Source organism: Paenibacillus residui (assembly GCF_042677205.1).
In the GTDB taxonomy this organism is placed as follows: Bacteria; Bacillota; Bacilli; order Paenibacillales; family NBRC-103111; genus Paenibacillus_L; species Paenibacillus_L residui.
Window position 1 is genome coordinate 1 of record NZ_JBHTIU010000082.1, and the last position, 52,877, is coordinate 52,877.

Annotated in this window: 48 protein-coding genes and 2 pseudogenes; 30 read left to right on the forward strand and 20 right to left on the reverse strand. The window is 46.9% G+C overall.

The features are described 5' to 3' along the window. From ACFQ03_RS20440 to ACFQ03_RS20510, 15 genes are all read left to right on the forward strand, one after another. A partial coding sequence (locus ACFQ03_RS20440; protein ID WP_379290587.1) for an ABC transporter permease occupies positions 1-436 on the forward strand: 436 nt, incomplete at its 5' end. Positions 437-911: 475 nt separating this feature from the next. Further along, positions 912-2,354 carry an SWIM zinc finger family protein gene (locus tag ACFQ03_RS20445; protein WP_379290589.1) on the forward strand — a complete coding sequence of 481 codons (1,443 nt, stop codon included), beginning with the start codon at positions 912-914 and terminating at the stop codon, positions 2,352-2,354. A gap of 29 nt (positions 2,355-2,383) precedes the next feature. Further along, a complete protein-coding gene (locus ACFQ03_RS20450) occupies positions 2,384-4,207 on the forward strand; it encodes a HEAT repeat domain-containing protein (RefSeq protein WP_379290591.1) in 1,824 nt (607 codons plus the stop codon). Then, on the forward strand, positions 4,207-5,310 hold the full coding sequence (locus ACFQ03_RS20455; RefSeq protein WP_379290593.1) for an ATP-binding protein: 1,104 nt from the start codon (positions 4,207-4,209) through the stop codon (positions 5,308-5,310). Before ACFQ03_RS20450 ends, ACFQ03_RS20455 begins: the two co-directional genes overlap by 1 nt. Further along, positions 5,307-7,730: a DUF5682 family protein gene (locus tag ACFQ03_RS20460; RefSeq protein ID WP_379290595.1), complete on the forward strand. Its 2,424-nt coding sequence runs from the start codon at positions 5,307-5,309 to the stop codon at positions 7,728-7,730. Before ACFQ03_RS20455 ends, ACFQ03_RS20460 begins: the two co-directional genes overlap by 4 nt. Positions 7,731-7,732: 2 nt before the next feature. Next, positions 7,733-8,932, forward strand: a complete 1,200-nt coding sequence (locus tag ACFQ03_RS20465; protein WP_379290597.1) for a VWA domain-containing protein — start codon at positions 7,733-7,735, stop codon at positions 8,930-8,932. A gap of 410 nt (positions 8,933-9,342) precedes the next feature. Continuing rightward, complete coding sequence (locus ACFQ03_RS20470) at positions 9,343-10,356, forward strand: phosphotransferase family protein (protein WP_144938987.1); 1,014 nt, start codon at positions 9,343-9,345, stop codon at positions 10,354-10,356. 188 nt (positions 10,357-10,544) lie between these two features. Beyond that, positions 10,545-10,796, forward strand: a complete 252-nt coding sequence (locus ACFQ03_RS20475) for an SDR family NAD(P)-dependent oxidoreductase (protein ID WP_379290600.1) — start codon at positions 10,545-10,547, stop codon at positions 10,794-10,796. A 207-nt stretch (positions 10,797-11,003) separates the two neighbouring features. Beyond that, positions 11,004-11,483, forward strand: coding sequence for a nucleoside deaminase (locus tag ACFQ03_RS20480; RefSeq protein ID WP_144939031.1), 480 nt, complete (start codon positions 11,004-11,006; stop codon positions 11,481-11,483). A 116-nt stretch (positions 11,484-11,599) separates the two neighbouring features. Then, the gene (locus tag ACFQ03_RS20485) at positions 11,600-13,090 is read left to right on the forward strand and encodes an aminotransferase-like domain-containing protein (protein WP_379290602.1); all 1,491 of its coding nucleotides are present in this window, start codon (positions 11,600-11,602) and stop codon (positions 13,088-13,090) included. Positions 13,091-13,182: 92 nt separating this feature from the next. Beyond that, the gene (locus ACFQ03_RS20490) at positions 13,183-14,367 is read left to right on the forward strand and encodes an aminotransferase class I/II-fold pyridoxal phosphate-dependent enzyme (protein WP_379290604.1); all 1,185 of its coding nucleotides are present in this window, start codon (positions 13,183-13,185) and stop codon (positions 14,365-14,367) included. Positions 14,368-14,631: 264 nt separating this feature from the next. Continuing rightward, entirely contained in the window at positions 14,632-15,411 is a 780-nt protein-coding gene (locus ACFQ03_RS20495) for an ABC transporter ATP-binding protein (protein ID WP_144939033.1), read from the forward strand. Then, a complete protein-coding gene (locus tag ACFQ03_RS20500) occupies positions 15,401-17,569 on the forward strand; it encodes an ABC transporter permease (protein WP_144938993.1) in 2,169 nt (722 codons plus the stop codon). The genes ACFQ03_RS20495 and ACFQ03_RS20500 overlap by 11 nt, the downstream gene beginning before the upstream one ends. Before the next feature lie 36 nt (positions 17,570-17,605). Continuing rightward, the gene (locus ACFQ03_RS20505) at positions 17,606-18,271 is read left to right on the forward strand and encodes a response regulator transcription factor (RefSeq protein WP_379290607.1); all 666 of its coding nucleotides are present in this window, start codon (positions 17,606-17,608) and stop codon (positions 18,269-18,271) included. Positions 18,272-18,279: 8 nt separating this feature from the next. Continuing rightward, positions 18,280-19,314, forward strand: a complete 1,035-nt coding sequence (locus tag ACFQ03_RS20510; protein WP_144938997.1) for a sensor histidine kinase — start codon at positions 18,280-18,282, stop codon at positions 19,312-19,314. Positions 19,315-19,496: 182 nt separating this feature from the next. Here the strand turns inward: ACFQ03_RS20510 and ACFQ03_RS20515 are convergent, their stop codons facing one another. Then, a complete protein-coding gene (locus ACFQ03_RS20515) occupies positions 19,497-19,817 on the reverse strand; it encodes a hypothetical protein (RefSeq protein ID WP_379290610.1) in 321 nt (106 codons plus the stop codon). 71 nt (positions 19,818-19,888) lie between these two features. Between ACFQ03_RS20515 and ACFQ03_RS20520 the strand changes: the two genes are divergently transcribed. Next, positions 19,889-20,821, forward strand: a complete 933-nt coding sequence (locus ACFQ03_RS20520; protein WP_379290669.1) for a helix-turn-helix transcriptional regulator — start codon at positions 19,889-19,891, stop codon at positions 20,819-20,821. 47 nt (positions 20,822-20,868) lie between these two features. Further along, entirely contained in the window at positions 20,869-21,753 is an 885-nt protein-coding gene (locus tag ACFQ03_RS20525) for a hypothetical protein (protein ID WP_379290612.1), read from the forward strand. An 83-nt stretch (positions 21,754-21,836) separates the two neighbouring features. Here ACFQ03_RS20525 and arsC read toward each other — a convergent pair whose 3' ends face one another. Genes arsC through ACFQ03_RS20540 form a run of 3 tightly spaced genes read right to left on the reverse strand, consistent with a single transcriptional unit; the run spans position 21,837 to position 23,677 of the window. Continuing rightward, positions 21,837-22,265: an arsenate reductase (thioredoxin) gene (arsC, locus tag ACFQ03_RS20530; RefSeq protein ID WP_379290614.1), complete on the reverse strand. Its 429-nt coding sequence runs from the start codon at positions 22,263-22,265 to the stop codon at positions 21,837-21,839. Positions 22,266-22,282: 17 nt separating this feature from the next. Beyond that, positions 22,283-23,338 (reverse strand): ACR3 family arsenite efflux transporter, encoded by a 1,056-nt coding sequence (arsB, locus tag ACFQ03_RS20535; RefSeq protein WP_379290616.1) that lies wholly within the window; start codon positions 23,336-23,338, stop codon positions 22,283-22,285. Positions 23,339-23,353: 15 nt separating this feature from the next. After that, the gene (locus tag ACFQ03_RS20540) at positions 23,354-23,677 is read right to left on the reverse strand and encodes an ArsR/SmtB family transcription factor (RefSeq protein WP_144939035.1); all 324 of its coding nucleotides are present in this window, start codon (positions 23,675-23,677) and stop codon (positions 23,354-23,356) included. Between the two features lie 178 nt (positions 23,678-23,855). Between ACFQ03_RS20540 and ACFQ03_RS20545 the strand changes: the two genes are divergently transcribed. From ACFQ03_RS20545 to ACFQ03_RS20560, 4 genes are all read left to right on the forward strand, one after another. Then, entirely contained in the window at positions 23,856-24,305 is a 450-nt protein-coding gene (locus tag ACFQ03_RS20545) for a MarR family winged helix-turn-helix transcriptional regulator (RefSeq protein ID WP_379290618.1), read from the forward strand. Between the two features lie 52 nt (positions 24,306-24,357). Next, a complete protein-coding gene (locus tag ACFQ03_RS20550) occupies positions 24,358-25,428 on the forward strand; it encodes a flavin-containing monooxygenase (protein ID WP_379290620.1) in 1,071 nt (356 codons plus the stop codon). 182 nt (positions 25,429-25,610) lie between these two features. Beyond that, positions 25,611-25,769: a hypothetical protein gene (locus ACFQ03_RS20555; protein ID WP_379290674.1), complete on the forward strand. Its 159-nt coding sequence runs from the start codon at positions 25,611-25,613 to the stop codon at positions 25,767-25,769. Continuing rightward, a complete protein-coding gene (locus ACFQ03_RS20560) occupies positions 25,717-26,499 on the forward strand; it encodes an RCC1 domain-containing protein (RefSeq protein WP_379290622.1) in 783 nt (260 codons plus the stop codon). Before ACFQ03_RS20555 ends, ACFQ03_RS20560 begins: the two co-directional genes overlap by 53 nt. 84 nt (positions 26,500-26,583) lie before the next feature. Here the strand turns inward: ACFQ03_RS20560 and ACFQ03_RS20565 are convergent, their stop codons facing one another. After that, the gene (locus ACFQ03_RS20565) at positions 26,584-27,108 is read right to left on the reverse strand and encodes a hypothetical protein (RefSeq protein WP_379290624.1); all 525 of its coding nucleotides are present in this window, start codon (positions 27,106-27,108) and stop codon (positions 26,584-26,586) included. Between the two features lie 336 nt (positions 27,109-27,444). Here ACFQ03_RS20565 and ACFQ03_RS20570 point away from each other — a divergent pair, with 336 nt between their 5' ends. Next, positions 27,445-27,906, forward strand: coding sequence for a GNAT family N-acetyltransferase (locus ACFQ03_RS20570; protein WP_379290626.1), 462 nt, complete (start codon positions 27,445-27,447; stop codon positions 27,904-27,906). Between the two features lie 107 nt (positions 27,907-28,013). On the opposite strand, the gene ACFQ03_RS20575 is transcribed toward ACFQ03_RS20570, so the two are convergent. Then, positions 28,014-28,970, reverse strand: a complete 957-nt coding sequence (locus tag ACFQ03_RS20575; RefSeq protein WP_379290628.1) for a helix-turn-helix transcriptional regulator — start codon at positions 28,968-28,970, stop codon at positions 28,014-28,016. A gap of 110 nt (positions 28,971-29,080) precedes the next feature. Between ACFQ03_RS20575 and ACFQ03_RS20580 the strand changes: the two genes are divergently transcribed. The 6 genes and pseudogenes from ACFQ03_RS20580 to ACFQ03_RS20605 form a co-directional block, all read left to right on the forward strand. Continuing rightward, positions 29,081-29,560, forward strand: coding sequence for a GyrI-like domain-containing protein (locus ACFQ03_RS20580; RefSeq protein ID WP_379290630.1), 480 nt, complete (start codon positions 29,081-29,083; stop codon positions 29,558-29,560). 306 nt (positions 29,561-29,866) lie between these two features. Further along, on the forward strand, positions 29,867-30,334 hold the full coding sequence (locus ACFQ03_RS20585; RefSeq protein WP_379290632.1) for a phage tail protein: 468 nt from the start codon (positions 29,867-29,869) through the stop codon (positions 30,332-30,334). A 276-nt stretch (positions 30,335-30,610) separates the two neighbouring features. Next, positions 30,611-33,265, forward strand: a complete 2,655-nt coding sequence (gene ppsA / locus ACFQ03_RS20590; protein WP_379290634.1) for a phosphoenolpyruvate synthase — start codon at positions 30,611-30,613, stop codon at positions 33,263-33,265. A gap of 511 nt (positions 33,266-33,776) precedes the next feature. After that, positions 33,777-34,844 carry a ribosome small subunit-dependent GTPase A gene (rsgA, locus tag ACFQ03_RS20595; protein WP_379290636.1) on the forward strand — a complete coding sequence of 356 codons (1,068 nt, stop codon included), beginning with the start codon at positions 33,777-33,779 and terminating at the stop codon, positions 34,842-34,844. Next, the gene (locus ACFQ03_RS20600) at positions 34,841-35,857 is read left to right on the forward strand and encodes an aminoglycoside phosphotransferase family protein (protein WP_379290638.1); all 1,017 of its coding nucleotides are present in this window, start codon (positions 34,841-34,843) and stop codon (positions 35,855-35,857) included. The genes rsgA and ACFQ03_RS20600 overlap by 4 nt, the downstream gene beginning before the upstream one ends. 565 nt (positions 35,858-36,422) lie before the next feature. Then, positions 36,423-36,686 (forward strand): annotated as a pseudogene (locus ACFQ03_RS20605) (multicopper oxidase domain-containing protein); the annotation flags it as partial. Between the two features lie 262 nt (positions 36,687-36,948). On the opposite strand, the gene xerS reads toward ACFQ03_RS20605, so the two are convergent. From xerS to namA, 4 genes are all read right to left on the reverse strand, one after another. Further along, on the reverse strand, positions 36,949-38,019 hold the full coding sequence (gene xerS, locus ACFQ03_RS20610) for a tyrosine recombinase XerS (RefSeq protein WP_379290640.1): 1,071 nt from the start codon (positions 38,017-38,019) through the stop codon (positions 36,949-36,951). A gap of 691 nt (positions 38,020-38,710) precedes the next feature. Beyond that, positions 38,711-39,379 carry a DUF4085 family protein gene (locus tag ACFQ03_RS20615; protein ID WP_379290642.1) on the reverse strand — a complete coding sequence of 223 codons (669 nt, stop codon included), beginning with the start codon at positions 39,377-39,379 and terminating at the stop codon, positions 38,711-38,713. 153 nt (positions 39,380-39,532) lie between these two features. Continuing rightward, entirely contained in the window at positions 39,533-40,423 is an 891-nt protein-coding gene (locus tag ACFQ03_RS20620) for a Vgb family protein (protein ID WP_379290644.1), read from the reverse strand. Between the two features lie 336 nt (positions 40,424-40,759). Next, positions 40,760-41,776: an NADPH dehydrogenase NamA gene (gene namA / locus ACFQ03_RS20625; RefSeq protein WP_379290646.1), complete on the reverse strand. Its 1,017-nt coding sequence runs from the start codon at positions 41,774-41,776 to the stop codon at positions 40,760-40,762. Positions 41,777-42,004: 228 nt separating this feature from the next. On the opposite strand from namA, the gene ACFQ03_RS20630 reads away from it, so the two are divergent. Beyond that, positions 42,005-42,349 carry a DUF1801 domain-containing protein gene (locus ACFQ03_RS20630; protein WP_379290648.1) on the forward strand — a complete coding sequence of 115 codons (345 nt, stop codon included), beginning with the start codon at positions 42,005-42,007 and terminating at the stop codon, positions 42,347-42,349. A gap of 383 nt (positions 42,350-42,732) precedes the next feature. Here ACFQ03_RS20630 and ACFQ03_RS20635 read toward each other — a convergent pair whose 3' ends face one another. The 7 genes from ACFQ03_RS20635 to ACFQ03_RS20665 all read right to left on the reverse strand — a co-directional run bounded on the left by ACFQ03_RS20635 (position 42,733) and on the right by ACFQ03_RS20665 (position 47,447). Further along, positions 42,733-43,491 (reverse strand): ABC transporter permease, encoded by a 759-nt coding sequence (locus ACFQ03_RS20635; RefSeq protein ID WP_379290650.1) that lies wholly within the window; start codon positions 43,489-43,491, stop codon positions 42,733-42,735. After that, positions 43,488-44,252 (reverse strand): ABC transporter ATP-binding protein, encoded by a 765-nt coding sequence (locus ACFQ03_RS20640; RefSeq protein WP_379290652.1) that lies wholly within the window; start codon positions 44,250-44,252, stop codon positions 43,488-43,490. Before ACFQ03_RS20640 ends, ACFQ03_RS20635 begins: the two co-directional genes overlap by 4 nt. A gap of 15 nt (positions 44,253-44,267) precedes the next feature. Beyond that, positions 44,268-44,609, reverse strand: coding sequence for a DUF1048 domain-containing protein (locus ACFQ03_RS20645; RefSeq protein ID WP_379290654.1), 342 nt, complete (start codon positions 44,607-44,609; stop codon positions 44,268-44,270). A gap of 14 nt (positions 44,610-44,623) precedes the next feature. Beyond that, positions 44,624-44,971: a DUF1048 domain-containing protein gene (locus ACFQ03_RS20650; RefSeq protein ID WP_379290656.1), complete on the reverse strand. Its 348-nt coding sequence runs from the start codon at positions 44,969-44,971 to the stop codon at positions 44,624-44,626. Beyond that, positions 44,971-45,276 carry a PadR family transcriptional regulator gene (locus tag ACFQ03_RS20655; RefSeq protein WP_379290672.1) on the reverse strand — a complete coding sequence of 102 codons (306 nt, stop codon included), beginning with the start codon at positions 45,274-45,276 and terminating at the stop codon, positions 44,971-44,973. The genes ACFQ03_RS20650 and ACFQ03_RS20655 overlap by 1 nt, the downstream gene beginning before the upstream one ends. A 410-nt stretch (positions 45,277-45,686) precedes the next feature. Next, positions 45,687-47,009, reverse strand: coding sequence for an alpha/beta fold hydrolase (locus tag ACFQ03_RS20660; protein WP_379290658.1), 1,323 nt, complete (start codon positions 47,007-47,009; stop codon positions 45,687-45,689). Between the two features lie 102 nt (positions 47,010-47,111). Further along, entirely contained in the window at positions 47,112-47,447 is a 336-nt protein-coding gene (locus ACFQ03_RS20665) for an ArsR/SmtB family transcription factor (protein WP_379290660.1), read from the reverse strand. 450 nt (positions 47,448-47,897) lie between these two features. Between ACFQ03_RS20665 and ACFQ03_RS20670 the strand changes: the two genes are divergently transcribed. Continuing rightward, the gene (locus ACFQ03_RS20670) at positions 47,898-48,326 is read left to right on the forward strand and encodes an SRPBCC family protein (RefSeq protein ID WP_379290662.1); all 429 of its coding nucleotides are present in this window, start codon (positions 47,898-47,900) and stop codon (positions 48,324-48,326) included. A 954-nt stretch (positions 48,327-49,280) separates the two neighbouring features. On the opposite strand, the gene ACFQ03_RS20675 is transcribed toward ACFQ03_RS20670, so the two are convergent. The 3 genes and pseudogenes from ACFQ03_RS20675 to ACFQ03_RS20685 all read right to left on the reverse strand — a co-directional run bounded on the left by ACFQ03_RS20675 (position 49,281) and on the right by ACFQ03_RS20685 (position 52,128). Beyond that, positions 49,281-51,551 (reverse strand): ATP-binding cassette domain-containing protein, encoded by a 2,271-nt coding sequence (locus ACFQ03_RS20675; protein WP_379290665.1) that lies wholly within the window; start codon positions 51,549-51,551, stop codon positions 49,281-49,283. 116 nt (positions 51,552-51,667) lie between these two features. Beyond that, a pseudogene (locus ACFQ03_RS20680) lies at positions 51,668-51,802 on the reverse strand (SRPBCC family protein); the annotation flags it as partial. Continuing rightward, entirely contained in the window at positions 51,799-52,128 is a 330-nt protein-coding gene (locus tag ACFQ03_RS20685) for an ArsR/SmtB family transcription factor (RefSeq protein WP_379290667.1), read from the reverse strand. The pseudogene ACFQ03_RS20680 and the gene ACFQ03_RS20685, both read right to left, overlap by 4 nt. Positions 52,129-52,877 lie beyond the last annotated feature (749 nt).

Genomic DNA, 52,877 nt, shown 5'->3' on the forward strand with positions numbered 1-52,877 from the left:
TTTCCTGTATGCACCTTTAACCTTTATTCCCATGAATTTTTCGACAAGAACTTTTCACTGTCCAGTCAATTTACATGTACCGAAATATTTGGGAAGTACCTTATTGGCCATCCTATTAAGCCTGGTTGCCTTCTTCCCGTTCGGACTGTTGATCAATTCCATTGCCAAAAACGTTCGGACGGCCTCGGCCGTCAGCTCACTTGCCTTGAATTTGATGATTTTTCTATCAGGAGCCACCTTTCCGATTGAATGGATGCCAAACCTATTACGTGTTATCGCCCACATCCTACCGCTTTACTACGTCATTGATTTAATAAGGCAAACATGGAATTTCACACCGATTTGGGAGAATGGGGTGGATGTTGCGGTTCTAGTAGGTGTCGCCATTATATCTATCATTTTGTCCTCACGGTTTTTCCGCTGGAGCGCGGAATAAAATGATCATGTTTGAGAAATCTTTACAAAAATACGTTTAAGCCCGAAGGTTATTATAACCACATAGGAATCTTTAAGTTCTTTACAGCGTTAATACGATGAAGATATAGATTCCTATTGACATAAAAAGCTTCCTCTAATACCGGGTTATTCATCTTCGAAATGGCTCCGTTAGGAGCTTTTTTTAGTATCCATTATCGATGGAAGAAGATCAAGAGGGGTAACTATCCCTTGTACCCTGGCCAATAAACAAGTCTATAGAGATAGGTTGACCATTAGTTAAAGCAGTTCCATTCCCTGGAGCTGCTTTGACTTTCTATCGGATCCAAAGCTGCAGTCAATGGATAGTTTGTTCAATATATGTTCGCTTTTCGTTCGGGAAATAGGACTTTTGGCCGGGAGAGCTGACATATTATGGCGTGATAAGATGGTAATGGAGATAAAAACCAGGAGATGCCAGGAGGGAGACAAAAACATTGATTACACTGACAGGGTCATACATAGATGCATTGGCTCCGAATGATTCGGCGGTGAAAAACGGGCGCGGGCTGGTGAAGAAACGCAGCTTTGTCCAATTATTCAAATCGGAGGACGGGACGCTGCTGTTTGGAGAATGCAAAGGCAGCGGCAGCTCCAATTATCAATGCTCCGCCGATTTCATAGACCCGGATAAACCGGTATTGCGCTGCTCATGCCCGAGCCGGCAGTTTCCGTGCAAGCACGGATTGGGCCTACTATACGCCTATGCGGGCAATGAGACTTTCGAAATAGCGCCAATCCCCGAAGATATTTTATCCAAGCGGGAGAAGGCGGAGAAGCGGGAGGAGCAGAAGGCGCAGAAAGCTGTTGAAGGGGCGGATGCGAAACCGAAGAAGGTCAATAAATCCGCATTGAAGAAGAAAATTGCCGCCCAGCTGGAAGGGCTGGATTTGTTGGATAAGGTTGTCGAATCCCTCGTACGCAGCGGCCTCGGCACCATCGATAAGAAGTCGGTTAAGGTGATCGACGGCCACGTCAAGCAATTGGGCAATTATTATTTGCCGGGAGCACAGACCGCGCTGCGCCGTTTTGCGCAATTGCTGGCTGAAGCGGGAGACGACCGCGAGGCGGTCTATACAGAGGCGATGGAGCAGTTGACGGTGCTGCACGCATTGATCAAAAAAGGCAGAGCGACCTTGACCGCCCGACTGGAGACGCCGGATATGAAGCCCGACCATGAAACGACGATCGAGGAATGGCTGGGTCATGCGTGGCAGTTGAGCGAATTGAAGGAATGCGGGCTGGTCAGCGAAAATGCCGATTTGGTGCAGCTTTCCTTCCAATCCTACGACGATGCTGCGCGCCAGGAATTTGTCGATTTGGGCTATTGGCTGGATTTGGGTGCCGGCGATATACATAAAACATTGCATTACCGCCCTTACAAGGCGGCCAAACATATCCGCGAGGAGGACAGCTTCTTTGAAGTGGCCAAAGTCAAGGAGCTGTACCGCTACCCCGGAGATTTGAATCGCCGGGTGCGCTGGGAGTCGCTCAGCAGCCGACCGCTGCAGGACGCAGATTATGCTGCCATTGCGGCCTGCGCCCGCCGCTCCTATGCCGATACGGTGAAGCTGGTCAAGAACCAGCTGAAGAATCCGCTCGCGGACAAACGCCCGGTGCTGCTAATGCATGTTGCTGCCGCTGCTCAAACGGCGGATGGCACCTATGCGATCGCGGACGAGCACGGGCAATATTTGACGCTGGGCGATGCACCCGGCAATGCTCAGCGGACGACTCACCTGCTGCCGTATCTGGAACCGGAGCTGCTGGTGAATTCGGCAATGCTGGTCATGTTTCATCATGGTCTGGACAGCGGGCAATTGCTGGCACAGCCGCTTTCGGTTATTGGTCAATCACGTATTACGCGGCTGCTTTATTAATCGGCCGGCAATAAAGGAGGACAATGCATATGAGTACGGCATTGCTGCAAGATTTGCACCAGGAAGTAAGACGAATCTACATTGCCGGCAGCGATTTGGCGGCTGGCGATTACCGCTTGAAACGCATGCTGCCGCAATTTGAGAAGCTGGGAGAGAGGGCGCCGGTATTCAAGCGGCTTGGCGAAATGATCCATGCTTTAATCGAGCCGGATAAGCAGGAGGGGTCGTCAGCCGAGCTGCTCCAGGATTTGGGCTCGCTGCTTGGCTCCATTTTGTACACTCAAGGAGTCACGGCGCCTGCAGGAGAGCTGCAGCCCATAACCAGCAAACCGACCAAGCTCCGGACTTCGGCATCGTACCGGAAGCTGGCGGCGGTTCAGGAGGCGCTGACGACAACGGGCAGCGGACGTTACGAGATCGTTGCCGAAGCTTATGAGCAGGGGCTGTTCCATGATCTGCGCATGATTGATCTGGCGATTGCCGGCTTGGGCGATCCTTATGCAGAGCTTGCCGATTATATGGAAACCACGGTGCTGCCTTCGTTCGGAGCGGACATTATTCCGCTGCTGCTCGAGTCGTTTAATCCGGCCGGCGGCAAGCTGGATGCCCGCAGACTGAAGGTGATTGCCAGTATTGACCGCGATGGGAACGAGGAGCTGCTGTACAGCGCGGCCCAAGAGGGATCGGATGAAGTGCGGGTCGCGGCGATTTCCCTGCTGCACGGGCTAGAACAATATGAAGAGCAGTTGATCGAGTGGACCAAGGATAAGAAAAAACCGGTGCGCCAAGCGGCATTCCATGCTTTGTCTGCGTTGGAAACGAAATCGTCGGTTAACCGCATTTTTGCCGGACTGACGGGCAAGGATGCTGAGCTGGCAGCCTTAGCGGCTGCAGCAAACCAGTCGCAGGAGCTTGCGAATATGATTACGGAGGAACTGCGGGCGAGAACTGAGGCGCTGATTGCGACAGAGCAGGATGCGAAGAAGCAGGAAAAGGCCGTGCAGCAGCTGCTGTATTTGTCACAGGGGCTCGCGGATAGACAAAGCGAAGAGCTGCATGACATATATGTCGGCATGCTGCGGGAGCCGATGTTTTTATCGACGCCATGCTTGTCTATGGCACACAAGGCGGCGGAATATTTGGCCGATTATGGAACTCCGGAGGCTGTGGAGCTCCTGGATGAAATCGGAAGACAAAATGATCCATTTATTACATATGCTCTTCAAGGTGCATTCCGAACGCTAACTCCTGCACAGTTCTATGAGCGGTTTGCCCTGACTCCGGAGGGAACGACTAAAGCCAAGCGCAGCAAAAAATTTGTACGCGTGCTAATGGATTTCATCAAGGATCAAGTCATGGAGGCCAATTACGAATATATCGATGCGCCGTGGGACGGAGATGACGATCAGGTGCCGGTCTATATCTTGCGCGGCCTTGACGCGGAGGAGCTGCGCAGCCGTTGGGACATTCGCTGGCTGGATTTTGCCATCGAGAACAATGAGCTGCAGCTCGTCTCTTTGCTGGCCGCGCCTGGTCACAGCAAGGCGGAAACCTTCTTGCGCTATAAGCTGGCCAAAAATCCGGAGCTGCGGAACCGATTTGCCGGATATTTGCTGCTCGGCCTGAAGCGCATAGGAGCGGAGGACCTGCCGGAGCTGATCATGACTGCGCTGGAGGATGAGCGCAATCGCGACGATCTGTACAGCATTGACGGTCATGTCTGGGAAATGATGCTGCAAATGCCGGCGGCTTACCGGGAACGGCTGGAGGCTGTCCTGCCGAAATTCCGCTATAGCGCGAAAAAGCAAATGGAATATTTGATATCTACCATGGGAGCGGGAGGAAATCACTAATGGGAAAACAAGCGCAGGCTGAACAAAATTTGATGCGTCTGCCGGCCGAGCGGCTGTATGCGGCGGAGCTGGAAGCACTGATTGCGGCAGATCAAGGCAAGGTACCGGCAGGCTGGCGGATGTCGCCGCAGTCGGTGCTCACCTTCATTTGCGGCGGCAAAGCCGGGAATACCGTCATAACGCCCAAATATATCGGCAACCGCCGGCTGGTAGAGATGGCGATCGCTACCTTGGTTACCGACCGGGCTCTGCTGCTGATCGGCGAGCCGGGGACGGCTAAGTCGTGGCTGTCGGAAAACTTGGCTGCGGCGATTCATGGCGATTCCGGCAAGGTGGTGCAGGGAACGGCCGGCACGAGCGAGGAGCAGGTGCGCTATTCCTGGAACTATGCCATGCTGCTGGCCAATGGGCCTACGCCGGAAGCGCTCGTGCGGAGCCCGATTATGCGGGCGATGGAAGTCGGCGGAATTGCCCGCTTCGAGGAAATTTCCCGCTGCGCTTCCGAGGTGCAGGATGCGCTCATCTCGATTCTGTCGGAGAAGACGATTTCGGTCGCCGAGCTCGGCATGGAGGTGTCCGCACAGAAGGGCTTTGCGATTATTGCTACGGCGAATACGCGCGACCGCGGAGTTAACGATATGTCCGCCGCGCTTAAACGCCGCTTCAATATGATCGTGCTGCCGACGCCGGCCGATTTGCAGACCGAAGTGGAGATTGTCAAGAAGCGGGTGGCGGAAATTGCGGCATCCTATGATTTGCAGGCGGCACTGCCTGCCGATGAGGCACTGCATAAAGTCGTGACGATTTTCCGGGAGCTGCGCAGCGGCATGACGCTCGACCGGAAGAATAAAGTGAAGTCGCCGGGCAATGCCATCTCGACAGCGGAGGCGATCTCACTATTGACGAACAGCATGGCGCTGGCGGCGAGCTTCGGCAACGGAGAGCTGTCCGATGAAGACTTGGCTGCGGGGCTGCAGGGTGCGATCGTCAAGGATGACGACAAGGATCAGGTCGTGTGGAAGGAATATTTGGACAATGTGATGAAGAAACGCGGAGCCGAATGGCGCGGGCTCTATCAGGCGTGCAGGGAGATGAATCCGTGAGTTCGAGCGGGAGAACGGAGAGAGCGGTACATATATTCGGGGTACGGCATCTGTCGCCGGGCGGCGCTCAGCATCTCAAGCAATTTCTGCATGAAATCCAGCCGACGGCAGTGTTAATTGAAGGGCCCTCCGACGCCACCCAGGAAATTCGTCACTTGGTCAACAAGTCCACCAAGCCGCCTGTCGCGCTGCTCGCCTTCACGGCCGATCTGCCCATACGAACCGCGATGTGGCCGCTGGCGGTCTATTCGCCGGAATACCAGGCGATGAAATGGGCGGAGGAGCAGGGAGCTTATTGTGCTTTCATTGATTTGCCCTCCTCTGTCATGCTGGCGTTGGACTTAGGGCAAAGCAGGATCGATGAGCGTGGTGAGGACAAGAAGAGCGATGAGGGCAATGAAGGTAATGAGGGTGGCGAAGGCGATGTCAGCGACGAGGGCGGAGGAATCGTAGAGCGTGATGAGGGCAATGGCGAGCGCGAAGTGCAGGAGGAGCGCCTGCATTCCCGCTCGCTGTATGAACGGATTGCAAAGCTAGCGGGCGAGTATGATTATGAAATGTATTGGGAGCGGCATTATGAGCATAATTTGAGCCGCGATGCTTATCGGCAGGCGATATTGGCCTCATCCGCCCAAATGCGTGAATGGACGGAAGAAGAGGAGTGGGTAACGGCCCGTAAAGAATACGCTTATAACGCTTTGCGCGAGCTGTATATGCTGTCGCAGATTGAGGCTGCCATAGCGGCAGGACATGCGCCGGAGCGTATTGTTGTTGTGTGCGGGGCGTATCATGCATCGGCATTGGCGACGCTGCCTGCCGGGATGACCGATGCTGAATTTGACCTGCTGCCGAAACGAAATACGAAGCTGACTTTAATGCCTTATTCGTATTATCGCTTATCGTCGATGTCCGGCTACGGTGCCGGCAACCGGGCGCCGCGCTATTTCGAGATGATGTGGGAGGCGATGGAGGCAGGGCGGCCGCAGGACTTGGCATACCGCTATCTGTCTCAGGTTGCCGGCAGGCTGCGACAATCAGGCACGCATCGCTCGACGGCCGAAGTGATTGAAGCGGTGCGTCTGGCACAGTCGCTGGCCGCGCTTCATGGGGGCAGCGCGCCGACGCTGCGGGATCTGCATGATGCGGCCCAGTCCATCTTTGGGCACGGCGAGCTGTCTGTTGTCGCGGAGCCGCTGGCCAGAGTCGATGTAGGGACGGCCATCGGCGAGTTGGCCGAGGGGGTAAGCCAGACGCCGATTCAGGACGATCTGAATCGCCAATTCAAACTGCTGAAGCTGGACAAATATAAGTCGGCCGTCGCCGCCGATCTGGCGCTCGATCTGCGGGAAAATCGCCGCGTCAAGTCGGAAGAGGCAGCTTATTTGGACCTGCACCGTTCTGTGCTGCTGCATCGGATGCAGCTTCTCGGCATTACATTTGCAAGAAAGCAGGCAAGCGGACAGGATAGCGCAACTTGGGCGGAGCACTGGGTATTACAGTGGACGCCGGAAGTGGAAATCGAAGTGGTAGAGTCGACGCTGCTCGGAGAGACGATTGAACTTGCCGCGGCCTTCCGGCTGCAGCAGCAGCTCGAGAGCTGCACTTCCGTGTCGGAAGCCTCGGCGCTTATTCGGGTAGCATGCGAATGTGCGATGCTGTCCCAGATGGAAGCCGCTCGCGAAACGCTGCAGAAGCTGGCCGTCGACAGCCAGGATGTCGGCCAGATTGCCGGTGCGGCGCATCAGTTGGCCATCATCATCGGATATGGAGATATTCGCAAGCTGGATACGGCGCCGCTCCTGCCCCTGCTGGAGCAGCTGTTTCTGCGGGCGTGCCTCTTTCTCGTCGATGCCTGCGGCTGCAACGACGAAGCCTCCGGCGCACTGCTCACTGCGATCCATGAACTGAATCAAATTGCGCAGGAGCATCATGAGCTCGTCGATGAGGCGCTATGGGTAAAGGAGCTTCATCATCTCGCGGGCCGCGATGACCGCAATCCGCGTTTGTCGGGCTATGCTTGCGCCATTTTGCTGGAACGCGGCGAATTGTCGGCCGGCGAATGTGCGGAGGAAGTGTCACGGCGCTTGTCGCCGGGCGTACCGGCCGATCTCGGCGCTGGCTGGTTCGAGGGACTGTCGATGCGCAACCGCTACAGCCTGCTGTCGCGGATGAGTCTCTGGGAGCAGTTGAATGAGTATATCGCAGAGCTTGACGATGAGGAATTCCGTCGTGCGCTCGTCTTTCTCCGCCGAGCCTTCAGCAGCTTTAACAGCAGAGAGAAGACGATGGTCGCCGAAATGCTGGGCGAACTATGGAACGTGAACGCCGAAGCTGCAGCAGAAGTGCTGACCGGCGAGTTGAAGGAGGCAGAGGAGCAGATGCTCGACGAATTGAACGATTTTGATTTTGGAGATCTGTAGCGATGAATAACGAACAGAGACAGAAGCAATTGACGCGTTGGCGGCTGCTTCTCGGCCAATCGGCGGAGCAGCAGCTGGAGGAATACAGCCAGGGCGGCGGGATCGGGTTGAGCGAAGAGGAGCAGGTGATGGATGAAGCACTCGCCTCTTTGTATGACGATACTGGCGATGAAGGAGGAACCCCGGAAGCCCGTTCGGCGGGGCTTGGCAAGTCGGCTCCGCGGCTGGCGAAGTGGCTTGGCGATATCCGGACCTTCTTTCCCGAAGATGTCGTCTCGGTCATCCAGAATGATGCGATCGAGCGCAAAGGGCTGAAGCAGCTGCTCTTTGAGCCGGAAGTGCTCGGCAAGGTGAAGCCGGATATTCAGATGGTCGGAACTTTGATGTCGCTCAAAGGCAAAATTCCGGAGAAGACGAAGGATACGGCGCGCATGCTTGTGCAAATGGTGGTGGAGGAGCTGGCGAAGCGGCTGGAAAGCGATATCCGCCGCGCAGTGACCGGCGCTCTGAACCGCAGGCAGCATACGCCGCTGCCCTCGGTTAGCGGGATGGACTGGAAACGGACGATCCGGCGCAATTTGCACAATTACGATCCGGAGCGGCGCAAGCTCATTCCGGAGAAGTTCTACTTCTTCGATCGGGCACGCAGAAGCCAGGAATGGACGGTCATTCTGGATATTGACCAAAGCGGCTCGATGTCCGACTCGGTCATTTGGGCATCGGTCGTCGGCTCGATTTTTGCCAGCATTCCGGCCTTGCGCACGCGAGTGGTTGTCTTTGACACCGAGGTCGTCGACTTGACCGAGCAATGTGCCAACGACCCCGTAGATATGCTGTTCGGCATCCAGCTCGGCGGCGGCACCGATATCAACAAATCGGTCGCTTATTGCGAGCAGTTTATTGAGGAGCCGGCCAAGACAATCTTTATTCTTATATCGGATATGTGTGAAGGCGGCAATCGCGCCGCATTCGTGCGGCGTATGCGCGAAATGCGCGAATCCGGCGTGAAGACGCTGGGTTTGCTCGCTTTATCCGACGGCGGGGAGCCTTACTATGATGAAGGGATAGCCAAGTCGCTCTCGCGCGATGGCACGCCGTGCTTTGCCTGCACGCCTCAGCTTCTGCCGAGCTTTGTAGAGGGTGCGCTTAAGGGCGCAGACTTGTTTGAGCTCGCGAAGCGGGCCGGCACCAAGCTCGTTTAGCCAGGCTGCCGACGTATGACAGCCTCCAATTGTTGTATCTATGCAGCAATTGGAGGCTGTCGATTCATTGTGGGAAAGGCGTTCAACCGGATGTTGTACTAGTGAAAAGTCCAACAGGCGAAAACGTAACGGACCTGGGAGACCCTATTTCGTCAAAATAGGGCGGTTTTTTTAGACTAACGGAAACAGGTGCGCTTATTGCTTGGAATTCTCCTACTTTCGCGAGCATTTCTTGGGAATAAGGTCATCTGGTTCCGTTAAAATGATCGAAAGGCCCTTTTGGAGCGATTAAGGTCTCTGGGTTCCGTTAAAACCAAACCGTGCATGATTTTCGCATGATCTTTGGTTGTATACCATTAATCGCCAGTCTCAATTGGGCCGTTATTTTTTAACGACAGGAGGTAATCTCATTGACTGCCAAGATCCTTTTCTCTTCTAAGAAAATAGATTCGGTGACCAAGGAACAATTGCAGAAAATGCTGGATCGCTATAACCTGGGAGAACTTATATCTTTTAAACAGACTGAGAAGGGAGTTATGAAACAAACCATTTTCGTTTCATCCACCTCGGGTGATTATGTTCTCAAAGGCAATCCCATCTATGAAGGACAGTTTGTTGAAGAAAAATTCTTCATAGATCATTTAAAGGCAAGAACAGACATTCCCGTCCCCGTTCCTTACGTCCTTGATGAGATGAAGGACATCTTTGGCTGGCCCTATGCGATAATGCCTCGTTTGCCCGGAGTACATTTTAACGACCCTAAGATAGAAGCGGCAATGACTTTTAACGACAGGATACGAATAGCACGAGTATTGGCAAGAGCCTTAGCGGAAATGCATGCCTGGAAATCCGATATTTTCGGCGAATTCGACCCGATTCATAACACACTGCGTCCATTTCAAGGATCCTATCAAAACTGGCTTTTCAACGAAATCCGATTTTGGTTGGAGGATGCTAAAAAATACTCCGGCATTAGCCAAGCGGACAAAGATTGGGTGGAAGGATTGCTGGAGAGTTCAAGGAATTCCTTCGAAGAATTGCAGTCTGCGGCATTTGTTATGGGGGATTTCAAACCTGAAAACATCTTACTGCAACCTGTAGAACAAGACTGGAATTTATGCGGAATAATCGATTTTACTAACTCGTATTTTGGTGACCCCATTGCCGACTTGGCCAAGATAACCGTGTTATATCTCGATAAAGGAGAAGAGGAATTCGTCAGACATCTTCTGTCCGAATATGCGAAATTAACTAATGCAAATGTGGCTCTTAAGGAGCGGCTCATAATACATATTCTTTATCGGAAAGTGCTGGATTGGGGATGTGCTTACGCAATAAATAATGTAACTTGGAGCAAGGAGCTTTCATTTAAGGAATGGGCTTCCGAGTTCATAGACAATAAGCTGCTTGGTCTTATCAACTAATCAAAATGAGAGACAGACAAACGGAACTTTGACGAGTTCCCGCCAAGCGGCGGAAATAAATAAAGCTCACTTGGGCCATGGACCAATAGCTTTCGCCTACCGGATTTAAATCATAGCAGAAAATCGGATTTTTCGGGGACGCTAGAGTTGGGGCAAGAAACTGTGGTTTACAAAGAGACACTACAATAATGGCGGCTGAGGGAGCGGAAGTTGTCTTGGTAGGCCGGCGTAGAGAAAAATTGGCGGAAGTGGCCCAAGTCATTGAGCAGTCGGGTGGCCGAGCCCTGGTGTTTCCTGCGGATGTAACGAATGCAGAAGAGGTTCACAAGCTGCGGGATCAAGTATTAGCCCAATTGGGGCGGGTAGATGTGTTAATTAACAATGCCGGCGGTACTGGGGCCTACAGCTCCATTCATGACGCGTTAATGTGGTGTAAATAGGGCTCCGTCAGGAGCTTTTCTTATTTAACGGGAAAGAGATTATCGGCGCAACTATTGAGCTTATATGTAAAACCTAAGTAAATCTAATTTTTTATATATTTTTTGTTTAGTGATTTTCGTGTTAGCATAAACAGTATAGAAGGGCAGGGGGCGTTGAATACGGTCCCTGCAAGATAATTCACTGCCAAATTCAAGGAGGGTTCAATGATGATAAATGATACGGATCTGAAGCATCTGCAGCGCTGTATTGAACTTGCAAAGGCTGCTCTGGAGGCCGGCGATGAGCCGTTCGGTTCTGTCCTGGTCTCGGCGGATGGTGACGTGCTTATGGAAGATCATAACCATGTTGCCGGCGGCGACCATACCCAACACCCGGAATTTGCTCTGGCGCGTTGGGCGGCGGGGAACATGACACCGGAAGAAAGAGCCAAGGCGACAGTGTATACCTCGGGCGAACATTGTCCTATGTGTGCTGCTGCCCATGGCTGGGTGGGATTAGGCCGGATCGTTTACGCAAGCTCTTCCGCGCAGTTGGCCCAGTGGCTGAACGAAATGGGAGTTGCCGCGTCTCGTGTCCGTAATCTTCCGATCCAAGACGTTATTCGTGATACCGTGGTGGAAGGCCCTGTTCCCGAGCTCGCAGAGCAGGTTCGCCAACTCCATCGTCAATTTTACGAGAAGAAATAGTAACTGGCCGAGTATAGGGGGCGCGAAAGAACCACCGAAGGATGAAAAATCCAGTGCGGTGGTTCTTTTATTTCTCTCTTCTTCTATGCCATTATTATGAATGGGGGCGATGAAGGATGTTCCAGGATTTCAAGATCGTCGGCGACCGTCCGGTAGCGATTCAAGTCAAAGAATACGTCAAACGTTTAATTATAAAAGGGGCGCTTCAGGCGGACCAGAAGCTGCCTTCCACGCGAGAAGCGAGCGGTCTGCTTCGGGTGAGCCGCAATACAATCATTGCTGCCTATGAAGGCCTGGAGGATGACGGATTTACGTATGCAATTCCCGGCAAGGGCAGCTATGTGGCCGCCATGGCAAACCAGTCGGCGGCAGATAATCGGGGAGCTGACGGCTCTGCCGCCTGGCAGATTGACTGGAAAGCAAGAATGAACGAATATGCTGTATCGGCTGTAGAGCTGGATATGATGAAGCAGGGCATTCGTGCCAACAAAGGAACCATCTCGTTTACAAGCATCGCTCCGGATGAGCAGCTGTTTGATCTAAAAGATGTAAGGCGGGCCTTCCTGGATCGGATGGCCATCGAAGGTCAGGTGCTGCTTAATTACGGCTATGCCAAGGGCTACAAGCCGCTGATCGAGTACTTGATGCGATATATGGAGAATAAGGGCGTCGATATAAGCGGCAAGGATTTGTTGATTACAGGAGGTTTCACAGAGGGCTTTGACATTGTGCTATCGGCATTGCGCCCTTCCGCACGCCGCGGAGCGGCAATTTGTGAAAACCCGACCCATCATACCGCGATCAAAAATTTGCGGCTGCAAGGATTTGAGATTACCGGTATTCCGATGGAGCGTGACGGTATTAATGTGGAGCTGCTCGAGGCGATATTGCAGAAACAGACAAACCGCTTCGATCTGGCCTATTTGACCCCTTCCTACCACAATCCTACAGGCATCGTCATGTCGCCGGCGAAGCGCATGGCCGTTATGAAATTAATGATGCGCTATGAGATTCCGGTGATCGAGGATGGCTTCAACGAGGAGCTGCGATACTCGGGAGCGCATGTTGCACCCTTAATAGCGACAGCGGGGCAAGGAAACGGAGTAATCTACATCGGCAGCTTCTCCAAGGTACTGTTTCCTGGCTTGCGAGTAGGCTGGGTGCTTGGAGACCGGGCGCTGATCGACGCTCTGGAAAGCATTAAGCGTGCCCGCACCATCCATACCTCCACAGTCGACCAGTCGATTTTATATCAATATTTGCTTAACGGAAATTTCGATAAATATGTAAAAAAAGCTCGGACAGAGTATAAGCGCAAATATGAGCTGACAAAAGCATGCTGTGAAGCACATCTCCCGGAGGCGCAGCTGACTGGCGATGGGGGCCTGCATTTGTTCCTCACCTTCCCGGCAGGCGTAGATACACGCCAGCTGCTGGAAGCTTGCACAGAGCAGGGAGTAATCTTTACGCCGGGTGACAGGTTTTTTATTCAAGAAGGCGAAGGGACGAATACATTGCGGCTTGGTTTTTCACGAGTAACGGATGAAAATATCGAACGGGGTATTCAAATCATCGGAGAACAGGCGCGCAGATTTTTTAAAATATAAGGATTTATAAGTGTGCGGCCGCTGCGGGTATAACCTACATGCAGCTGCCGGATCGTATTATGAGCGGAAACAGGAATGGGGGATGATGCAGTATGTTTCGAGAAGAGGGGGCAGGGCGGTTTCTATCCTCGCGTGTACGGGGTATTCGGCCTTCGGGAATTCGTGCTTTTTTCGATTTGAATGCAGCAGGCGGGGACACAATCGCCCTTGGGGTCGGAGAGCCCGATTTCGTTACGCCGGACAGGGTACGTGAAGCTTGTATTCAAGCATTGCGTGATGGGCAGATGAAATATACCTCAAATGCCGGCTTGAAGGAGCTGCGGGAGGAGATTTCCGCTTATTTATCCAGAAGCTTCGCGCTTTCTTATGACCCTGAGCAGGAAATAATCGTGACGGTGGGGAGCAGTGAAGCCGTGGACCTGTCACTGCGGGCAGTGATTGATCCGGGAGACGAGGTGCTGATTCCGGCGCCAAACTATATTGCCTATGAACCAATTGCTTATCTGCACGGAGGTAAAATTGTGGAGGTGGCTGCTGCGGCAGAAGAACAGTTCAAGCTGACCCCGCAGGCGCTGCAAGCAGCCATTACGCCTCATTCCAAGGTTTTGATGATCAATTACCCATGTAATCCGACCGGAACCGTTATGACGGAGCAGGATTGGCTGCCGATTGCAGAACTAGTAATCCAACATAATTTGATTGTCATTTCGGATGAAGTTTATGCCGAGTTGACGTATGGGAAGAAGCATGTCAGTATCGCCTCGTTGCCGGGCATGAAGGAGCGTACAATTGTCATCAGCGGTTTTTCCAAAGCGTTTGCGATGACAGGCTGGCGGGTAGGCTATGCCTGTGGTCCTCGTGAGCTGATCGGCGGCATGCTGAAAATCCACCAGTACACGGCCATGTGTGCTCCCACCATTGCCCAGATTGCCGCGATCGAAGCGTTGCGTCGTGGCTTGGCTGCCAAGGATGAAATGATGGCGAGCTACAATGAACGCCGCAAGCTGTTTGTCAGTGGCTTGAATGCAATCGGATTGGCCTGTCACGAGCCTGAGGGGGCTTTCTATGCTTTCCCTTCGATTACTTCTACCGGTATGTCATCTGAGCAGTTTGCTCTTCGGCTGCTGGAGGAAGCGAAGGTGGCGGTCGTGCCGGGACATGTATTCGGATCAGGCGGAGAGGGCTTTATTCGCTGCTCATATGCGGCTTCGCTCTTCGATTTGGAGAAGGCACTGGAGCGGATGGGAAGGTTTATGCAGGCAATGCAGCCGGTCTGATGAAAATCTAAGCGTAAAGAGAAAACTGAGAGAGAGCTTCAACTCTTCATTGCGGCAGGTTGAAGCTCTTTTTGCTATTTAAAAACACTTCCTGTCCTCTCACCAAACCTATGTTCTATCATTGCAGCTAGTCTATCAATCTTCTTCATTTTTCCTTACACCATCTGTAAGTATTTTTAGCTTTTTATACTGGTTATAATATGTATAGCTCAAATCGATCGATGATTATTCCGGAAAGTGATATTCAAAAAAGGAGAGTTATACATGGTCAGGCAAGAAAAATTGCTAGAGGTTCAAGACTTGCAGAAAAGCTACGGAAGGAAAAACAATATAACAAAAGCGTTAAACGGGATCAGTTTTGACATTCTCCCGGGAGAATTTCTGGGAATCATGGGACCCAGCGGCTCCGGTAAAACGACATTGCTAAACTGCATTGCGACCATTATCAAACCGACATCCGGGCGTGTCCTTTTAAACGGGAAAAACATCAGCGCTTTTGATAGTAAGGATTTAGCCGAATACCGCGGCAGTCGAATCGGCTATTTGTTTCAAAACTTTGAATTGCTGGATAATCTAACGGGTCAAGAAAATATATTATTACCCGTATCCATCCATGGGATGGAGCTGACAAAAGCGCGTGCGAAATTAGATGAGCTGGCAAGTTTCTTGGAAATTACCGACATCCTTGACAAATTTCCATCTCAAATGTCCGGGGGACAAAAGCAAAGAGTAGCCGCCGCACGCAGTTTGATTTCCGATCCGGATATCGTTCTGGCGGATGAACCGACAGGGGCATTGGACACACGCTCCGCGAGAACTTTAATGAATAAGTTGGACGGTATGAATAGAAGCAGCGGTAGAACGATTTTAATGGTTAGCCACGACCCGAATGCGGCAAGCTTTTGCTCCAGAATCCTGTTTATTCAAGATGGTGTCATCTTTCATGAATTGCGCCGCAAACAAGAGGAGTCTCGCGAGAAATTTTATGAAAGAATCTTGCAGGTGCTGGCCCAGCTTGGGGGAGGAAGCGCAAATGTTCTCTAGATTGATTTTTCGTAATGCCAAACGCAGCCGCAAGGAAAATTTGATCTACTTTGCAACACTTGTAACGGCAGTCGCCTCGTTTTATATCATTCTTTCACTTGGAAGACAAGATGTTATTTTATTTTTAAGGGAGTTTGAAAGTGATGCGATTGATAAACTTTTAGCTCAAATGCGACTTGTATATGTATTTGCTTTATTTTTATTGTTTTTCTTGATTTTATTCGCTAACCGGTACCAATTGAATCGACGAAGCAAAGAGTTTGGGCTCTATCTCATGTTAGGAATGCGTAAGGAACGCCTTGTTCTTCAGCTTTTGGCAGAGGGATTCGTTACTTCTGTTTTGGCACTTCTTGGCGGCATTTTAATCGGCGCATTTGTGGCGGAAATCATCAGCTTGACGGTTTCTAAATTAGTCGGGCAGGGAATTATCGGGCATCAAATGAGCTTGTCGGTGAGTGCGATTTTCTCTACCATCATCGGTTTTTTATTCATTCAGTGTACAGCACTCGTCATTCTTGGTGGAAGATTGTTTAATCAAGAGGTCCATCAATTGCTTTATGAGCAAATGGATAAGAAAACAGATATGGGGCATTTTAAAGGCAACGTAATCCATATTATGGCAGGTTCTGTCATGTTAGGTGCAGCCTATTGGATTGTTTTATATCATTTCATGGACTTTGCAGGCCTGCTTCTGTTTGTGGCCTTGGCGCTTGGAAGCCTGGGAACGATCCTTTTTATGAGGGGATTTGGCAAATTACTAGGCTTAATGGCTAGCTTGTCCAAGCGCAAAACGACTAAAGGGCTGCACACCTTTACATTAAGGCAGTTTCAAGAGAACATAGCGAATCGATCTGCATCTGTTGCCGTAACATCGATTCTAATTACGTTGTCAATCATTTTGCTGGCCAACGGCGCTTCAACGATTTTAAGTTCGGGAAGTCATTTATATAATAGAGATTCCTCGTTATATGATTTTACGGTTCAAGGGGATCGGCAAAAGGTTGAGCAATTTCTTACTTCAGAAAAAATGGTACCCTATGTTGAGGACCTAAATCTTTTGGAAATGGGAAGGATGAAATACCTTTATGAACATGGGGAAGAAGACTCGCCTTTATCTTTAGTTGATTGGTCCAAATTAAGGGAGCAAATCATCATGGCTCTGCCAAGCAGCTATAAAGAGCGATTTTTATCGGGAGAAATGCAGGGCTACAGTATCAGCTCGGAAAACCCTGAAGCACTTAATCTGCTTGGGGTGCTAGAGATTGATGCAGCGAAGCCTTACCTCATTCCTGAAACATCCTATAATGGACTTTTAGAAGCTATAGGCGAGAGACCTCTGAATCTGCATTCAGATGAAATTGCTTTATACTTTAATCCGGATTTTGTGCCTATGGATGATCTCGGAAGCATGCCCGTACTGGATCATATTCTGAAAAAGGCTGCAATGGAAGGGGAAAGTTTGCTGAGCATTAACGATCAGGCAATCTTTATCCGCCCATCCACTCCAATGAGAGGATTAGTCGCAGACCGTTCTATACAGATTCTTTCAGCATTTATCGTGCCCGATCCTATGTTTGAACGACTAATAAATACGGAAACCTATGTGTCCTATTGGAATTTCCGCATCCCGCCAAAGCTGCAAGACGAACAAGGTTTAATGATTCCAATGATGGAGGCTAGAGATTTATTAAAAGCTTCTGGCTTCGACTTTGAAAGTTATTTACAAAACTTTGGACGGAAACTTTTCTATGTAGTAGCCGGTAGTTATACGACATTATATATGGGATTCTTATTTTTGATTATTGCTTGTACGGTGTTGGCTTTACAATTTCTGACACAGATGAAGCAGACAGCCGGGCGCTATGTAACGCTTTCCATGTTGGGCGCCAAACGTCATCAAATGAAAAAATCAATGCATAGACAGGTGTTGTTGACCTTTCTCTTACCAATATCTCTAGCCTGCGTCAGTGGAGCGGTCGGGATAAGGGCTATGATTTCTTTTGTTATGATTCGCATCGAGGACAACGCGCTGATGTATCCGATCGCCTTTATCTTTGCCTGTATTGTCATCGTAATTTTGGCCATTTATGGAGTAACCGTTGCCCGTACGGCAGATCACGAGATCGATAAATTACGCTGGAAGCCAAATATAGATTAAGGAACCGTTTATTATCCCATCGAAGGAGGTGCCGAAGTGGCGAGGATTATCATTGTTGAAGATGATTCATGGATGAGAGAAGAGTTAATAGACATATTGCAAAAAGCCGGTTACGAAGTGGCAGCCATTACGGATTTTCATGATACAGCTCAACAAATAGCCGCTTTGGCACCAGACTTGGTCTTATTAGACATCAATTTGCCGGAACAATCCGGATTTGACATATGCCGAAGTCTAAAATCAAGGGGGATTGGTCCCATATTGATTCTTACTTCTAGGGATAAGCTGCAGGATGAATTACATGGTCTTCATTTAGGTGCAGATGATTATCTCACAAAGCCATGCAATCGCGATCGATTATTAGCGCGCATTCAGAACCTGCTAAGAAGATTTGAAAGCCAACCAGGCTGGATAGACGGGGGCGGTTTTTGGCTGGACCCCAATACCTTTACTTTGTATAAGGGCTCACAATCGTTATTATTATCAGCTAATGAAGGGAAAATTTTATTGGCTTTAGCGCAGCATAGGCCTGAGATTGTAACCAAGTCAACACTGAGTGAGCTTTTATGGGGAACAGACCAATATATAGACGAAAATGCCCTTCAAGTAAATCTCACTCGTTTACGAAAAACACTTCGACAATTAAACCTGGAAAATCAAATTGAAACGATAAGGGGTCAGGGGTATCGGCTTAGGGGGTAGGTGAAACCATGAGATGGATAAAGGAAATTTATAATTGTTTTCATGCTTATAAGCTATGGTTTCTTATTTTAATAGTGACAAATCTCCTGTTTATTTTTTTCGCCTGGTTGGCTTACCCTGAAACGTTCAAGGTGTTAGTGGGCCTGATGATAGTTTTTACGCTGGCAATGATAACGTTACCTGTCTTCGTAATTATGAGAAAACAAAAAATAATCGAAGCTGCCCTTCAAGATTTTTTGTTAGAACCGAACGAGACGAACGAAGACATATTATGCCGGGTATCTCCAAAGACACATCATCCGTTTATCCGCAGAATGGGTAGCGTCTTAAGATCCTATCAGACGGAACTCAACGAACAAGTGATGGAGTTGGCCGATTATGAAAACTATATCGAAGGCTGGGTTCACGAAATTAAAAAGCCTCTGTCTTTGATGACATTGGTATTAGATAACCGCAGTGACGAAATGTCTCCCCTTGTAAGACGGCGTATGCTTCATGTTAGAGATCAAATGCTCGGAGACGTAGAGCGAATCTTGTATTTTGCCAGGCTTGAGGCCGCTCATAAAGATTATATGTTTGAATCCATACCATTACTCGCATTTTGTAAACAGACAATGGAAGACCATCGAACGATACTGGACGAATCCGGCTTTCAAATACAGTTCATAGGTGAAGAAAGGGAAGTGATTTCCGACCGCAAAGGATTGGCTTTTATATTAGCACAAATCATCGCGAATAGTACGAAACACGCGGCACAGAACCAGGTCCATCCCATTCTGACATTTGAAACGGCTTATGACAAAGAGAGTGATCACACCATACTAAATATTAGTGACAATGGACCCGGTGTATCCGGGGAAGATTTACCCTTTATTTTTGATAAGGGCTTTACTGGAAGGAGAGGTACTTATACAAGAGAAGCAACAGGTATGGGGCTCTTCTTGGTGAGCAAAATGGCTTATGATTTAGCTATTCAGTTGGATGCAAAATCAGAGCCTGGTTCGGGATTGACCCTATCGCTCATATTTCCGCACGTGAAATAGAACCTCATTGACTCCACTCTATCATTTTGAATGACGAGCTGCTGGTGTGGATGGACTGGAGGGAATATGAAGAAGATGCGATCAAATGGTTCAATGGGCATTTGGCAGAAGCGGATCATATTGCATCAGGCCGGTAAGGATATCGCAAAGACGAGCAAAAGTGCATTAAAATCCCGCCTTTTTCAAAAATAAGGCGAAAGAAGCTCAAATGTGCAGTTCTTTTTGCCAAAATGGGGCCATTTCGCAAAAATCGCTCCAAAGACCTGCACAATCGCTTTAGAATAAGGCAACGCGCGGCTTTTTCCCAAAAAGACCTGCAGTTTTGAAGTAGATTTTGATGACAATGACGGAATTATTCGATAGATTTCGATACCGGGCAAATAACTTCCCTGCGGGAAACAAATAGAACTCTCCACTCGTGAGGGTTCTTTTATTTTTATATAGCGGCCTGGAGAGTGGTCGTAAGTCAATGATTTTATTTTATAGCCTAGAATTGGTGACATACTAGGTGTCACTAATAAAATGGTATAATGTGTTAACCAGTTGTTCAGAGGGGGAAGCGTTTGTGAAGAGAATGGATAGGCTGATGGCTATCCTCATGGCTTTACAGCAACGGGCGGAAACGGCACGGTCATTAGCCGATAAATTTGAAGTTTCCAAGAGGACGATTCTTCGCGATATGCAATCCCTTTCGGAAATGGGAGTTCCTCTTGTCTCCATGACCGGTCCAACAGGCGGCTTTCAATTAATGGAGGGGTACCAATTATCCCCTTTTCAGTTTACTTCCCAAGAAGCACTCACTATATTGGTGTCTCTTCAGGCGATGACCAAAATGACCGATACACCGTTTAATAAAGAACGATGGACTGTTATCGATAAAATTAAAAACAGCCTGCCCGAAAATATCTTAAAACAAATCGAACCGATTCTTGAACGAACGGAAGTTGAAGTGCCAAAGCGAAATTATAAAGCCCCTCAACTGTCTGCGTTGATAGATTATACCTCGGAATCCAGATGGCTGAAAGTATTTTATAGATCTCAGAGGCATCAACGCTGGCTGTGTATATTACCGAAAAGAATATACACATCTCATGGTTTTTGGTACTGCGAAGCCTATTCACCTACTCATGAAGAAGAGCGATTATTTCGGGTGGATCGTATGGATAAGATAGAAGTCATTGAACGCCCGGAGTATGAAAGAGAGAATCACCTCTCCCATAAGGATCAGAGCAATTCAAATAAAGTGTCAAGCTCATTTAGGGTTAAGGCAAAGCTTACATATAGGGGCATGCTTCAAGTTGAACAGGATATCCATATCGGGGAATGTGTTCACGCTCTTTCCAATGAGGAGTGGGAGGCAGACTTTCAATGTCCAGCGACAGAATGGTCTTGGGCGGTACGTTTTTTCTTTTCACTAGGATCAGACGCTGAAGTGACTGAACCGGAAACATTACGTAAAGAGATTTATAGAATGGCTGAACGATTATGTAATCAATACAAATCATAAATATAGCGGATACATAATGAAAGAGAAATTATAACGAGGTGAATAATATGAATCAAACAATAGTGGAAAGGGCAAAATCATTTATTTATAACCATGGCAGACTGTTAGACAGGAGGCGCTTTGAGTACTTTTTTGAAGGCGGTAGTAAAGAAGCCGTAATCTCCGCACTTCAGGCTTATCAAAATCATGACGGAGGATTTGGAAACGCACTCGAACCCGACATCCGCTGTCCGCATAGTCAACCCGTTGCAACGGAAGTCGCCCTCTTGGTTATGGATGAGATGGGCTGCTTTGATAGGGACATCATCAGAGGAATTGTCTGCTATTTAAAGAAAATTACCGTTTCAACCGGTGGATTCCCTATCGCTTTACGAGAACTTAATGAATATCCTCATGCTCCTTGGTGGACGGTAAAATCAGATCCACTAGCAAATATTAACCCAACAGGACAAATTATGGGGCTTCTCCTTAAACAAAATGAAGTCACTGACTTTTATGAAGAAGAATGGTTTCAGCAAACGCTGCAATATCTCTGGGATTATGTTGACCGTGAGGAGCCATCAGGCTATCACGATGGCGTACAGTGGATTTCTTTTTTAGAGCATGCACCGGACCGACAAAGAGCAGAGGCGATTCTGGCCACTAAAGTAGATAAATGGTTGAGCAGACAGGATACCATTGAACGAAATCCAGCGGCTAAAGGATATGTACATAAAGTTCTAGATTGGGCTTCTTCACGAGAATGTTACGCTGCCAAGTTTATTTCGGAAGAAGAATTCAAACAGCATTTATCCCATCTCGTGGAGCAGCAACAGGAAGATGGAGGATGGCCTATGTCATGGCAGGAAGTTAGTTTAGGAGCCGCTTTGGAATGGCGGGGAGGGATTACTGTCGAACGGTTGAAAACATTGAAATCTTACGGAGTTTTATAGAAACGCGTAAAGAACAATACAGAAACCGATTCGAAGTGGAGCCAAAAAGCGTGCCATAACACTGCACGCTTTTTCCCGCAATTTTAACGACCTTCGGTTAGAAACCGTTCCATACGCGCCTTAATCGCATCCCGAACCGCTCGAAAATGGTTCATAATTTCTTCCTCGGTACCGGTGGCCTTGGCTGGATCATCGAAGCCCCAATGCCATTTCACTACGTTTTTATTGGAAATAACCGGACAATGTTCGTCTGCATGGCCGCATAGCGTAATCACATAGTCAGCCCGATTCAAAATCTCCGGGTCGATGACATCCGATGTATGGCCGCTAATATCGACACCGACTTCCTTCATTACCTGGACGGCACGCGGATTCAGCCCATGTGCCTCCAACCCGGCGCTTTGTACTTCGTAGCGATCATTGCCGAGTGCCTTCAACCAGCCATCCGCCATTTGGCTGCGGCAAGAGTTTCCTGTACAGAGGAAATAAACTAGTTTTTTATTATCCGACATGACGAGTCCTCCAAATGTTAAGTTGATTGCTTCGAAAAATACTTCCGCTGAAATCGAAGCGCGACGTTGACTAAGGCAATCATCACGGGGACTTCTACAAGAGGACCGATGACGGCCGCAAATGCCGCGCCGGAATGAATACCAAACACCCCGACGGCAACGGCAATCGCCAGCTCGAAGTTATTTCCCGAGGCGGTAATTGCCAGTGTAGAAGTCACCGGATAACCAGCTCCGGCTTTCTTGCCCATGAAAAACGAAATCAGGAACATGACGACAAAGTAAATCAGGAGCGGAATCGCGATCCTCACGACATCCAAAGGCAATTGGATAATCATTTCGCCTTTAAGCGAGAACATGACTATGATCGTAAACAATAAAGCAATCAGTGTAATGGGACTTATTTTCGGAATAAAGACGGTTTCGTACCAGGACCGCCCTTTTGCTTTTACAAGCGAATAGCGAGTAATCATCCCGGCCAGAAACGGTATTCCTAAATAAATAAACACGCTCTTGGCGACTTCGGCCATCGTAATATCGACGACGACGCCTTCCAAACCGAACCACCCCGGCAAAATCGTAACAAAGATATAGGTATAGACAGAATAAAACAAAACTTGAAAGATCGAGTTGAAAGCAACGAGTCCCGCCGCATATTCGGTATCCCCTCTACACAAATCGTTCCAAACAATAACCATTGCAATACAGCGGGCAAGACCGATCATAATCAGTCCAACCATATATTCAGGGTAACCTTGGAGAAAAATAATAGCTAAGAAAAACATTAAGATCGGGCCAATGAGCCAGTTTTGAATCAATGAAATAGTTAACACCTTGCCGTTTCGGAAGACACGGCCGATTTCTTCATATCGTACCTTCGCTAGCGGCGGATACATCATTAATATGAGGCCAAGCGCAATCGGTATCGATGTAGTTCCGACTTGAAATTCATTCAAAGCGGCGATCAAGTTAGGAAATACATAGCCCAGCCCAATCCCTAGCGCCATCGCAACAAAAATCCATAACGTCAAATAGCGGTCCAGAAAAGAGAGGCGCTTTTTCTCTTGTTTGCTCACTTGCTGTACACTCCTTTACTCGCATGTAACCGTCAGCCCTTGCTGCTCCAATTTCCGCAGTTCCTCGGTTAGATCAGGCAAATGGGAAAGAGCATAACCAATTTCCTCTAACCGCTTCTCGTTAATCGAATAGAACACCCACTGCCCCTTTCGCGTTTCGCGGACCAGTTCGGCCGTTTTTAGACGGCTTACATGTTTAGAAATGGCTGGCTGGGAAATTTTAAAGATGGGAACCAGTTCGCACACGCAGCAATCACGAGTACGAAGCAAGGATAAGATTTTCAGCCTTGTCGGATCGGCGAGGGCTTTAAAAATATCCGCTATTTTTTCAAATTCCATTGACATGAATATCACCCCAGCAGTTATAAACCATATAACCATATTGTTATTTGTATATGAGAAAAAGTCAATACAAAAATTATCATACTCTCACAACCGATTTTCTGAGACTAAGGTAAACTAAATAATTGCAATTTGCAAATAAATGCGATATAACTGTTTCATGAGGTGAAGCATCGTGGAAAATGTACGTGAACTATTTCAAATCATGACTCGTCGCTTTGGCTTTATGAATAAAAACTGCTGTTCCGCCGGTGGCTTTGATATCTCCTTAATTCAAAGCCATATCCTTTACGAAATTGATCGTCAGCATAAGCCCTCCATGCAGCAAGTAGCAGAAGCATTAGGGACAGATATAACGACATTCAGCCGACAAGTCCAATCGTTAATTAAAATAAAATTGGTGAAAAAAACGCCCGATCCGGACGACCGGAGGGTGAATCTGCTCTCCTTAACAACGGAAGGCAAATATGTTGCGGCGTCGATTGACCGGCAAATGAACGAATATTTAAACGAAATTTTCTCACACATGAACGATTTTGAAAAAGAAACCGTCATTCACTCAATCAAGCTTTTGAATGAAGCAATGGCGAAATCGGGCCAATGCTGCTCAACCCCTAGTGGGTGATCTTTTTTTCAAAAAAACTTGCAATTTGCAAATAATTTGAGGAGGACTTGGAATGACACCGGTTTTAGATGCAATTGTTATCGGAGGGGGGCAAGCCGGTCTTGCTTCCGGATATTATTTGAAGAAGAACGGGTTGAAATTTATGATCCTGGAAGCAGGCGAGCAAGCAACCGGTTCTTGGCCACATTACTACGATAGTCTAAAGCTGTTTTCGCCAGCTCGGTTATCATCATTGCCGGGCATGAAGATACCCGGAGCTGCAACCCACTATCCATTACGAAATGAAGTGATTCAGTATCTAAAGGAGTATGCCGAGCGCTTTGACTTACCGATCCGGACTAACCAGAAGGTTGTTGCCGTGGAGAATAGCGAGAACGGCTTTTCGATCCGAACGGCAGCAGGAGACGAATATCATGCGCAAACGATCATCAATGCGACAGGCTCGTTTCATAATCCTTATACGCCAGCAATAAGCGGAAGGGAAGCCTTTCAAGGGGAAGTCCTCCACTCTTCAGCGTATCGAAATCCGTATCGTTATCGGGGGCAACGAGTGGTGGTCGTCGGGCGAGGAAATTCTGCGGTTCAAATTGCGGTAGAGCTTGCCGACAACAGCCATACATCGCTCGCCGTTCTTCGGCCCGTTCAGCTTACGAAAACAAAAGTGTTGGGAGTTGATCTGCATTTTTGGATCAGAGCCGTCGGCTTGGATACCTTTCCATTCTGGCGATTTGGCAAAAAGCCTCCAAATCCGAGTTCCGTTGCCGATTTGGACGATTACAAAGCAAGATTAAAGGCTGGAAAGCCGGATCAACGGACCATGTTTACCTCTTTTTACTCGGAAGGCGTCGTCTGGCCTGACGGAATGAAAGAACCGATACAGACCGTCATCTTTGCGACCGGATATCGTCCCAATCTGTCTTACCTTCAGCCTATCGGGGCGCTTGACGCCGAGGGGAAACCGCTACAGACAGCAGGAATCAGCCTTTCCGTTCCGGGACTGTATTATGTCGGATTGGAAGGACAGCGTTCGTTTGCTTCCGCCACATTAAGAGGGGTGGGGCCGGACGCGAATTACGTTGTTCGCAAGTTACGGCGTTATCTGAAAACAAGAAAACACCTGTAGGGAGGCAAGTTCCCATAAACTTGAACCGTGGTGGACCTTAAACCGGGAAAAGTCGTTTTGGACCTCGACCAGCGGAGGAGGTTTCGAATGTTTTTTGGCCTCTCGGAAAGTCGGGTTCGACATGGCGTCGGTAATGGGAGTCGCGCCCGCAGCAACGCCCTCCAAGGAGGGTTCGCGAACAAGTGGTGAAAAATCAATTCCGCAAATATCCAATGTTGGTTTATAATGATATCACTTATATTCCAATGACATGGTACGATAGCAGACTGTTCGGCAAGGAGGTCAGACATGGATTGCATTACACCGAAAGAAGCGGCGTTAAAGGGGAAACGATGGCCTAAAGCTACCATAGCGGCGGGTTGTCGTCATACCGTTGGTCTTAAATCTGACGGCACGGTGGTGGCTGTGGGAAATAATAAACATGGCGAATGTAATGTAAGCGGCTGGCACGATATGGTGGCGGTTGCGGCTGGTAATGTTCATATGGCGACAAACACAGGCAATGCTCATACCATCGGGCTTAAATCGGACGGTTCTGTGGTGGCTGTAGGTTGGAATAAGCATGACCAATGCAATGTAAACGGCTGGCGCGATATTGTAGCGGTCGCGGCAGGGTGGCGTCGTACCGTCGGGCTTAAATCGGATGGCACGGTGGTGGCTGTGGGTCGAAATAATGAAGGCCAATGCAATGTAAGCGGCTGGCGTGATATGGTGGCGGTAGCGGCGGGTGACTGGCATACCGTCGGACTTAAATCGGACGGTACGGTGACGGCTGTAGGTTGGAATAAGCAAGGCCAATGCGATGTAAGCGGCTGGCGAGGTATTGTGGCGATAGCGGCGGGTAGTAATCATACCATCGGCCTTAAATCGGACGGTTCTGTGATCGCTGTGGGTTGGAATGAGCATGGCCAATGCAATGTAAGTAGCTGGCGCGATATCGTAGCGGTAGCGGCGGGTTGCGCTCATACTCTCGGCCTTAAATCGGATGGCACGGTGGTGGCCGTGGGAAATAATCGGTATGGCCAATGCGATGTAGACGGATGGCGAGCCATCCAACTGCCAGGCAATTAGTTTTCTTTTAACCATTGGCTTGTGGATTACAGAATTACAGGGCTGCCGAATGGCAGCCCTAAGCTTTAGTCGATGGAGTAACTATTATTTTAATGGGTAACCCTTCAAATATTTTTCCATAAGCTCGTTTGCTACACCAAGTGCTTCCTTCCTATTATTGGCCGGTGCTGAAATCATAAAGCCATTATTAACATCCCAGTATCCGTTAGAATCATTTTTCCAAATAGCTATCTTGCTGAAATTATTATTAACAAATATTCCACCATAGGAATAGGTGTTCGGTACTCCGTTTACAATGTATGTATAAACAATGATTGCTTCTCCATATTTTCCAAGGCGAAGTTCTAGCTCCCTTTGCTGTTCAGGAACAGGTATAGTTTCGCCCTCAATATCGATAAATCCTTTAAATGTTTTTATTCCGACAATATTTCTTTGAACTTTCCCATTAATATTTATAGTCACCTGTTTGACATGATCACTATTATCTTCACCTAATTGAAACATTACACCTTCAAAAGTAAGTGATTGCTGCTTCGGATAGTAATATATAATGATCGCTAAAATCATCGTTGCCAGCAGAAGAGAAATAAATATCAATTTTTTTCTCAAGATCCGGGATACCTCCCTTTTTAAACGCCAAGTAGTAATAATAACTTGGTGAAAGATGATTTCCCCAGAAAATAACAATGCTCGTTGAAACAAATTAACTCATATATTCAGTAATTGTCAATATTGATTTCTGTTGTTTAGAAAATCTACCTTTATTTCTAAAGATTATCTGACAAATGGTGCCCGGTAGTTAGTTGGATAAGGCCGGCATGACGAATTGCTTTCGTTAGGTGATTACTCATGATATTGTGATAGATTTAAATAAGTAAATCCAATTATGCGATCATTTGAGGAGGTTCTTTTGAACACGGATCAACGTAGGAGGGGTGAATCTAAATGGATATAATAGGTGTCAAGTATAGAAGATTAAAAAGCGGAGACGATTCGCAGTTTTCTGATTTGGTGCTATTGTTTAACGAAGAATTTGAATCACCAAGTTTGACATATGTAAATACGAAGAACATCGGGAATCTGTTGAATAATCTCAAATTTGTATGTATTGTAGCTCAGATCGATAACAGGATTATAGGAGGATTAACCGCATACGAATTAGAGATGTATGATCGTGAAGGATCTTCCATGTATATATATGATTTAGCTGTTAATAAAGAGTATCAGCGTAAAGGGATTGGAAGTAGGTTAGTTAATGAAATAATTATGTTATGTAAGTCGAAGAACATCGAGGATTTGTTTGTACAAGCTGATGGAGTTGACCAACATGCTATAAGTTTTTACAAAAAAATAGGAGGTAAACAATCCAGAACTTTTCATTTTTCGTTTAATCCATTAGATTACTAAAATAACGACTCCTGCTCTACTTTGGATCGGGAAGAGAGGAAACCCGGATATTTTCAGTTGTCCGGGAATTTCCATGCGTTGCTAGGGTCATTTGCATTGGTTGTGGTTTAAAATAAGCTTAATCTCTCTTTTAAACCTGCTATGACTTCTTCCGGGGTCTCCCTGACCTTGATATCTTCACCCAGGAACAGCAGCCAATTGGTGATTTCAGTTAATTCTTCTGGATGATCAACATGGATAAAAGTCTTTAAGATGGCTGTGGTTTGGTAAGGATTCGTATAGGAAATGGAAAGCTTTAAAGGATGGTATTTTTTGAACTGGGCAATCGCCTTTGGACCAAGCTCCAGAACAAGGTTGATGACTTCTTCCTGCTTGCGTAGTTTTTCTAAAATCTTTTTCTTACTTAATCTTTTTTTCGTAGGGTATGGTTTTACATCGGTGAGATTGTCGACCGGAATGATCCGCCGTTTTTCTTCCTCTAAGTCAAAGCCTTCAATTTGCCATAGGCTTTTTTCACGATAAAGGTGCAAGAGATAAATGGGATAAGACTTTGTATCCTTCCCTTCTTTAACGGAAACCAATAAATAGCTGTCCACAAGAAGGATTTGGATCAATTTTTCTAACATAGGATGGGGCAGGTCTGACAAATCAAGCAGGTCGGGATTATTGGGGTTGGTCCCTTCAAACAGCAAGATTTGATTTAATAGAACAAGGTCATCTTGCTGGTTTTCCGAGATGAGACCTAATAATTTTTCAGCTAAAGACTGACGGCTCTTCAGATAAGGGAGCTGCTGATTTCTAGTGGCCATAAAGGCAATAAACAGTGCTTTAATTTCATTATCGGTAAAGCGGACCGTGGGGAGGACCGAGTTGTTCATGACAAAATAACCCCCATCTCTTCCAACTTCCGCGACAAGCGGCATCCCCATAGCTTCAATTTCTCGGATATCTCGAATAGCTGTCGAACGAGAGATATTAAATTCTCGCATGATTTCAGAAATGGTAAAGTGGGCGCGGTTGTTGATATACCGCATGATGACATTTATCCGTTCAACTTTTTTCATCGGGCCCCCCTAAACAGTATCATTTTTTGACATGATTTAAAGTTATTATAAACCCATCAAGTGAAAAGATAAATCATTTGATAAATTTTATAAAAGGGAAGGTTTTGAATATGGCGAATTTTACGCTTGAGGAAAAAGACAGCTTTATCGTTTTAGGAATTGGAATTGAGCTTCAGAGCGATTACACGGACTATGTCGGCATAAACAAGGAGAAAGCAGACTTTTGGGAAGCTGTGAAACAAGATGGAAGGCTTGACACTCTAAAGGCCGTAGCCGCCAATGACTACATTTTTGCCGTAAATGAAGCGGTGAATAACAAGATGATGTATTATGCCGGCGTCATGACAGAGGCCTCGCTACCAGAAGCAACAAGAGTTATTCAATTTCCTAAAGGAGAATACCTGGTTGTAAAAGGGGAAGGGAAGACGGCTGAAGAGTTGAGTAATATGCTTACCGGCATTGCCTTCGGACAAGTCCTGCCGGAAGCACAGAATATTGCCTATGTTGGCGGGCCAAATGCAACGGTTGAGATGGGGCAGAGAGACGGCTTAGTATATGGTGAAATGTGGATTCCCGTTGTTAGGAAATAAGGATAAACGGCTATCTCCGTCCTTAGGACGGGCGCGTTTACCGATGAAATATAAAAAAAGCTCCTAACGGAGCCTCTTCGAAGACGAATAACCCGGTTTTAAAGGTAGCTTTTTATGCCAATTAGAAAGTTTGTTCCATTTTAATGCTTTAATGAACTTAAACTTTCTAATGTGGTAAGAACAGGTATAGATGAAAACTTATACTTTCTTATATTTTAAAACAGGGGTTAGAGTCTGCTTCCGTGCGATTTATGCTCGAAGCAGGCTCTAGGAACAACGCTTATAAAACTTTTTGGAGGGATGAGAATGTCCTATATCGTTGACTTTAAAAACGTGTCTACGGTTGGTTTAGAGTCTTCACCCGTAGCAGAAGCGCTTGCCGGTTTGCGAGCTAATGAAGCCCGTTACTTTATGAACAAATATAAGCATGAATTTACGGTTGTACCAGCCAGCGAAAGCCAGGAAACCCTAGATTATGTAAACCGAATTTTGAAAGAAGAACGTGACATTGAGTTTGCGGCCAAGCCTTTGGAAACGTCGCGTTTTCAAGTGGAAAATATCCAGTGGACCTTCGTTTTTTACGAGGATGGTCTTGGACTCAATGTCATGTATACGGTTGATGACCCGAAGAAGCGGGCCGTTGGTTTTAAGCTTTCTGAGGGGATGGAGGTCCCCAAGGAGTTGGAGGAGAAGAAGTTTAAGTTTGCCAGGCAGAAGTCTAAACTAGCCGGAACAATTCGGGGATCGTTTTTCGTCATTAAAGGTGAATACTAAGGGAAACACAGGTGCATACTTCCGCGAATATATCGGTATGCCGTTAAAAAACTACGAGATTTTAGAATCTGGAAAATGATAGCGGAAACCAAAAAAGAACCTGATCAAACGATCCAGGTTCTTTTGTATTGCAAAAAAACAGACATGATGATATAATCAGATCACGACTGCGACAAGAGATATAGGTATAATTGTCTTATCTTACACTTTAAGTATAACATGCCGAAAAACTCTTGTCAAATGTTTTTTTTCAATCTAATTTAAGGAGAGATGTTGATGAGTTCGTTGGTTCTCGGCTTCCAGGAAATCGACAAAACGCAGATTTTGCTTGTAGGCGGAAAGGGTTTAAATTTAGGGGAATTATCAAAAATTGAGGGGATACAAGTACCCGAAGGATTTTGTGTGACAACCGTGGGGTATCAAAGAGCCATCGAACAAAACGAAACCTATCATTCTTTGTTGAATCGACTAACCATGCTAAAAGCAGAAGATCGAGACGATATTGCTGGAACCAGCAGGAAGATCAGGCAAATTATTATGGAAGCCGAAATTCCTTCTGACGTCGTGAAAGCCGTTACTCATTATCTCTCCCAATTTGGCGAGGAACAGGCTTATGCCGTGCGTTCGAGCGCGACGGCCGAAGATCTGCCGCATGCCTCATTTGCGGGTCAACAAGACACCTATTTAAATATTATCGGCAAAGAATCCATCTTGCAGCATATCCGCAAATGCTGGGCTTCCTTATTTACGGATCGCGCGGTAATCTACCGTATGCAACATGGATTTGATCATCGTCAAGTTTATTTATCCGTTATCATTCAAAGGATGGTTTTCCCGCAGGCCTCGGGGATTTTATTTACCGCTGATCCAATCACCTCCAACCGAAAGCTGCTATCCATCGATGCCGGCTTTGGACTTGGAGAAGCACTGGTCTCCGGCTTGGTATCCGCCGATTGTTATAAAGTACGGGAAGGGGAAATCATCGATAAGAGGATTGCAACTAAAGATTTGGCTATCTATGCACGAAAAGAAGGCGGAACAGAGACAAAGCAAATCGATCCCGTCCAGCAAAAGATTCAAACACTTACTGATGAGCAAATTTTGCAACTGGCACGCCTCGGCAGACAGATCGAAGCTTATTTCGGCCAGCCCCAAGATATCGAATGGTGTTTGGTTGATAATACCTTTTACATTGTCCAGAGTCGGCCAATTACGACTTTATACCCCATCCCTGAAGCCAATGATCAGGAAAATCACGTCTATGTCTCCGTCGGTCACCAACAAATGATGACAGACCCCATAAAGCCATTGGGATTATCTTTTTGGCTGTTAACGACTCGTGCCCCCATGCGTAACGCTGGCGGAAGGTTGTTTGTTGATGTAACACCTATGCTGGCTTCACCTGCTAGCAGAGAAATGGTATTAAATAATCTGGGACAATCCGATCCGCTCATCAAAGACGCACTGATGACCGTCATCGAGCGAGGAGATTTTATAAAATCATTACCAAGTGACAAAGAACAGAGTGCCGGTAAAAGCAAAGAAGCTATACCGCCTGCGGGTTCTCAAGCACAACTCGAAATCGATCCGACCATCGTTTCTGATTTGATTCAGCGTAGTCAAACATCGATCGAGGCGTTAAAACAAAATATCCAAACGAAATCCGGATCGGATTTATTCGATTTTATTCAAGAAGATATCCAGCAATTAACGAAGATGTTATCCGACCCACAAAGTTTGGGTGTGATTATAGCTGCTATGGATGCATCATCATGGATCAATGAAAAAATGAACGAGTGGTTGGGTGAACAAAACGCGGCAGATACGCTTTCTCAATCTGTATCGGGCAATATTACTTCGGAAATGGGTCTGGCGCTATTGGATGTTGCCGATGTGATTCGTCCTTATCCGGAAGTCATTGAATATTTACAACATGCAAAAGATGATCACTTTTTGGATGAACTGATGAAATTCAATGGCGGAAAGGAAACCCGAGACGCTATCTTTGCTTTTCTCGATAAATACGGCATGCGATGTACCGGAGAAATCGATATCACCAGAACTCGATGGAGCGAAAAACCGATTACGCTTATCCCATTGATTCTCAGTAACATCAAAAACTTTGGTCCTAATGCCAGCAAACGGAAATTTGAGCAAGGGCGGCAGGAAGCATTGAAAAAAGAACAAGAGTTATTGGATCGATTGAAGCAATTACCGGATGGGGAACAAAAAGCAAAAGAAACCAAAGAAAAGATCGACCTAATTCGGAATTTTATCGGGTATCGGGAATATCCGAAATACGCCATGGTCCATCGCTACTACGTTTATAAGCAGGCTTTAATGAAAGAGGCCGAACAGCTTGTACAAGCGGGCGTTATTCATGACAAAGAAGATATATATTATCTCACTTTTGAAGAACTTCACGAAGCCGTACGCACAAAGAAACCGGATGACCCGGGTTGCATGGTCGAGCAGCAAGCAGGGCTTGCGATTAGACAGATCATCAGCCAACGAAAAGACGAGTACAAATTATATGAAAAACTAACTCCGCCTCGTGTGATCACGTCCGATGGTGAGATCATCCTGGGTAAATACAAACGAGAAAATCTCCCGGCCGGAGCGATTGTAGGTCTGCCTGTTTCTTCCGGAGTTGCAGAGGGAAGGGCGCGTGTCATCTTAAACATGGAAGACGCCGATCTGGAAGAAGGAGATATATTAGTCACCACCTTTACGGACCCCAGCTGGACACCATTGTTCGTATCCATCAAAGGCCTGGTCACCGAAGTTGGCGGACTGATGACCCATGGCGCAGTAATCGCACGTGAATATGGCTTACCGGCCGTTGTCGGAGTGGAGAATGCTACCAAACGGATAAAAGATGGGGAACGAATTCGCGTGCATGGAACCGAAGGGTATATCGAAATATTGTAATGGCTGAATACGTTAGTTGGCGGAACGCCATGTGAAGAGGTAGCTGGCTGATAAACTTTGCTTATAATCAAATTTTCTATTGATGTCTTATAAAGGGTTATGCCACACTATAGAAGTGAGATTGTATTCCAGCTTTTTCCCGCGAAAGGAGATGTTTTTAATGACTGCTTATATGGTATTGGTGGTTTTAACTTAACCGAATATCGGGCATAGTATATTCCAATCTTTATTATAGCTTGGAATGAGAGTAACCGGGAATATCACCGTCTCCCGTGTTTGTTTGCTATGCCATAAACAGTAACCTTTCGTGAATACTGCTGTTAGCGGGATGGTCGTTGCCTTCGGCAACTGCTCGTCCATGCAACCCGGATACGATGAAGGTCGTATCCTTTTTTGATTATAAGCCGACTCTTGGCTTTTCGCCGCGAAACAGCAGCTTCTTAGGAGGCTGCTTGTTCGCGGTATTTTTATGCCCAAAAACAACTTTAATTTCTAGGAGAGGATAGGTCCAATGATTGATTTGAAACAATACGGCTATATTGAAGCCGAAACGCCGCCGATAGGCTTAATACCCGGAAGGGTTACGGAACTACAGCGAGAGCAATATACCGTCATCACCGAACACGGAGAAGTGAAGGCTGTATTGAAGGGCTCGTTCTACCACACTGCGGGGACTCGGGAAGATTTTCCGTGCGTTGGCGATTTTGTATTTCTACAATACAACGAAAACGGCGCTTCGCGCATTGCCAAATTGCTGCCTCGCCGCTCGAAATTTTCTCGCGCTGACTATTCGGGACACTCGGCAGGGTATGTCAAAACCATATTGGAGCAAGTCGTAGCAACGAATTTTGATTACGTATTTATCGTGACGTCCCTAAACTGGGATTTCAAGGTCAGCCGCATCATGCGCTACCTGACGCAGACACGGCAGAGCGGCGGCCAGCCTGTCGTAATCTTAACAAAAGCTGACCTGGCCCCGGATTTCAGCGCACCGTTAGCCGAGGTTCAGAAAGCCGCTCCTGATGTGCCGGTACACGCAGTTTCCAGTCACACCGGGAGTGGTTTAGACGGGTTGAGTGAATATCTGCAACCAGGGAAAACCGTGGTATTCCTCGGCATGTCCGGCGTGGGAAAATCCTCGCTGCTAAACGCCCTGATGAATCAGGAAGTGATGACTGTCAATGCTATCCGCGAGGCCGACAGCCGGGGCCGGCACACAACGACGCATCGCCAGCTTTTCATGCTCCCTTCCGGCGCGATGGTTATTGATACGCCGGGTATGCGTGAACTTGGGCTGTTCGGTGCGGACGACGGGATCAGCGCGGGATTTAACGATGTGGAGGAATTATTCACACAGTGTCGCTTCAATGACTGCCGTCATCAGACGGAGCCGGGCTGCGCAGTCCTTGCCGCCCTTGCCGATGGAACATTGGCGCCAGAGCAATGGGAGCGTTACCTTGTACAGAAGCGGGAAAACAAGTTTGTGGATGATAAATCGGGGTATCTAATGGATAAACGGGCGTGGCAAAAATCGATTGCCATGCGACATAAGGGTAAAAACGGAGGGTACAAGAAATGAACAACCATAATGAAAGGATTGTAAAGCCCGAAATACTGGCGCTTGCTTTGGGTAAAATGCTCGACAAGACGATAATCCGCGCGGATTATCAACTTAAAGAGCTGCAAGGCGGGACAGTAGGAGATGTTTGGCTTGTAACAGGCATGGTTGAAACTTCCGATGGTGAAAATCTGCCGTATAAGATGGTTTGGAAAACACAGAAAAAATTTGAGCGTTACGGTGATCCGGAATCATGGCGAAGGGAATACGACCTCTACGCATCAGATTTCCAAAAGTTGTTCTTCGATTCGTTCCGTTGTCCGGAGTGTTATCACGCCGAAATAAATGGCGATGAGATTCAACTGTGGATGGAATATATTGATGGTGTATCAGGCTTAAATCTGACCTCGGAAATTTATGAACGTATAGCCGAGGAATTGGGGCGATTTCAAGGCAGGTTGTATACTGAACGGCCGAAAGTATTGCAGAATCTGTCCAGTTTAAGCAAGGTTGAGTTTATGAAAAACTACTATCTGCGGTATCGGTCATGGAATGTTTTGTATGATTATGTACGCTCCGATGACTGCGAAATTCCGAAGCACCTATGTAAAATGCTCATAGACATAGATAACCACGCGGACGAAATATTCAGACGCATTGAAAAGCTGCCAATAGTGCTTTGCCACAGAGATTTTTGGGTGGCAAACATATTCTATTCGGACAGTAAAATCGTACTTATCGATTGGGATACCGCCGGATGGGGGTATATGGGCGAGGATATCGCGAGTTTAATAACGGATGAAGCAGACGTCCGTCATATGATTGAATACTACCAAAAATGCATTCCGGCGTATTACAGAGGTTTTTCGGAATATGCGGATGTGTCCCATATCTCCGACCATTGTATCTATGACATTATCCTTGTTATGTTCGGCTACAGGCTTGTAGAATGGTATAAATTCGCTGAGTCGCCCGAAGATAAATCAATGCACCTTAATGCCTTGCAAAAAATCCATGAGATGAGAAATATGTAGATCTTAGAAATCGGTACTATTCCGCAGGCGAGTGTCGCGGCGAATTGAAGTATAATGGATGAAATTGGAAGCGGAGCATTTAAAAACATTGGTTATGCAAATCTAAAGAATCGAGGGGAATAGATCAATGAGTATAAGTAGACCTGTAATTCGAACGTATAAGGATTCTAGTGATTTAAAACGTATGCAGCAACTCACAAAAGGTGATTTAGCTTAGCAGCGTCATCGACACGTTGGGAGCGAGGATAATTGGATTAATGCAATTTGGGAAATTGATAATAAGCAGTAGCATGGGGATGGATTAGACTTCCTGTAACCTATCAAATTGACCCCAGCTATCCTGATGTTATTGATTGGTTTGATAGAATGACCGAAACCAATGAACAAAGAGTAACTGTCCTAGAAGCGGAGTCCCATTCCAATAGCAGAAACTCCTGAAGTCCTCACGAAAATTTCATTGGATAATTGCCCTTTCCCAGTTACATTGCCAGAAAAATTTAAGGCAAGACATATCAAGGGTACTGAGGATTTAACAAATCGAGCGGCAGTACACAAGGCTGCATTCCATTCAACAAACCTTCACGGGCATCATATGACGTTATTGAAGAAGAACGGCAAGAAAGTAAGGACGCCTTGGATGACCGACACGTTAAATGTCTATGCAGGTGAGACTTATGAGGTGGCATTTATCGCGGACAATCCTGGAATGTGGATGGATCACTGCCATAACTTGGACCATGCTGCGACAGGGATGACCTTACACTTGATGTACGACAACATCACCCCTTCTTATGAAGCAGGAACGAGATCAGGGAATTTGCCGGAATAATAATGAGTTGCAGGGATGCGGTGCACGTAATTGACTACTTCCACTTATACATCCTTCACCAGAAGAATAAAAACGAGCCGGATTTCCTTAACGTTCGGAAATTCCGGCTTGTTTGATCAAATCTTCACTTAGCGTACGTATTCCGCGTTTTGTTGGCGGGACCCCCAAACGTCTGATCGAGCCCTTGTAACATTAATTGAAAACGGGGCACTTGTTTAGATGTAGTAATAGCAGCAGGGAAGAGCCCATGGCAATTTCATCATCATAAACGATTGATGGCCGCTTCCATCGTTTTATCAGTGAGCTGTGCATACAGCTCCGTTGTGTCCGTGCTTGCGTGACCTAGTTGCCGCTGCGTTTTATAAATATCATTCTTTAAATAATAGCTTGTCGCAAACGAGTGCCGGAGCTTATGTACCGTGAGCATCGGCTTGCCGAATGCAGCAGCATATTTGCTCACCATTTGTTGAATGGCGCGTTTTGACATACGTTTGGCTTGCGAGGCACCTCTAGGAATGGCCAAAAACAATGCTTTTTCCGTTCGATCATGAGGGTAAACGATAGAACGCATTTGCAAATATTGCACCAGAGCTTCTTTACCGGTTTCCGTAAAAAATATGCTCTGTTTGATGCCCGGATCCTTGCTGCCTTTACGGTAAATGTGCGCTACTTTTTTCGTTACATCGATGTCATCGATATCCAGGTTTACAACCTCGGAAACGCGCATACCAGAGGCTAAAATGAGGGTGACAATTGCTGTGTCCCGAACTCTGTTCATTTGATAATAATGGAGCGCTTGCGGGTTGTCGGAGATTTGAGTAATGCAATCACGCGCAATGAATGCGCAGAAGTCATGAATCTCCGTATCGTCTTCTAGAATCTTGCCGTGCAACCGGCTTGCCATCAGTTTCGCATTGGTGAGCCGTTGTGTTTTTAGTTTTGCCATGACATTTCGCTTTAAAAGGGGATAGTGGTCGTCATCCTCGGCAATCTGGCTTAAATAATGGAACAATGACTTGAGGGAAGCGACTTTACGCTCACGTGTCACCTTGCTGTTCTGGTTTCGAAGCTGCAGATGAAGCTTGTATGTGTCGATATTTTGCAAATTTAGCTGTTCGAGATCGAATAGGGTGATCTGATCCATAGAAAGGGCAGAACAGAGGCCTTCCTGAATCATCCAGTGAAAGAACATTTCGAAATCCCGTGTATATTCCAAAAGGGTGGAAGGGGAGAGATCAGCAAGCTTGTGCTGGATATATTGCTCGACATACCAGGGAAACAGGGGGAGCCGCCGCTCCAATAAATGTAAGTCTTGAGCCTTGATAACGTTCATAGCAACACACCTCCAATATATAGTTAACCACATTAATTATTGTAATAGGAACATTAGTTCCTGTAAAGTGTTGATTATTAATATCATTAACTATATACACAAAAAACGTATTTTGTGCGTAAGATGGTCAATAGATCGCTGCCCTAAACCGAGCAGCGATCTATTAGGTAAGCAGCGCAGCAATTGCTCCAGATCGAAGTGCATGTAAATGAAATGGACTTCGTTGCGAGAGACAAGCGGTTCCTGCAGTGTACGGACGCTTGTCTCGTTTGCAGCAGCAACGTGCTGAACGTATGCCGCAGATGGTGAAGGGAATAGCGATGCTGCGGCAAACCCGCTTAATCAGTTCCCATTTAAAAATGCGGTGAAGGCCCCGCGGGATCGATCGCGTGGCCGAACCCGTTTACAAATACCGGTTCTTTAAAACGCGACCTCATCAAGCAAAGTACGATATCTCTCAATGAGCGGAATGACGATTTCATGGAGGGGCAGCAGCCCGGCTGCTGGATCGATTTGCTCCCAAGTCAAATCCACAGGCTCTTGCCGACGTATTCCGGTAGTGGCGGCGAGCTTAAAGATCAGTTGAAACTCGAAATTGGTACGCGTCTCACATTCTCTATTTAGTTTACATAATATACATTATCGGACTCAATAGTTTTATTTCTTTTATTTGTCTGGTCTACCATTTTCTTCATCTATCCAAAATTTCAATTTCTATGTCTTGCGCCGTGATGGTCAATTCCCCTAAAGGACTTTCCAATAAAACATGAAGCTCAAATCCTGTATTTGCTAAATAAACTTCATCATATATCCAAGAACTACCTACGAATACTTCCGATATGTTCAACGAATCGATATCGACACCTTTAAATGTTAATCTAATGTCAGTGTAATAATGAAATGCTCCGCTGCAATCTAAAACCATACTAAAAGTGTCCTTATTAGGGATTTCAAAGGATAATACTCTAGCATCATGTAAAGACTTCTCATACAATTGAACGACATTCTTAGGAAGCCTACCTTGTATTGATAAAAAGCGGCTCCGATACTCGCTATATTGACTCCTATTATGTTCGTCGTATTCCTTTTTCCATTGTTCCGCCATTGCTCTAAGCTCTGGTGAAGGAAATTGACTTCTAATGGTTCCGTCATGTATATAAGGGTGAAATGACTCTGGAAGAAATTCTAATAAATCACGCTTATAATGCTCTAAATCCCTCCTGCATTCCTCTTCAAAATTTCTTCCCTCTGCTTCGTACCAAGCTACATCATTATCCCAATCCTCTTTCGTCTCATGAAAGGTCAAAAAGCCAGCAACTTGCATTTTTCTGTGCCATTTCTTGGTAAAAATGTTTCTCATTTTTACTCACCGCCTATTAATTTCGGAATTAGTATACATTAACATTACCATATAAAACCAGCTAAATAACTTATTTTTATCCCAATCAAATAATGACTTCAGGTTTATAAATACGAGAAGCAGACTACAACTGTAGCCTGCTCGCGATCAAATTTATTCCGAAAATAATAAACAAGCAATCTGATCACACTCTTCGGCGAACCAAACATTTCCTTCGGCACAAACCGCAATGCCATGAGGCTCTGCATTCTTTGTCGGTATTTCATACTCCGTAATAACTCCTTCTGTAGTAATTCGACCGATTTGATTTGCGCCCCATTCTGTGAACCAGAGATCCCCTTTCTTCCCGGAAACGATGGCATGAGGACGAGCGCCAGGCGTAGGTATAGTATATTCCTTCATCTCACCTGATGTCGTAATTCTTCCAACTTTATTGCCGGTAATCTGAACAAACCATAGCGCACCGTCAGGTCCGCTTGTAATGCCGACTGGGCCAGAGTTAGGAGTTGGAATTGGGTATTCCTTAACTTCACCTTCTGTAGTTATTCGACCGATTTTATTATATTGATTCTGTGTAAACCATAATGCTCCATCCGCCCCCTGAATAATAAAGGAAGGAAAGGCTTTTGGATTCGGTAAGTCAAACTCCGTTATTTCCCCGGATTTTGTTATCCTCCCGATTCTGCCGCTGTTCATTTCTGTAAACCATATTGCGCCATCAGGACCTTCCGTAATGCCATAAGGCGAAGAGTTCGCCGAAGGAAGCTCATATTCTGCAAAAAGACCGTTCATCGACATTCTCCCGATCTTATTTGCTTTATATTCCGTAAACCACAAGTCTCCAGATTGATCCGAAACGATAGTCATAGCACCGGCATCCGGTGTTGGGATTGGAAATGACTTCATTTCACCCTTGCCTGTTATTCGTCCGATTCGATTCCCTTTTTGTTCCGTATACCATAGTGCTCCATCTTTTCCGGTAGTTATCCCATACGGTCCCGCATCTGATCCGGCGATTGCATATTCGCGTATCGTGCCTTTCATTAGATTTATCCCCTTTCAAATCATTATCTAATCCAAAATTAGCCACAAAAAAACCTCCCTTTCCGGTTAACGGATAGGAGGCATACATACAAACAATAAGACGTTCTGCTATACAAAAAAAGCAGTCGCACTCTATGTTAATATATAAAAGCCCGCACTTCCCCTATCCCGAAAACCTGAAAAGTAGATTTTCTTTAGCGGATAGGATTAGTAGATCATCGGCTTCTGGTCACCCTTTCATTACTGAATAAACTAAATTTACCATACTCCGCACATGGAATCAACTTATTAGTGCCTGTTTGTGTCATTGAACAATTCATATTGGCCGCTATTGTGTTAGTTCCACCCCCGTTCGTATTGTTTGGGAGCCTCCAGATCATATCCTAATTCATCTGCCGCAGCCTTGGCCCAGTATGGATTTCTTAATAAGGACCTGCCAATGAACACGAGATCAGCCCGCTCATTTTGTAATATCTCCTCCGCCTGGATGCCGCTGGTGATTAAGCCGACCGCCCCGGTGGCAATCGCTGATTTAGTTCTAATTACTTCGCTGTACTTCACCTGATAACCGGGGTAGGTTTTAACATGTGCCGGTACAACTGCGCCTGAGCTGCAATCAATTAAGTCTACCCCTTGTTCTTTCATGCGGGATGCAAAAAAGATGAAGTCCTCCTCTGTATTTCCTTGTTCATGATATTCATTGGCTGAGATGCGTACGAAAAGAGGACCATCCCATTCCATTTTTACTGCCTCGATAATTTTACTCAGGAAATGGTAGCGGTTCTCTCTGCTGCCTCCATATTCATCCGCGCGTTTATTGGTGAGCGGCGATAAAAATTGATTGACTAAATAACCGTGGGCGGCATGGATTTCGATAATATCAAAATCGGCTTCTTTCGCACGTCTGGCTCCGTTTCTAAAAGCTTCAATCGTCGTTTTGATATCCTCAGCGCTCATCTCGACGGGTTTGCTTGACGTCTCATTAAACGGCAGCGCCGATGGTGCATAAATGGGAGTGTTCAATTCTGCTTTTCTTCCGGCATGTGCGAGTTGAATCCCCGATTTCGCTCCGTAACTATGAATTTCCTTATTGAGCTGTTTTAAACCGGGAACATGCTCCTCATCCCATATCCCTAAATCCTGTTCCGAGATTCGCCCTTCAGGTTGGACTGCTGTTGCTTCTACCATGACTAGTCCGACTTGACCAACAGCACGGGAAATATAATGGGATAAATGAAAAGGCGTAATCATCCCGTTCTTATCCAATGATGAATACATGCACATTGGAGACATAACTATACGATTTTTCAGTGTAACCCTTTTAAAATCTATGGATGAAAAAAGCTTAGACATGGATAGCCTCCTGTTTCAGATTGTCTTTATCATTAGGTATACTTCTTCTTTTGGCTTAATTCCTGCTTATGCTTCCCCAATCTTGCTTTGTTAAACCAATTATGGTCTAACGAGGCTTCTTTACCTAAAGTAAACACATCGGCTTCCATATATTTCTTTACAGAATGATTCGGATCGTTGTATATTTTCCTTATGTAAATAATTTCCTGACAAAGGAGCTGTATCGGATTGAATAAAGATGTTGATGTAACCTCTTTTATCGAAAACCTCAGTCAACCATGGCAAGTTGAGGTATCCAACCGGCTCCGTGAATTGGTTCATGAAACCATTCCGGCGGTCGAAGAACGTATCCAGTACAAGAAACCGCATTTTCTTAAGAACGGACATTACGCCGCGGTGATTTCCCCTTCCAAAGACGCTATTGCGTTCATGATTATGAATGCTGCCGAGCTGGAAGTACCGAAAGAATTTGAAGGACCGCCTGAACGGAAATGGTTGAAAATCCGTGAAGGCGACTCGCCGGACTACGGTCTTTTAAGTCAATTGCTCGAAAAGGCTTCCAGTTCGCTCTAATGAGCTGAATCGACCTTGTTCTACCTATGCTGCAGCGAGGCCTCGATTTAGATCAACTTGCCGAGTACCCCGCCAACCAGAAATAACTTTATACAAATAAAAGCACCAGAGAGAGTGCGGTATCAACCGTATTTTCCAGGTGCTTTTTTTACTGCACTTTATGCTGTTTCTGTATCCTAATTGTTCAAAAATGTAAGTCCCTAGAACAAATTCATATAGCTTCTTGTAATCCCAACCTCTTCGAAGCCATGTTTTATATACAGATTCCGCGCTACTTCGTTATAAAGTGCTGTGTCTAAATGAATCTGATCGTAGCCTTTACCTCTATAATGATCTTTGCTCAAAATGGAGTCCAATATCTCTGCTAACAGGGTTTGGGTTTATTACACCCGCTTTTTATACGCCCTCATCGCAAAAAAATACGCTACGAGCAAAATCCCAACACACCACGCAAGAGCGACCCATATTTCATGGCCCACCGGCTGACCTGACAGTAGCGAACGGATGGCTTCCACGATCGAGGTTACCGGCTGGTTTTCGGCAAAGGCGCGAACGACCGGCGGCATCGACTCCGTCGGCACAAAGGCCGAGCTAATGAACGGCAGGAAGATCAGCGGATAGGAAAATGCGCTCGCCCCTTCGACCGATTTTCCGGACAATCCGGCAATTGCCGCGACCCAAGTCAAAGCCAGCGTAAACAGCACGAGAATACCGGTTACGGCGAGCCATGGCAGAATTCCTACGGACGAGCGAAAACCCATGATGAGCGCTACGAGAATGATGACCACAAGGGAAATCACATTAGATACCAGCGAGGTCAGTACATGCCCCCACAGCACGGCGGAACGCGCAATCGGCATGGAGTGGAACCGCTCAATGATGCCCCGCTGCTTATCCATAAACAGGCGGTAAGCCGTATAGGATATCCCGCTTGCAATCGCAATCAGCAGAATGCCGGGCAACAAGTAGTTCACATAGTTATCCGTACCGGTTTGGATTGCGCCGCCAAACACATAGACAAACAGCAGCATCATCGCGATCGGGGTGATACAGACCGTGATGATGGTGTCCATGCTGCGGAAAATATGACGCATGGAACGTCCAAGCATAACGCTCATGTCGCTGAAAAAGTATTTAGTCATGATTTTTTCCCCTCCTTATTACCGATGATTGCGAGGAAAATCTCTTCCAAGGTAGGTTGTTTTTCCACATACTCCACCTTTGCGGGCGGGAACAGCTTTTTCAGTTCCTTAAGCGTGCCGTTGGTTATAATCCGACCCTCATGCAAAATGGCAATTCGATCGGCAAGCTGTTCGGCCTCATCCAAGTACTGAGTGGTTAGAAATATCGTCGTGCCGCCGTCGGCAAGCTCCTTGACGGTCTTCCAAACCTCGATGCGAGCCTCGGGGTCAGGCCCTGTGGTCGGCTCGTCGAGGAAAATGATCTGCGGATTACCCACCAGGCTTAGGGCGATGTCGAGCCTGCGGCGCATACCGCCCGAATAGGTAGAGGCCTTGCGGTCCGCAGCTTCTGTCAGGCCGAAGCGTTCAAGCATGTGATCCGCAACCTGGCGCGGATTTTTGAGATGCCGCAGTTTGGCGATCATGACCACTTTTTCCCGTCCGGTCAATATCTCGTCCACGGCGGCAAATTGTCCCGTCAAACTGATTGATTGTCGTACTTGGTCGGGCTTTGACGCGACGTCAAAGCCGTTTACGGTGGCGGTGCCTCCGTCCGGTTCGAGCAGCGTGGTGAGGATTCTGACCATCGTCGTCTTGCCCGCCCCGTTCGAGCCAAGCAGGGCGAAAATCTCACCTCGCTTCACTTCAAGATCGACACCCTTTAGGACATCTGCGTGCTTGAAAGATTTTCGCAGACCTTTGACTTCAATTGCTTTTTCCATCCGGACATCCCTCTTTTACTTTGTTTTATCCGTCACCTTTTGCATGGCCTTGTTAACTTCCTGCTCGACAGATTCTTGATAATTATCAGCGTAAGTTTTGGAATCTTTGATTAGATCGTCGCAGAATGCCGCTACGTCACACCCCGTCACTTCGAGCACGTCTTTTCCCACGGCAGCGCCCTCTTCAAAAAGATCGACAATCCCCGAGAGCACTTCGGTTAGCTCAATAGGGCCGACCTTAAAGAGATATTTTTGGATCTCTTTATAAACGATCTGATAATCTCGCGGGAGCGCTTTGACACGCGCCACATGCGCCCGCCACTCTTTTTTTCCTTCGATGATATCTCGTATTCTCATGTTATCCTCCACTCCTACTTGCCTAATTTTTTTGCGATATTATGATTGAGTTGCTCGCGCCACTTGTCGCGAAAAGACTTTGCCCCTTCTTCGCCGGCCAGCGCCGAACAGAAACCTTGGATATCGTCACCTAACACCTCTTGGACACGCTGACCGTCCGCCGCCGTTTCTTCAAGGAGGCCAAGCACACCGTCAAGAATTGGCATAAGGTTGCGACCGGAAAAATCGGAGCGCGGCCAAAGGCATGCATTAATTTGTTTCCATGCCGCCTGATAATCAGCCGGCAGCTTTGAGGCTCGCGATTCAAAACTTTTCATTTTCTTGGTCATGTCGCTGCCGGTGATTTTTTCCCAAAAATTCATTATTCTTTCTCCTTTAACTCGTTTATTTTTGATGATACGAACTCCCATTTGTCCCAGAACCTCCGCAGTTCTTCGCGCCCCGCGTCGTTGATCGCAAAAAACTTTCGCGGCGGTCCCATGTCGGAGGGTTTCTTGGTGATCGTCACCAACTTGTTTTTTTCAAGACGGACCAGGATGGTGTATACCGTTCCCTCCACAACATCTTTAAAGCCGAGGGCGTTCAGCCGCCGTGTGATTTCGTACCCGTAGGATTCTTGGCGGCTTATAATTTCAAGGACGCAGCCCTCAAGCACTCCTTTGAGCATTTCCGTAAGATTTTCCAAGACAATCGCTCCTTGCTATTCTGTGTGACTAGTATGAAGTGTTACTTACTACCGCTATAAAGTAACACATAGTAGTTTGTTTTGTCAATGGCGTTTGCACGAACAATTGACGGGTTATTATACCTTATCTCAAGTTCAAATCAGTGTATTAATGCTTCCAAAAGCAGCAAAAAGCTCCCCCTAATGCCTACGGAAGAGGAGCTTAAACGTTACTATGACTTATCATTTTCCATTTCTCACGAATCTCTTGATCCCTTCAGCGCCCCCGCTGATATGCCAGGTACCGACCAAACGATCAAGCGATCGAAGATCAGGGTTTGGCCTTGGCGGTGGATACGCTTGATCTTGTAAGTTATGATCAGTCATTGGTTTCTCCTCCCAAATGATTGATCTTATTTCATTTTCACATCATCATTAATGATTGCTTGCGCCAGTACGCCCGGAGCCATCATGACTGCCGAATGATCTTGTCCGGATAGCGTATGGTGTTCAGCCAGAGGTAATAGTTCGGCTAGCGCCTTGGCCGCGTCATGGAAAAGTGATTCGCTGTTTTCCCCTGTCATGACCAAGGTAGGGACACTCCCTTCCCATCGACCGGTTGGCAGAGGTTTTCCGGACTGCGTCTCGCCCATAATCATCCCGTCATAGACAAGCGTATGAGCCATGCTTTCCATCGACTTCCAAGATGGATCTGCTTTCATATATTCGATATATTCCGTCGGTATACCGACAGCTTCGGTCATGTAGTATTCTACCGCTTCACTTCGTTGGCCGGTTTCGACGAATTTATTCAATTGGTCTATGTATTCTGCCGACACAGGTTTGCGGCTGTCATTAATAATGAACGGCGGTTCGTACAGATAAAGCTTTGACACTTGATTTCCTAATTTGTTGGCTGCGTCAAGGGCTAGCACCGCCCCGGATGAGCTGCCGAACAAACTTGCATTACCACCGGCTTCACGGATCAAAGCCTCTATATCCTCAATTTCGCGTTCAACAGCGTACGGCGTTGTATCGGAGCTTTGTCCGCGTCCCCGACGGTCGTAGTTGTAGACGGTGAAATGATCGGCAAGCTGTTCGGCGAGCCCCGCGGCATCCCGATGATCGGCAGCCGCAGACGATACCAAAACAATGGCGGGTCCGTTTCCTTGCTTTTGATATGCGATTCTTGTTCCGTCTTTAGAAATAATCGTTTTCATATTTATCTTTCCTCCTGTTAATGTTGTTTCTACATATTCTTCAAGTCGAGCGAAGGCATCGGTGAATCCTTCGATCATCCCCATCGCCTCGGCGTTTTCCAAGTCATGGACGCTTGCGAAACGGGTCACAATACGAAGCTTCGTACCTCCGGCCGCCTTCTCGAAATGAACGGTTGTGAGCATCTCGCTGTTCTCTACGACATTCCAATCTCTGTCGGCGAACGAGTCGATGTAAACTAGCTTGGACGGTTCGCAAACATCCTGGTAGACGGCTCGGCAGAAAGCCTCTTCTCCGGTGCCATCGTCGGATTTAAGGCTATAGCGCCAGACTCCGCCGGGCCTCACATCCATTTCATATATGGTGGAAGTCCAGGACCTGGGCCCCCACCAACGGGCAACGTGTTGCGGCTCAGTCCATCCTTCCCAGGCAAGCTTGGGAGATATGGCTACTATACGTTCGACGGTAAGCTCCCGACGCTCTCGATCTCTATAGATTCTTGTCTGTCTTGTTCTCATCGCGTTTCATCCTCATTACGTAATTTTCCAGTGCATCAAGACGCTCGTTCCAGATGGCCTGGTAGTTCCAGTAATAACTGGCGATTAAGCTGTTGATACCTGTCATAAGTTCTCCTTTCTTTTGTAGTCGAGCATATAGTCCTCGAAATTGTCGAGCCGTTCTTCCCACAGGATGCTGAATGAATCGAACCATTCATCCAGTTCCTGAAACGGTCGGGGTTCAAGGCTATATATTCGCTGCTGCGCCTTGCTGCGGACGCGTACCAACCCAGCCTCGCTCAAAATACGCAAATGGCGAGATACTTGAGGCTGGCCGATGTTGAGGGCATGGACGATTTCACTGACGGATCGCGGCCCTTGCTTTAAAAGTTCAACAATGTTAAAACGGTTCGGCTCGGCGATCGTAAATAACGTTAATTGCATCGCTGTCGTATTCATGCCATTAATATACACCATTACGTATATACACGTCAACGTATATATTAGTTTTGTTGTACAATAAAAATGTAGTTAAATGGGAACACACATGATGCGGCTGACCTTGAAATCCCAGTTTAGGGACGCCACGATAAATACGTATTCAAAATTCGTGGCTACGACATGCTCCAATATGGTTTTGACATACCCTGCTGCGTGTCACAATTAGTCAGCGCGGGAAAAATCGAGCGGCACGGCAGCAATTTGGCAATGCTCGAAGCGCCGTTTTAGTTGTATTGTCACTGTTCGGAGATGATTTACCCATGGATTTAAAGGAACTGAAGACTTGCTGATACATAGGACGATAAGCGAGAGCTTTTGCAACATAGCAATCCAGAAGAAACTATTATATTCTTCATATGTTATCGTAAGCATCAAACATAAATTATTGCAGTTAGAAAGGAGTAAGACATGGCAAATATCGAGCACTTGCAAACCGTAAATGTTCCAGCGTCGAAGGTGTATGAAACTTTAACCACTGCTGAGGGACTGTCGGAAATATGGACAAATGAACTCATTGTTAATAATCAGATTGGCTTTATTAATGAATTTCGATTCGGCAGCAATGACATAACTAAGATGAGAATAGAGGAATTGATCACTAATAAAAAAGTCGTTTGGCAGTGTATAGATTCAGATCCAGAATGGATTGGTACGACCATTTCCTTTGATATTGAAGGGAAGAACGGGAAGTCTTTTATTACTTTGAGTCATTCGAACTGGAAAGAAGTAACGCCATTTTATCGTTCCTGTAACTACAACTGGGCTATTTTCCTTTATAGTCTCAAATCCTACTGTGAAGATGGCGATGGAATCCCCTATCATAAACGTAAGTTTTAATAATTGGAGTTATATTGCGCATTTCGCTAAAAGGGAAACGATAGTTTAATAAGCCGCCTCTTCAACGAGGCGGTTATCTTATCTTCGAAATCAACACCAGGATAAAGTTATTTTGGGCATAAAAATACCGCGAACAAGCAGCCTCCTAAGAAGCTGCTGTTTCACGGTAAAAGCAAGAAATCCGCTTATTATCAAAAAAGATCCGATCTTCATCGTATCCCGCTACGTCCTCAAGTGTTGTTTTATATGTTACCTTAAAATGCCAAGGTGGTACCAGCGTAGCTGATACCACCCCAAATACGGCTTGTCTATCCGTCAAGTCCGGCGGAAATTAGTTCGGTTTGCATAAGCATTCCCTAGCCGTTAACTCCATCGGATCCAAGCAGCTTCATACGCAACTGGTACTGCAGCGTAACTGGCAATGTATCATCCAACATCGTGTACTCCTCCAATAAGCGATATTATAGTGGATATATCATCTTAACGACATGTTGATATGGTAAGTATGAACAGAAATAGTTACCAAGTACCAAGCAAGTATGGACTTAGTATAGCAGCATATCACCCGTAAGCTAATACCGATATTATATTTTCATGTAAATAAGATACGCGGCTGACGGCTTCCCTTTCTAAACTATGCGCCATAATAGGTGTAAAATCAAGCTTCACTGTGCTGCGTTGCACTCGGGCATATAGCTAAATCGGCGGATGACAGCGAAACGGTTTCTCCCATAAACCTGTCCTTGTCCGTTCACTTGGCTCAAGCATACCATCCCCCCTAATGTATTTTGATAAGCGATTATTGCTCTAAAAACTCTCATTCAACCAGCTTATAAATCACTGAAGCTAGAACGGATATCCCCGCTTTTTTAGCCGATAATGAAGAACCGAAAGGCTGCCGATTTCTGCCGGCAGCCCTGGTTGAGGATTCGTGAGTTTATAGTATTGATGTAATTACACCAAGTATCTTCCCGTGATCGACTGCTCCGCGTGAATGATCTGCGCAGGCGTGCCCTCGAACACTACCTGGCCGCCCTTGCTGCCTCCGTCGGGTCCCATATCAATGATCCAATCCGCATTTCGGATGATATCCAAATTATGTTCAATGACAATGACCGTATTACCGGCGTCTACCAGTCGGTTCATGATTGCAAGCAAATGGCTGATATCGGACATATGCAGACCGGTTGTCGGCTCGTCCATGACATAAATACTCCCTTGTTTATGCAGCTCGCTGGCCAGCTTGATGCGTTGGCATTCCCCGCCCGAAAGCGTACTGAGCGGCTGGCCGAGCTTCAAATAACCCAGTCCCACATCACTCATGGCTTGGAGAATTTTCGAGACCCCCTTCAAGTTAAAGAAGGCAAGGGCCTGTTCGACGGTCATCTCCAATACATCAGCAATGGATTTGCCGTCCAACTGATAGGCCAGCACTTCTTCCTTGAAACGTTTGCCCCCGCATACCTCGCAAGGGAGTTTGACGCTTTCCAAGAAGGACAGATCGGTATAAACGACGCCGAGACCTTGGCAGTTTTCGCAGGCCCCTTTGGAGTTAAAGCTGAACAAGCCGGGGCTCACTTTATTCGCAGTCGCGAACGCCTTGCGCACATCGTCCATGATGCCGGTGTAGGTGGCCGGGTTGGAGCGGGTCGAGACGCCGACTGCCGACTGGTCAATAACGATAGAATCGGGATGCTGGCGCAAGAACACCTCGTTAATTAATGTGCTCTTCCCGGAGCCGGCGACGCCCGTCACTACGGTCAGCACACCTGCCGGTATATCGACGCTGACATTCTTCAAATTGTGCAGGTTGGCGTCCACAATGGACAGATGGCCCGAGGCCTGGCGGAAACTGGCTTTGATCGGCAGTTCCTGTTTCAGATGGTTGCCTGTCAGCGTATCGGCCTCCAGCAGGCCTGAATAACTGCCTTCATAAACGATGGTACCCCCGCGGCTGCCTGCATAAGGGCCGACATCGACAATATGATCGGCCACTTTGATGACGTCGGGATCATGTTCGACCACTATGACCGTGTTGCCTTTATCGCGCAGCTTCTGAAGCAATTCATTGAGCCGGTGCACATCGCGGGGATGCAGCCCGACGCTGGGCTCATCAAAGATGTAAGTGACATCGACCAGACTGCCGCTCAGATGCTTCACCATCTTAACCCGCTGCGATTCGCCGCCGGACAACGTATCCGTCTCACGGTCCAGCGTCAAGTAGTCCAGTCCGATATCCACCAGATGCTGCAGACGCTCCGTCAGCGACTTGACAATCGGCGCGGCAACCGGATCGTCAATCTCCCGGATGACGCCGATGAGCTGGCCCACCTCCATGGAGGACATCTCCGCAATGTTGAGTCCGTTGATCCTGCAGCTTAGCGCGGCCTGATTGAGTCTCGCGCCGCGGCAGCAGGAGCAGGGACCTTCGGTAATGTATGGCGCAACCGCTTTTTGTGTACGTTCGGACTTCGTTTTCAAATCCTGCTTTATGTATTTATTGGTGAACTTCTCAATGACGCCTTCCACTGTAATATTCGTTGCCTTACCGGCGAAATCCATCTTCACTTTCCTTGCCTTGGCGTACAGCAATTGCTCCAGTTCCTCATCCGAATAATCGCTCAGCTTCTTGTCGAGATCGAAGTCCCCCGACTGCACGATCATGTTCCATTCCCAGCCGCCCACTGAATAATCCGGCAGCATAATTGCCCCTTCATTCAACGATTTAGACATGTCCAGCGCCTTGCTCATGTCGACGCCCAGCCTGCGGCCGATCCCGTTGCATTCGGGACACATACCTTGCGGATCGTTAAACGAGAACATGTTCACTTCTCCAACATAGGGCTGGCCCAATCGTGAGAAGAGAAGGCGAAGAATGGGAGAGATATCGGTAATCGTGCCCATCGTGGAATGGGAACCGCCGCCCAGCCGCTTCTGGTCCACAATAACCGCCATGCTCAGGTTTTCGATCCCGTCTGTATCCGGCTGTGGAACGCGCGGCAGGAAATTACGCACGAACATGCTGAAGTTCTCATTCAGCAATCGCGTGGATTCTGCTGCAATCGTATCGAAGACGATCGATGACTTGCCGGATCCGGATACCCCGGTGAAGATCGTGATCTTCCGCTTAGGAATACGCAAGGATACGTTCTTGAGATTGTTTTCCCGGGCACCACGAATTTCAATATATTCTTGGTAAGGGTGGGACTTCGAGCTCTCCTTCATGAATGACCTCCGAATTGTATAAATTCAAATTGGTGAACATCATTATCACAATATTCATGGATTCTCTGTTTCCTGGGATAGTAGTGCCAGCGAAGCAGCTATTACTCGCAATGCAGAAATCGGTGTCCTACGACGGGCTTGAAATCATTTTCCAATACCCACTTGGCAAGCATTTTTGAGTCGGTTAACGCGGACCAAAGCTTCTCGATCGATGTCGTGTACTGAAAATCCAGCTCTAACTTCAAACTCATTCTTCTTCCTCCTCTAATAGTTGGTTCAAGCGCAACATATTCGTGCTCCAGAACTTGCTGTAGAAAGCCACCCAATCTTGAACTTCTCTAAGTGGAGAGGCATTTAGCCTAAATCGCGTTTCTCTGCCGACTTTTCGGTCATGTACCAGCCCGGCCTCTTTAAGGATTGTCAAATGCTTGGATACCGCTGTACGTCCCATTTGAAAATGTGCCGTTAACTCATGAAGCGGTTTTTCCTCCGTCTCTGCTAACAAACTAATTAGTTGTCGCCTGGTTGGATCTGCAATCGCGTCAAACACATCCCTCAATTGGTTGTTCTCGCTCACAACTCTCCCTCCAAACTTTTATTTTGTGTAATGGAAAGTATTGCTGATACGAAGGGATAGCCGTTCATTTCACCACCTCCTTAAAGTTGCGGCTCTCCGGACACTGCGTCCGCCGCTTAACTAATACCCGAATAAGGCGTCCTTTTTGATATTCCGTTTGGATATATTATTAATCTAACCATCTCCATTCTGACTCCAATGTTTCCAAATGACCGACTCTTAATTAGACACCATTTGGTGACTATATAAATATAGGACACCATTTGGTGTCGTGTCAACAATATTTTTATACTCCATAATTGATCCGCCTTACAGTATAATAATCTTTAAGCGACAAAGAACGCCTGGCTCCATTCCAACAAGGAATGGAGCCAGGCGTTCTTTCATTTTATCGGGGAGGTGCAAGCTGAATTGAAATTCGAAGTGGCCCATACCGAGCTTATCCAGTTATTTAACATCGACCATCGCACTTCTCACTACAGTACGCATGCTCAAATCACTCTGCGATAAAGGCTGGTTTACGCCAATAACTGTTCGACAGGCAATCATGTTGTGTGTTATGAACTTTTGACGAGACATCCTGCAGCTTTGATAGAAAAACTGCAATTTTACATCTTTTACCCGGGTTGTTGTTTGGTTGGAAAAAATTGCTGCAAAAATACATCCTTTTGAGCCTCAAATTGAAAGTATTCTGTGTACCAAGATTTGGAGCCTTCACAGGCGACAAAAAAGTAGGGTATTCTCGGGAT

What these genes read in the sequence shown, in the direction of transcription:
- ACFQ03_RS20635 (WP_379290650.1), bottom strand. Translation starts at nt 43,491, where the DNA reads ATGACTAAATACTTTTTCAGCGACATGAGCGTTATGCTTGGACGTTCC.
- ppsA (WP_379290634.1), top strand. Translation starts at nt 30,611, where the DNA reads ATGAGTTCGTTGGTTCTCGGCTTCCAGGAAATCGACAAAACGCAGATT.
- ACFQ03_RS20665 (WP_379290660.1), bottom strand. Translation starts at nt 47,447, where the DNA reads ATGAATACGACAGCGATGCAATTAACGTTATTTACGATCGCCGAGCCG.
- ACFQ03_RS20465 (WP_379290597.1), top strand. Translation starts at nt 7,733, where the DNA reads ATGAATAACGAACAGAGACAGAAGCAATTGACGCGTTGGCGGCTGCTT.
- ACFQ03_RS20475 (WP_379290600.1), top strand. Translation starts at nt 10,545, where the DNA reads ATGGCGGCTGAGGGAGCGGAAGTTGTCTTGGTAGGCCGGCGTAGAGAA.
- ACFQ03_RS20575 (WP_379290628.1), bottom strand. Translation starts at nt 28,970, where the DNA reads ATGAAAAAAGTTGAACGGATAAATGTCATCATGCGGTATATCAACAAC.
- ACFQ03_RS20485 (WP_379290602.1), top strand. Translation starts at nt 11,600, where the DNA reads ATGTTCCAGGATTTCAAGATCGTCGGCGACCGTCCGGTAGCGATTCAA.
- ACFQ03_RS20585 (WP_379290632.1), top strand. Translation starts at nt 29,867, where the DNA reads ATGTCCTATATCGTTGACTTTAAAAACGTGTCTACGGTTGGTTTAGAG.
- ACFQ03_RS20640 (WP_379290652.1), bottom strand. Translation starts at nt 44,252, where the DNA reads ATGGAAAAAGCAATTGAAGTCAAAGGTCTGCGAAAATCTTTCAAGCAC.
- ACFQ03_RS20660 (WP_379290658.1), bottom strand. Translation starts at nt 47,009, where the DNA reads ATGAGAACAAGACAGACAAGAATCTATAGAGATCGAGAGCGTCGGGAG.
- arsC (WP_379290614.1), bottom strand. Translation starts at nt 22,265, where the DNA reads ATGTCGGATAATAAAAAACTAGTTTATTTCCTCTGTACAGGAAACTCT.
- ACFQ03_RS20615 (WP_379290642.1), bottom strand. Translation starts at nt 39,379, where the DNA reads ATGAGAAACATTTTTACCAAGAAATGGCACAGAAAAATGCAAGTTGCT.
- ACFQ03_RS20645 (WP_379290654.1), bottom strand. Translation starts at nt 44,609, where the DNA reads ATGAGAATACGAGATATCATCGAAGGAAAAAAAGAGTGGCGGGCGCAT.
- ACFQ03_RS20675 (WP_379290665.1), bottom strand. Translation starts at nt 51,551, where the DNA reads ATGAAGGAGAGCTCGAAGTCCCACCCTTACCAAGAATATATTGAAATT.
- ACFQ03_RS20560 (WP_379290622.1), top strand. Translation starts at nt 25,717, where the DNA reads ATGGATTGCATTACACCGAAAGAAGCGGCGTTAAAGGGGAAACGATGG.
- xerS (WP_379290640.1), bottom strand. Translation starts at nt 38,019, where the DNA reads ATGAACGTTATCAAGGCTCAAGACTTACATTTATTGGAGCGGCGGCTC.
- ACFQ03_RS20620 (WP_379290644.1), bottom strand. Translation starts at nt 40,423, where the DNA reads ATGAAAGGCACGATACGCGAATATGCAATCGCCGGATCAGATGCGGGA.
- ACFQ03_RS20490 (WP_379290604.1), top strand. Translation starts at nt 13,183, where the DNA reads ATGTTTCGAGAAGAGGGGGCAGGGCGGTTTCTATCCTCGCGTGTACGG.
- ACFQ03_RS20580 (WP_379290630.1), top strand. Translation starts at nt 29,081, where the DNA reads ATGGCGAATTTTACGCTTGAGGAAAAAGACAGCTTTATCGTTTTAGGA.
- ACFQ03_RS20540 (WP_144939035.1), bottom strand. Translation starts at nt 23,677, where the DNA reads ATGGAATTTGAAAAAATAGCGGATATTTTTAAAGCCCTCGCCGATCCG.
- ACFQ03_RS20670 (WP_379290662.1), top strand. Translation starts at nt 47,898, where the DNA reads ATGGCAAATATCGAGCACTTGCAAACCGTAAATGTTCCAGCGTCGAAG.
- ACFQ03_RS20520 (WP_379290669.1), top strand. Translation starts at nt 19,889, where the DNA reads ATGGATAGGCTGATGGCTATCCTCATGGCTTTACAGCAACGGGCGGAA.
- ACFQ03_RS20510 (WP_144938997.1), top strand. Translation starts at nt 18,280, where the DNA reads ATGAGATGGATAAAGGAAATTTATAATTGTTTTCATGCTTATAAGCTA.
- ACFQ03_RS20450 (WP_379290591.1), top strand. Translation starts at nt 2,384, where the DNA reads ATGAGTACGGCATTGCTGCAAGATTTGCACCAGGAAGTAAGACGAATC.
- ACFQ03_RS20550 (WP_379290620.1), top strand. Translation starts at nt 24,358, where the DNA reads ATGACACCGGTTTTAGATGCAATTGTTATCGGAGGGGGGCAAGCCGGT.
- ACFQ03_RS20500 (WP_144938993.1), top strand. Translation starts at nt 15,401, where the DNA reads ATGTTCTCTAGATTGATTTTTCGTAATGCCAAACGCAGCCGCAAGGAA.
- ACFQ03_RS20650 (WP_379290656.1), bottom strand. Translation starts at nt 44,971, where the DNA reads ATGAATTTTTGGGAAAAAATCACCGGCAGCGACATGACCAAGAAAATG.
- rsgA (WP_379290636.1), top strand. Translation starts at nt 33,777, where the DNA reads ATGATTGATTTGAAACAATACGGCTATATTGAAGCCGAAACGCCGCCG.
- ACFQ03_RS20600 (WP_379290638.1), top strand. Translation starts at nt 34,841, where the DNA reads ATGAACAACCATAATGAAAGGATTGTAAAGCCCGAAATACTGGCGCTT.
- ACFQ03_RS20655 (WP_379290672.1), bottom strand. Translation starts at nt 45,276, where the DNA reads ATGCTCAAAGGAGTGCTTGAGGGCTGCGTCCTTGAAATTATAAGCCGC.
- ACFQ03_RS20495 (WP_144939033.1), top strand. Translation starts at nt 14,632, where the DNA reads ATGGTCAGGCAAGAAAAATTGCTAGAGGTTCAAGACTTGCAGAAAAGC.
- ACFQ03_RS20515 (WP_379290610.1), bottom strand. Translation starts at nt 19,817, where the DNA reads ATGTCACCAATTCTAGGCTATAAAATAAAATCATTGACTTACGACCAC.
- ACFQ03_RS20455 (WP_379290593.1), top strand. Translation starts at nt 4,207, where the DNA reads ATGGGAAAACAAGCGCAGGCTGAACAAAATTTGATGCGTCTGCCGGCC.
- namA (WP_379290646.1), bottom strand. Translation starts at nt 41,776, where the DNA reads ATGTCTAAGCTTTTTTCATCCATAGATTTTAAAAGGGTTACACTGAAA.
- ACFQ03_RS20570 (WP_379290626.1), top strand. Translation starts at nt 27,445, where the DNA reads ATGGATATAATAGGTGTCAAGTATAGAAGATTAAAAAGCGGAGACGAT.
- ACFQ03_RS20525 (WP_379290612.1), top strand. Translation starts at nt 20,869, where the DNA reads ATGAATCAAACAATAGTGGAAAGGGCAAAATCATTTATTTATAACCAT.
- ACFQ03_RS20480 (WP_144939031.1), top strand. Translation starts at nt 11,004, where the DNA reads ATGATAAATGATACGGATCTGAAGCATCTGCAGCGCTGTATTGAACTT.